Genomic DNA, 57,671 nt, shown 5'->3' with positions numbered 1-57,671 from the left:
TGGTTGTAATGTTGATACGAATGTAAATATCATTAAAAACATAGCAACAATAATTTTTGTATACCTGTTCAATGGAACGACTCTCCCTTTTGAAAATTATTTAATACTGTTCCCATCAAATACAAAGCGAATATCATACGAAGCATTATAATTAATAATTGGAATATTAATTTTCACCTTGCCATTTAGTTTTTTTGACAAGTCAGCAACTTCAAATTCTACAACTCTAGTATTATCTTTTTTGTTTTCACTTAACACGGTTGTTTCTACAAATTGACCATCTTTTTCTACTTGGAAACTTTTAATAGAAGCACTATCTTTCACTTTAAATGAAACATATTGTTTTCCATTTTTAACTGTTAATGTTGCTGGGCTTTCAAAATAACTATTCATTCTAGACGATTCATCTTTATCGCCTTTCCATACAGTAAAAGCAATATTATATTTTCCATCAGCTAGTTTTGTAGCAGCCTTTGCATCTTGTAAACCTAGTGTTGCGATAAATGTAAATAAAACAGCAAATACGGCAATAATCATTTTAAATTGTTTAAACATATATTCATCACCCTTCAAAAGATTTATTTACTCAATTTCACTTTACGAATTAAGAAAGCACCTGAAATAAGAATTAACACTGCAAACAATCCAATACGTGCTTCATCGCCTGTTTTTGGGTTATCTGTTTTTTCAGCTTTTCCATTTTCATTTTTTGTTTCTTTATTCACTTCTTTAGCTGTTTCCTTACTCTCTACTTTTGTTTTCTCTTCTTTTACTTGTGTATCTGTTTTCGCTTGATCATTATTTTTTGTTGTAGCAGCTACGCCATTATCGCCACCTACAGCTTTTACATTTGCATCAAAAGCAAAACGAATTGTGTAGTGGTGGTCATAGTTTGCACTTGGTACAACAACATGAATTTTTACAGCTGCCGGTTTGGATAAATCATCTACTTTAAACTCTACTGTTCTTTTATCTGCCGATTCATCTTTATTAACAACTTTCGCATCAACAAAATTTCCGTTCTCTGGTGCTTTAAATTCTGTAATCCAAGCACTATGATTCATCGGAACTTGTACTCTCATCTCACCGTTTTTCACTATTAATTTTGCCGGCTTTTCAAAATAGTCATTTGCCATTGAAGCTGAATCATTTTCCGCTTTTTGAATTACGTAATTAATATTGTAAGTACCATCAGCTAGTTTTGCTGAAGCATTGCCGTATGGCATTACAAGAAAAGCTAGCATACATACGAACGTTATAATAAAAGCGGGTAATACAGAAACCTTTTTCATTTTTCTTGTTTCCTCCTTGGTTATCTTTCATTTCACTTTTTCCGAAAATGATAATTATTCTCAATTCATAAGAAAAAAATAATCTCTTCTACCTATGATTTAATTAGCATTCTTTTATGTAACATAAGCGTTATTGATTATCATTCTCATTGGATATTAAAAATAATATCTCACCCTATTCCTTATACGAAGGCATAGAAACTGAGAAAAAATTATAAAACGTATTTATTGATTATCATTCTCAATGTAAGTCAAAAAAAATAAACTTTCTCTTCTCCTCTTCTTTCACCTCTTCCCATAACAACACTATAGTTATAGAAACCCCGTTTCCCTCACTTCCCTTCCAATATTTCCACAACTAAGTCAATCTTAGCCTACTCATAAATTTTTTGTCAACTATATTACGTATAAAATTTTTAATATCTAAATTTCTCTATATGCGGCTTTTTTTACAAAAAAAGAGACTTTCTATTATAGAAAGCCTCTTTTCTCTATTTTTCTACAGCAATTTCCTGCTTTTGAAACTTAGAAACTATATAACCAAATCCTATACCGATTATGCCTGGAACTAACCAACCAATTCCTACACTATATAATGGAATCTTATCTAAAATAGGTGCTAGCGCTGCAATTTGAAGGTTTGCATTGTGTAATCCATCAAAGAAACTTATTGCAAATGCTCCTACAATCCCGCCCACATACATCGCTAATGGAAGACGAACGTAGTTTTCAACAAGTGATAATACGATAAGTACGATTCCAATTGGATAAATTGCGATTAAGATTGGTAATGCTAATGCATTTAACTGAGTTAACCCAAGGTTTGCTACCATAAATGCTAATACACAGAAAATGAAAACGACTTTTTGATAAGAAAGCTTTGGTAATAAGGAAGAGAAGTAATCACCACAAGCTGCAACAATACCTACAGAAGTTGTTAAACATGCTGCTGTAATTGCGATCCCTAGTAATAAAGTTCCGTAGCTACCAAATAAATGATTCACGACATTTGTTAAAATAATTCCTCCGTTTGCGCCCATTCCAAGTGACACACTAGAGGCTCCAAGATAAGCAAGTGCTAAATACACAAGTAGTAGACCAAGCGCTGCAATAAATCCTGCAAAGATTGTTACTTTTGCAATACTGTTTTTATTTGTAATTCCTTTTTCTTTTAACGCATGAATTACAACATTTCCGAATACCAGTGCTGCAAGTCCATCTAAAGTTAAATATCCATCAATAAATCCTTTAAAGAGAGGAGCACTATACGCTTCTGTCGGTGCACCAAATTCTCCAATTGGTGTAATAAGTGCTTTACCTACGATAATTGCAATAACAGCTAATAATATTGGAGTTAGCACCTTACCAATACGACCCACTAATTTCGAAGGATTTAAAGCTAAATAGAAAGTGACTGCAAAGAAAATAAGTGTAAAGATAACAAGTGGATATGACTGACCAGCTATCTCACTTGGTAAAAACGGTGCAACACTCATCTCATAAGCTACTGTTCCTGTACGCGGTACACTTACGAATACGCCTAAACATAAATAAATTGCAGTGATAAAAACAAGTGCGAATATAGGATGTACACGTCCTGCTAGCTCATTAATATCTCCCTTTAAAGCTATAACAATTACTCCTAATAAAGGTAGTCCAACGCCTGTTACGATAAAACCAAACAGCGCGATCCATACGTCCGTTCCAGCACCTTGCCCTAACGCTGGTGGAAAAATCATATTACCTGCACCAAAAAACAGTGCAAATAACATTAAACTTATTGCAAACATCTCCGAAAACTTTAAAGATGATTTCATTTCTACTAACCTCCTAAAATAATAAATTAACAAAATATTCTGAATTAAAATCCGTCACATATCCTCTTTCAAGCATACTTCCCCGTAAAAGAACGCAAAAAACACCCGTCCCTAACAAAGGGACGAGTGTTGAAATCGTGGTTCCACCCTTATTCTAATAAAATGAATTCATAACGAAATAAGCTCATTTTATAGCTCGTGTAAATTGATAACGGTTTTATCCGCCAAGAATTACAATGCATCATGTATGCAGTTCACTCTTGAAGTTTAGAGGTGGTAAGCTTGTCTTTTCGTATTAGGAAGCTCACAGCCTAAGGCTTCCCTCTCTGAGAATCGTAAAATACAACTCATGTCCTCATCATTACTTTTATAAAATATCTTGTCGAAACTTGTTGTTTTTTATTATATGGGCTATTTTTTAAAAAATCAATAGTTTTATTTTTTCTGACAAAAAATATAGGGAGAAAATTTTTCCTCCCTATAACTGCCCTATTAAAATTTCTAACTCTTCAGCTGTAACGCTCCGCCACTTTCCAACTTCAAGCTCATTTAGCTCTATATTCATAATGCGTACTCGCTTTAGCTTTATTACAGTAAATCCGAAAGCACGACTCATTCTACGAATTTGCCTGTTCATTCCTTGCGTTAAAACGATACGAAATGTTGATTGATCGACTCTTGTCACTTTGCACGGCTTCGTCATTCCATCTTTAATCTTTACACCGCTGGACATCTCATTAATAAACCAGTCCGTAAAAGGTTTATCGACTGTGACAACATATTCTTTCTCGTGCTCATGATCACCGTGTAAAATTTGATTCGCAATGCCGCCGTCATTCGTTAATAAGATAAGTCCTTCCGATGCTTTATCTAATCGCCCAACTGGAAAGATTCGCTCTGGGTAATTGATATAATCAATAATATTATCTTCAATATGATCGGCTGCTGTACAAGTAATTCCGACTGGTTTATGGAATGCGATATACACCTTTTCTTTCTCTTCTTTCGCAATAACCTGTCCATCAATCGTTACAACATCACCATCGCTCACAAGTGCACCGTGCGTACATATTTCGCCATTAATAGCCACGCGTCCAGCTTTAATAAGGCGGTCTGTTTCACGTCTTGAGCATGATTTTGCTTCGCTTATGTATTGGTTGATTTTCATGTTCTATTCCTTTTCACATATATTAAAAGCGTCAATCTATGGCAATATCATTCTGCCACGATTGACGCTTTTTCACTTCGCAAAAACAACTAAATAAATAACCCCAATCACCAAAAATATTCCACAACAAGCTAACAATACTTTTGCAAGTTTGTCCATAAACATATAATGGTTTCCCCTTTGTTTCGTTGTTTTCTATTTTAATTCGACAACTGTTACGCCTAGGCCTCCCTCGCCCATGTCACCGTAACGGAAGGTTTTTACACCGCGATGCTTCTTCAAGTAATCTTGTACACCTTGGCGAAGTGCTCCTGTCCCTTTACCGTGAATGATTGATACGCGAGGATAGCTTGCAAGCTGGGCATCGTCTAAGTATTTCTCAACGCGCGCCATTGCATTTTCAAATCGTTCACCACGAAGGTCAAGTTCTAATGAAACATGATAGTCTCTACCTTTTACCGTTGCAACTGCTTTTTTCTCTGTTTGCTTCGGTGTGTTAATGTATTCCATATTAGATTCTTTCACTTTCATCTTCAGAATACCGATTTGTACGCTCCACTCTGTATCGCTTACTTTTTCAAGTAGTTGACCTTTTTGACCGAACGTTAATACTTTCACTTCATCACCTGCACGTAACTGTTGTTTCGGTGCAGTATTTTTCACATTTACTTTTTGTTTCTTAACAAGCTCTGGCGCTGCGCCTTCTAGACGACTCTTCGCTTCAATTAGCTCGTGGTCTTTCACATTTGCAAGCTGTGCTTTACGCAATTGACGAAGTTCTTGAATAATGCCTTCTGCTTCTTTCTTTGCAGCTTCGACTTTTTCTTCCCCTTCTTTTTGCGCTTTTAATAATCGTTCGTCGCGATCTTCGTTAAATTCAATAATTTGACGTTGCAACTCACGATGAAGTTTCTCAGATTGTTTGCGAAGCGCTTCTGCTTCGTTCCAGTCACGCTCTGCGTTCTTCTGGCTTTCTTCTAACTTCGCAATCATATTTTCAATTTTATTCGTATCTGTACTAATGTGGTTACGTGCTTGGTCAATGACGCGATCAGATAATCCAAGACGTTTCGAAATTTCAAAGGCATTACTACGTCCTGGTACACCGATTAATAATTTATACGTTGGGCTTAACGTGTTCACATCAAACTCAACACTCGCATTAATAACTTGTTCACGGTTATATCCGTATGCTTTTAATTCTGGATAATGCGTCGTTGCAACAACGCGAGCACCGCGATTACATACTTCATCTAAAATTGAAATGGCAAGTGCAGCCCCTTCTTGTGGGTCTGTTCCAGCACCTAATTCATCGAATAAAACTAAGCTTTCAAAATCAGCTTTTTCTAAAATATCAACGATGTTCACCATATGTGAGGAGAACGTACTTAAACTCTGTTCAATCGATTGCTCATCACCGATATCAGCAAAGATATTTTTGAATACACAAATCTCTGACTCATCCATTACTGGAATGTGAAGGCCAGATTGCGCCATTAACACACAAATACCAACTGTTTTCAGCGTAACTGTTTTACCACCTGTATTCGGTCCTGTAATAACAATTGTCGTGAAATCTTTCCCTAACATAATGTTATTTGGCACGATTATTTCTGGATCGATTAGCGGATGTCGAGCTTGTCTTAAATCCATATAACGCTCGTTATTTACGATTGGTTTCGTTGCTTTAATTCGTTTCGCATAAAAAGCTTTCGCAAAGATAAAATCAAGATTTGCAACTACTTCTACGTTTGATAAAACGATATCGGCTTCTACTGCTACTTCTTCTGTTAACATTAATAAGATGCGTTCAATTTCTTGTTTTTCTTTCACTCGTGCTTCTTGTAGTGCATTATTTAATTCTACAATTACTTGTGGTTCAATAAATAACGTTTGTCCAGAAGCAGATTGATCGTGAACAATACCGCCATATACGCCGCGGTATTCTTGTTTTACTGGGATTACGTAACGTTCGTTACGAATCGTTACAATCGAGTCAGACAGCATCTTTTGCGCGTTTGAAGAACGCGTCATATTTTCTAGCTTTTCACGAATACGGCTTTCCGCAGTACGAATTTGAGTACGAATACCACGCAGTTTATCACTTGCGCTATCGACTACTTCACCGCCGTCACCGATGCAATTTGTAATTTTCTTTTCTAAATCGTATAAAGATACAATTTGAGCGACGTGAGTTTCTAAAATCGGAAGCTCGACACCGTTATCAGCCATATCTTCAATGAAGCGTTTCATATTACGACTACCATACATCGTATTTGCAATATCAAGTAATTCATTTGGACTTAACATACTCCCAATTTTTGCACGCTTCACATTTGAGCGAATATCCGTAATACCACCTAATGGTGCACTACCTTTTAAACGAATAACTTTCGCTGCTTCATCCGTTGTATCTTGCATTTCTACAATTTCTTCAAAATCAGTGCTCGGCACTAAATGCTTCACTTTGTCACGACCAAGTGAAGATGCTGTATGTTCAAGTAATTGTTCTTTTACTTTATTGTATTCTAATACACGCAACGTTCTTTCTAACATGTTGCAGGTCCCCCTTGTATTACTTATTACGTTTAATATAGTCTAATAAACGTTCAATATCCCACGTGTTAATCACGTTATCTTTTTGAATCCAACCTTTACGTGCTGCTGCTACACCTGTTTCCATATCTTCTAACATTTCAAGCGTATGAGCATCCGTATTAATCGCTACTTTCACACCAGCATCTTGTGCTTGTTTTAATAATTTCGCGCTTAAATCTAGACGGTTCGGATTCGCATTTAATTCTAAAACTGTATTTGTCTCTTTTGCTAGTTCAATTAATAAATCTGTATCTACATCATAACCCTCACGACGCCCGAGAAGACGTCCTGTAGGATGGGCAATCATTGTGACATGTTTATTCTCAAGTGCAGTACGTAGACGCTTCATAATCGTTTCACGGTCTTGTGAGAAGCTAGAGTGAATCGCTCCAATGACATAATCTAATTCTGCTAATACTTCATCATCAAAATCAAGCGAGGCATCTGGTAAAATGTCCATTTCAATTCCGCGTAAAATTGTAATGTCTGGATACTTTTCATTCATACGTTCAATTTCTTTCGCTTGCTCACGAAGACGCTCTTTCGTTAAACCGTTCGCCACTTTCAAATATTGCGAGTGATCAGTAATCGCCATAAACTTATATCCACGAGCACGGCACGCTTGTACCATTTCTTCAATAGAAAAAGCACCGTCACTCCAAGTTGTATGCATATGTAAATCACCTTGTATATCGGAAAACTGAATTAAGTTCGGATACTCTTTAATTAATTCAATTTCTTTTCCATCTTCACGCACTTCTGGCGGAATAAATGGCAAACCGAAATGAGCAAAGAAGTCTTCTTCCGTCTCAAATGTTTTCACTTCACCTGTTTCCAAGTTCTCTACACCGTACTCACTAATTTTCTCGCCTTTATCTTTTGCGATTTGACGCATTTTTACATTATGGTCTTTTGATCCTGTGAAATGGTGAAGAGTTGTAATAAACTCTTCTGGTTTTACTAAACGGAAATCAATTGAAATATCATATTCATATTGAAGACGGACAGAAACTTTCGTATCTCCACTTGCTATTACTTCAATCATATTATCAAATTGTAGTAAATGCTCACGTACCGCTGCTGGTTCTGTCGTTGCAATGATAAAATCTAAATCTTTCACTGTTTCACGAACACGGCGCAAACTACCAGCGCGAGAGAAACGAATTACTTCAGCAATATTCGACAATTTCTCCTCTATTTCCCCGGCAATAGGCAATACCATCGCAATTGGTAAACGCTCTGGACGAGAGCCTACTTGATCGATTGCTTCTAATATTTTCTCTTCTGTCTTCTTACCGAAACCTGCTAAAGCTTGTACTTTATTTTCCTCACAAACAGCTTTTAGCGATTCCATATCAACAACACCAAGTTCTTTATATAACTTAGCTACCTTCTTACCACCAAGTCCTGGTAGTTTTAATAACGGCAATAAGCTACTTGGTACTTCTTTTTCAAGTTCTTGTAATACTTCAGATGTTCCCGATTCTATATATTCTTGAATAACGGCTGCTGTTCCTTTTCCGATGCCTGGAATCTTTGTGAAATCTTCAATTTCAGAAAGACTACGATCATCACTTTCTAACGCTGCTGCCGCTTTACGAAATGCAGATATTTTAAATGGATTCGCGCCCTTTAATTCCATAAAAAGCCCGATTGTCTCTAATAATTTGATCACTTGTTTTTTATTTACTTTCATCATTGTCCCGCCTTTCTTTCATAGAAAAAAACTTCTCTTTCCGAAAAAAGAGAAGTTATACTCTGCTACCTGTCTGCCATAGTTCCTTCACCTTTTCAGAGAGAATCGGTGTATCGTCTACAATTATTTTGCTAATTGATGATTGTTGTAATGGTGTTTGTACTTGTTCAATCGGAAGAATGTTCCCAATGATAATTAAGACAAACAAAATAATATATACTTCTAAAAATCCGAGGATTGCCCCCGCAAACGCATTTACTTGCTTTAAAACCGGTATTTCTGCAAACATATTTAACAAATTACCAAGTAATGAAAGTGCAATTTTAGTGATAATAAACAATATGATAAACGCAAGCGCTTGATAAAATACTGTCTCAATATTATTTGCATCAATCCATTCTGGAACAGATACGTTTTTATCAAATGGATACGGAATAAATTTCGCAAGTGCTGGCGCTAAATCTTTACAGTACCAGTATGCAACAAGGTATGCGATAATAAAGCTTGTTAACTTTACAAGTTGCAGAATAAACCCTCTGCGTAAGCCGAGGAAAAATCCCATAACAAGCAGTAAAATGATAATAATATCAATCATGTTATTCCATTCCTTTTTTTGTCATACTTTCTTTCAATTTCTCATGTTCTTCTTTTAATTTTATGTAATCGTGTATGACGTTTACCGCCGTCAATACCGCTAGTCTACTCGTGTCAAGCGAAGGATTCTTGGCATTGAGTTCGCGCATTTTATCATCCACAATCGCTGCTACCATGCGGATATGACTTGTACTTTCATCGCCAACAACTGAATATTGCTGACCATAGATTTCTACATTAATTCGACTTTTCTTTCCCTTTTGTTGTGACAACTCACCGGCCTCCAATCACGTACAGAATCCTAAAGTTTATCATACCATGAACCTTCATAATATGGAAACAGAAAGAACAATCCGATATGATAAAAATAACAATATAAAAAAAGGGGCGACCATTATGTCAAATTCTATCGTAATTCAAACAAATTCTACAGTAATTGAAGACATGAAACAACAATATAAACACTCGCTTAGCCCGAAAACTCCGCAAGGCGGGATCTTCATGGCAAAGGTGCCATCTTGCACAATTACAGCGTATAAATCCGGAAAAGTAATGTTCCAAGGTGGACGTGCTGAAGCAGAAGCTGCCCGTTGGCAAACTGTCTTCCAAACTCCAAAAACAGCTGTAAAAAAATCTGTCGATTCACACCGTTATGCACCGCCTGCTTCCATCGGTACAATGTCTATCGTAGGGTCAGATGAAGTGGGTACTGGTGATTTCTTCGGGCCGATGACAGTCGTTGCTGTATATGTGGATGCGAAGCAAATTCCACTACTAAAAGAACTTGGTGTAAAAGACTCTAAAAACTTAAATGACGAACAAATTACTGCCATTGCGAAACAACTTCTTCACGTTGTTCCTTACAGCTCTCTCGTTCTTCATAACGAAAAATATAACGAGCTATTTGATAAAGGAAACAACCAAGGTAAACTAAAAGCTTTGCTACATAATAAAGCTATTACAAACTTATTAGCTAAAATGGCACCTACAAAACCTGAAGGCGTCTTAATCGACCAATTCACACAGCCTGATACATACTACAAATATTTAGCAAAACAAAAACAGGTACAACGTGAAAATGTTTACTTCGCAACGAAAGGCGAAAGCGTCCATTTAGCAGTAGCCGCCGCCTCCATTTTAGCTCGTTACTCATTCGTAAAACAATTTAACGAACTAAGTAAAAAAGCTGGTATGCCGCTGCCAAAAGGTGCCGGTAAACAAGTTGATATCGCCGCTGCTAAATTAATTCAAAAGCTTGGTAAAGAACGATTACCTGAGTTTGTGAAACTGCATTTCGCTAATACAGAGAAGGCATTTCGCTTATTAAAATAGTATCGACAAAAACAGGAGCCTACAAACTCCTGTTTTTGTTTCATCCTACTATTGTCCTTATAGTTTTGTTATAATTACAATATACAGATTATTCTAACATAGGAGGAGATCTACATTGCTACTTCTACAAATGATTCTAAATATTTTACTAGGTGATCCACATGAAAGACAGTTCGAAATTAGAGAAAACATTCAGCTACTAAGTGAACAACGAGCGTTCAACGATTTAATAGAGCGTTATGGTCGATCTTTCTTATTAAACTTTCGGATTCGAAGATTTATCGGGAAACACGATGCCCGCTTGTTAATACATAATCCAGCAAAACTACAACACTTCTGTGAGGAACTTGAATGTATGATTAGAAAAAGAAGGTATTTCATATGAACGCTGTAAAAGTTAAAAAGATATTATATGTTTTCGTACACATCGTAGGCCCACTTTCTTACTTCACTATTTCTACCATTTGGGGAGCTTTTTTCACTACTAAATCTACATTTGAAAATATATCTGATAATCTTGGCGTGATGGCCATCTATTACAGCCCTTTCCGAACGGGAAAGCCCATCGCCTTTAGGCATGGGATGAAAGTGAGGTTGGATACGGAGTACCACTAAAAATCGCTAAGTTTGTGGTACTTTAAGTATTCAAAATATTGGTATCTTTTGTGGTGTAGTTTAAAAGTAAAACTGATACAATGTGAATATGATAAATGATTATAGAAGAACCAAAACAACTGTGTCATTAATTAACTACCATTTTGTGTTTTGCCCGCGATACAGAAGAAAGATTTTTCTTAACACAAAAGTAGAAGAACGTTTCAAAGAGTTGGTTCAAGAAATATGCGGAGAAATGGATGTTGCTATTGTCGCAATGGAATGCGACAAAGACCACGTTCACTTGTTCTTAAATACACTACCAACACTTAGTCCTGCTGACACAATGGCGAAAATTAAAGGAGTGACATCGAAGCGTTTGAGAGGAGAGTTTCCTCATCTTCAACACTTGCCAAGTCTATGGACACGTTCCTATTTTGTTTCTACTGCTGGAAATGTATCGACTGAGACAATTAAACAGTATGTTGAAAATCAAAAGACGAGGGGGTGAAAATTGTGTCACAAACAATCACAGTCAAAGTTAAATTGCTTCCAACAAAAGAACAAATTCAGTTATTGGAACAAAGTAGCTATGAGTATATCAAAGTCATTAATACACTTGTATCTGAAATGGCTGAAGCGAAGAAGGGCACTAAGAAAAGTACAAAAGATGTTGAAGCGAATCTTCCAAGCGCAGTGAAGAACCAAGCAATTAAAGACGCTAAAAGTGTGTTTTCTACAAAGGTGAAAAAAAGTAAATACAAAGTTATTCCGATTCTAAAGAGACCTGTTTGTGTATGGAACAATCAAAACTATTCGTTTGACTTCACGCACATTTCAGTTCCACTCATGGTAAATGGAAAATCAACTCACTTAAAGGTTCGTGCTTTATTAACTGATAAATATAATCGCAATTTTAATTTGTTAACACACAAGTTAGGTACACTTCGTATCACGAAGAAATCTAATAAGTGGATTGCTCAAATATCTGTCACAATTCCTACAAATGAAAAAACAGGAACAAAGATTTTAGGGGTAGATTTAGGTCTTAAAGTCCCTGCGGTAGCCATCACAGACGATGAGAAAGTTCGTTTCTTCGGCAATGGTAGACAAAACAAATATATGAAACGTAAGTTTCGTAGTGTTCGTAAGAAGTTAGGTGAAAATAAGAAATTAAATGCCATTCGACAACTTGATGATAAAGAACAAAGATGGATGCAAGACCAAGACCACAAAGTAAGTCGTGAAATCATTGACTTTGCAACCGATAATAACATTTCTGTTATTCGTTTAGAACAACTAACGAATATTAGACAGACGGCAAGAACAAGCCGTAAAAACGAGAAAAATCTACACACTTGGTCATTCTATCGTTTAGCACAATTCATTGAATACAAAGCGAATTTAGTTGGTATTAAGGTAGAATATGTGAACCCTGCTTATACAAGTCAAACATGTCCGAAATGTTCTGAAAAGAACAAAGCACCAGACAGAAAATACAAGTGCCGATGTGGATTTGAGAAACATCGTGATATTGTTGGGGCGATGAATATTCGCTACGCAACTGTGATTGATGGTAACAGTCAATCAGCCTAAGATGCTATACGCACTGTCTTAGGAGGGGCAATGAGATGCCCTCATCTTGAAGTCTGTTCAAAACAGAAATGGACTGCGAACGTTTAGTCATTCAAGAATCCCACCCGTCAATCCGTAAGGATTAGGGCTTGCGACTTTAGTCGTGGGAGTCTCAATGTGGTTTTTCTATTTCGATCGATTAGACAAGGATGTAGATAACATTACAAAAGAGATTCATGATAAAAAGATGTAACACATAAAAAGGAGAGTCGCCAAGACTCTCCTTTTTATGTTAGCTTTGTTTCTGCTTCTTATTAGATGAAGATACTTTATGAGAACCTGTTTCATGTGTTGTCGTTCCTTGTCCTTCTACTTCTGGAGAACCTAGGCCCGATCTCGAATGATCTTTTTTCACTTTTTTACTCATTTATATTCACCCCTTCGCGTTACTTTTTGCTACAGGAGAATAAACTATACAAAATAAAAAGCGAGAGGAAATCCTCTCGCTTTTTTCATATTTTAGAACTCAGAAGAACCTGGAGTTCTTGGGAATGGAATTACGTCACGGATGTTAGCCATGCCAGTGATGTACATTAGGAAGCGCTCGAAACCTAGACCGAATCCAGCGTGTTTTGTACCGCCGTATTTTCTAAGTTCTAAGTACCACCAGTAGTCCTCTTCGTTCATACCTAATTCTTTAATTCTGTCTACTAAAACGTCCATTCTTTCTTCACGTTGACTTCCGCCGATTAATTCGCCGATGCCAGGAACTAGAAGGTCAGTAGCAGCTACTGTTTTACCGTCTTCATTCAAACGCATGTAGAATGCTTTAATGTCTTTCGGATAGTCAGTTACGAATACAGGGCGTTTGAAGATTTCTTCTGATAAGTATCTTTCGTGCTCTGTTTGTAAGTCAATTCCCCATTCTACTGGGTATTTGAAGTCAGCACCTGATTCTTGAAGTACTTTAATTGCTTCTGTATAAGTGATGCGACCGAAGTCAGAGTTGATTACGTTGTTCATACGCTCTAGAACTGTTTTATCAACGAAGCTGTTGAAGAATTCCATTTCTTCTGGTGCATGCTCTAATACGTATTTCATTGCATATTTCAGCATATCTTCTGTAAGGTTCATTACGTCACCTAGTTCAGCGAATGCAATCTCAGGCTCAACCATCCAGAACTCGGCAGCGTGGCGAGTTGTGTTTGAGTTTTCTGCACGGAATGTAGGTCCGAATGTGTATACATCACGGAATGCTAATGCATAAGCTTCAGCGTTCAGCTGTCCACTTACTGTTAAGTTTGTTTCTTTGCCGAAGAAGTCTTTTGTTTCATCAACTTGTCCGTCTTCGCCTTTTGGTACGTTGTTTAAATCTTGCGTTGTTACGCGGAACATTTCGCCTGCACCTTCTGTATCACTACCAGTGATGATTGGAGTGTGAACATGTACGAATCCACGCTCTTGGAAGAATTGGTGAATCGCAAATGCTGCGATAGAACGTACGCGGAACGTTGCAGAGAATGCATTTGTTCTTGGACGTAAGTGAGCGATTGTACGTAAGTATTCAAACGTATGACGCTTCTTTTGAAGTGGGTAATCAGAATCTGATAAGCCCTCGATATCAATTTTTTCTGCTTTAATTTCAAATGGTTGCTTCGCTCCAGGCGTTGCAATTACTTTACCTTCTACTTTAACTGAAGAGCTAAGTGGAAGTTTTGCAATTTCTTTGAAGTTATCTAATTCTGTATCGAAAACGATTTGAACGCTTTTGAAGAAGCTACCGTCGTTTAATTCGATGAAACCAAATGCTTTTGAATCACGTAAGTTACGAATCCACCCTGATACTTGTACTGTTTGACCTGCGTATTTATCTGTATCTCTATACAGACTTTTTACTAATGTGTTTTCCATAGTGAAATTCTCCTTTGCTGATATATTTAAATACAAAAAAACCTTTCATCCATAAAGGGACGAAAGGTTAAACTTCGCGGTACCACCCAATTTGTCATAAAGACCAACTTTAACTCGTATGTAATACATACTTCCCGGTTTGTAACAGGCCGGATTCCCGTCTAAGTCTACTCTTGAATACAAGATTCAATTTCGGTTAGCAACTCCAAGGTGTTCTTCACATATACCGCCTCATCAGGCTCTCACCGTCCCTGACTCGCTTTGGATTATAGTATATACTACTTTTCCTTATCATCGTCTTTCATTTTGTTAAACTAAAATTAATGTACTACATTCGAGAGAAAGATGCAAGGTGTCGGAAAATATATGAGCGATTTTTGTAATATATCGACTTACCGACAGTGTCCGACAACCAATCCAATAAAAAAATTGCCGGAATATATCCGGCAATTTTCTAATTACTTACGTAACTCCGCACCGAATTTCTCTTCTACCGTTGTTAGTACACGGTTATGTGCTTCTGTTACTTCTTCGTCTGTTAATGTACGTTCTGCATCGAAGTAAGTCATAGAGAATGCAAGTGATTTCTTGCCTTCTTCCATTTTTTCACCTTCGTATAAGTCGAATAGTGTTACGTCTTTCAGAAGTTCTCCGCCAGCTTCAGCAATGACTTGCTTCATTTCACCAGCTTTTGTTTCTTTTGTTACTACAACAGCCATGTCACGTGTCATAGATGGGAAACGTGGAATTGCTGAGTAGTAAGTTTCTTCAGCGTCTGCACCGAATACTTTTACAAGAGATAATTCAAATACGAATGTATTTTTCACATCTAATTGTTTTTCTGCTTCTGGGTGCAATTGACCGATGAAACCAATTACTTCGCCATCTAATACGATGTCAGCTGTACGTCCTGGGTGCATACCTTCACGTTTTGCTGGTGCATATGTGATTTGGTTTGCAACGCCAAGTACGTCGAATAGTCCTTCTAGTACACCTTTCACAACGAAGAAATCTACTACTTTCTTCTCACCTTGCCATGCATGGTGAAGAGCAAGACCTGTCATAACACCTGCAAGATGTTGTTCTTCTTTCGGAAGTTCTCCTTCTTCTGTCGGTAAGAAGATAGAACCTACTTCGTATAAAGCAACGCTGTCGTTTTTACGAGCGACATTGTATGAAACTGCTTCTAGTAATTGCGGTACTAAGCTTAAACGAAGTTGGCTACGTTCTTCACTCATTGGAAGTGCAAGACCTACAGGCGCCTTTTCGTTTGGCTCAACCATATATTGTTTCGCTTTGTCAGCGCTTGTTAATGAATACGTGATTGCTTCATATAAACCAGCACCCTCTAAGAAGCGGCGTACTTTACGACGTTTCGTTTGTGCTGATGTTAATTTACCACGAGTCATCGTTCCAGAAGGTAATGTAACTGGAATGTGGTCATAACCGTATAGACGGCCCACTTCTTCTACTAAGTCTTCTGAAATTGTAATATCAGGACGACGTGCTGGTACATTTACATGGAATGTTCCTTCTACTTCTGTGAATGGGAATTTCAAGTTTGTGAACATTGTACCCATTTCACTCGCAGAAATATTTGTACCTAATACACGGTTTACTTTTTCAGCAGTAACAGATACTGTACGCTCTTGTACTTGTAAGTTGTCAGCTTCTACTACACCTTCAAGTGCTTCACCGCCAGCATATTTCGCCATTAAAGCAGCTGCGTGTTGAATTGCTTCAAATGTACGTGTTGGGTCGATTCCTTTTTCGAAACGTGCACTTGATTCACTACGAAGACCTAAGTCTTTTGATGTACGACGTACTGTTTGACCTGCAAAGTATGCAGACTCAATTAGAACGTTTACTGTCTCATTTGTAACTTCAGAATCCGCCCCGCCCATCACACCAGCAACAGCTAAAGCTTTCGTGCCGTTTGTAATTACAAGGTGGTGGCTTTGTAATGTACGCTCTTGATCATCTAACGTTTCAATTTTTTCGCCTTCTTTTGCAAGACGAACAACGATTTCTTTTGAACCTAATTTATCGTAATCGAATGCATGTAACGGTTGACCGTATTCCATTAAAATGTAGTTTGTAATATCAACTACGTTGCTAATTGGACGAATGCCAGCTGCCATAAGACGAGTTTGCATCCACATTGGTGATGGACCAATCTTTACGTTTTTAACCATTTTTGCAATGTATAATGGGTTTTCTTCTTTCGCTTCTACACTTACAGAAATATAATCAGAAGTTTTTTCTGCTGTTTCTTGTAAGTCGATAGCTGGAAGTTTTACTTCGCGGCCATAAATAGCAGCTACTTCATATGCAACACCTAACATGTTTAAGCAATCTGCACGGTTTGGTGTTAAGCCAAGCTCAAGTACTTCATCGTGTAAGTTTAAAATTTCAAGTGCATCTGCACCAACTTCAGCGTCACTTGGGAAGATAAAGATACCATCTGCGTATTCTTTTGAAACTAACTTTCCATCAATACCAAGCTCTTGAAGAGCACAAACCATACCGTGAGAAGCTTCACCGCGTAGTTTTGCTTTTTTGATTTTGAAGTTACCAGGAAGTACAGCTCCAACTTTTGCAACTGGTACTTTTAAACCTTTTGCAATGTTAGCAGCTCCACAAATAATTTGAACTGGCTCTTCTTCACCGATATCGATTAAGCATTTGCTTAATTTATCAGCTTCTGGGTGTTTTTCACATTCTAATACGTGACCAACTACAACACCTTTTACACCTTTATTTAATACTTCAACGCCTTCTACTTCAATACCACTTTTCGTGATTTTGTCTGCTAGTTCTTGTGCTGTTACATCTTTAATATCTACATACTCTTGTAACCAACGATATGATACGAACATACTTATCCTCTCCTTCCCTTACGCTCGTTTGAATTGTTGTAAGAAACGTACATCATTTGTATAGAAATGACGAATGTCATCTACTCCGTATTTCAACATTGCGATACGCTCTGCGCCCATACCGAATGCGAAACCTTGATATTCTTTTGAATCATAACCAGCCATTTCAAGTACGTTCGGGTGAACCATACCTGCGCCTAGAATTTCAATCCAGCCAGTTCCTTTACAAGTGCCGCAACCTTTGCCATGACACATCATACAAGAAATATCCATCTCTACAGATGGCTCTGTGAATGGGAAGAAACTTGGACGAAGACGGATTTCACGATCTTCACCGAACATCTTTTTCACGAATACTTGCAGTGTACCTTTTAAGTCACTCATACGAATGTTTTTATCAATTACAAGACCTTCAATTTGCATGAACTGATGTGAATGCGTCGCATCGTCGTCATCACGGCGATACACTTTACCAGGACAAATAATTTTGATTGGGCCTTTTTCTTTATTATTTTCCATCGTACGTGCTTGCACAGAAGATGTATGTGTACGTAGTAACGTTTCTTCTGTAATGTAGAATGTATCTTGCATATCACGCGCTGGGTGATCTTTCGGTAAGTTTAGTGCTTCGAAGTTGTAGTAGTCTTTTTCTACTTCTGTTCCTTCAGCTACTTCATAACCCATACCGATGAATACATCTTCAATTTGTTCAACAACAGCTGTTAATGGATGGTGGCAACCTGTTTCAACAGGACGACCTGGCAATGTAACATCAATTGTTTCAGTAGCTAGTTTCGCTTCGATTACTGCTTTTTCTAAGTTACTAATTTTGTCTTCTAGACGCGTTTGAATCGCTTCACGTACTTCATTTACTAATGCTCCCATACGTGGACGCTCTTCTGCTGATAATTTTCCCATGCCGCGTAATACTTCTGTAATTGGGCCTTTTTTTCCTAAATACGCTACGCGTACGTCGTTTAAGCCCTTTAGCTCTTTCGCTTCTTCAATAAGCTCTAACGCTTTTTGCTTTAGCTCTTTTAAACGTGCTTCCATTTTGGAACCCTCCTAATTTTAAAAATAAAAAAACCTCGCTCCCAAAAAGGGACGAGGTAAATTCGCGGTACCACCCTAAATTGACAGAACAAGTCTGCCCACTCATTAGTTATAACGATCAATTCTGACCGGAACGCCTTTACATATACATGGTCCTGGCGTCAACTCCAGAGGTGAATTCACTTCCGTCTACCATAAGAATGCTTTCAGTCTACGGCACTCTCTCCCTATATGGCGATTTTGTAAGTTACTCTTCTCTATCAACGTTTTTCGTTATTTAACTTTTAATATAATGTACTTCAACTTATTATAAGAAGTTTTTTATTTGTTCGCAACCGGGCTTTGCAAATAATACGTTAAAATCCCTGCTGCAACCGCAACATTTAATGATTCTGCCCCGCCGTAAATCGGAATATACAAGTTTTGATCCGTTTTTGCAAGAATTTCTTGGCGTACGCCATTTCCTTCATTTCCTACAATTAATGCAAAACTGCCAGCCGGCGTTACTTCACCATACGGAACTCCATTTTCAAGAGCTGTTCCATATACAGGAACGTCATTTTCTTTTAACTTGTCTACCCATTCTTCTAAGTTCCCTTTTACAATTGGTAAGTGGAAAATAGAGCCTTGTGTAGAGCGGAGTACTTTACTATTGTAAACATCAACACAACCTTCTCCAAGCACAACGGCGTGAATACCAGCTGCATCAGCTGTACGAATAATTGTTCCTAAATTACCTGGGTCTTGCAGGCCATCTAATAAAAGGAATTTCCCATCAGTAAGAGCTACTTCTTTCTCACGCTTCTCACAAACAGCAAATACACCTTGCGTCGTTTCTGTTTCACGAAGTATTTTTACAATCGCCTCAGGTACGATATACATTTCCACATCATTAACTGTCCAATCTTTCGGAAGGTCTGTCTGATCTGAAACGATAAGTTCTGTTACAATCCCTGTCTTCAAAGCTTCCTCGACTAAGTGGAATCCTTCTACAAAAAATAAACCTTTTTTATCGCGTTCTTTTTTCGTTTGCAGCTTTTTCCACTGCTTTACACGCGGATTTTGTACTGAATCAATGTTTTTCATAATATGTATTTCCCTCTCTTCTTGTCTTATCATTATAGCCTATTTTTCATACATATTTACATAAAAAAGAACAAAAACTAACGTCAGTTTCAATTCTGAAGAAGAGGTGAAAGCAATGAGTTTTAATTTACGCGGTGCCGTATTAGCGAATGTATCTGGAAATTCACAAGATCAATTACAAGAAACAATCGTCGATGCAATTCAAAGCGGTGAAGAAAAAATGCTTCCAGGTCTTGGCGTTTTATTTGAAGTCATTTGGAAAAACGCTGATGAAAATGAAAAGCACGAAATGTTAGAAACACTAGAGCAAGGATTAAAAAAATAAGCAATTTGAAAATCACCTTTGCATAAGCTAAGGTGATTTTTTTGCAGAAAATTTTTTTCTTCTCCTAAACATTTCTACTTTACTAACGAACTATGATGGAGTACAATGTTCAAAATACATTTAAACCGATCGATTTTTCTTCATATACACCATAAGATAAAAGGAGTGAATGTTTTATGCACCGTATTACGCTTGAACAAATTTTTAAACACCACATTACACAAAAATACGTAAACCGTTCTGGAATGGTCCACGCGATCGCTGTCGCTTACCATGCGTTTCACCTAGCCAAAAAGCATCACGCCTCAGTCGATGCTGCCACAAAAGCTGGCTTCCTTCATGATATCGGACATCATACGTGGTACACAGGCGGCGAATGGGATTATGACTTATATAAAAAGAATGATATCCATGCAATTAAAGGCGCTGAAAGAGCACATAAATTACTTATTAGATTGGGAGAACATCCAAAACTAGCAAAAGAAATTTCTATTGCAATTCTTCTTCATACAGATTCTTTCTTAGTGGAACAAGAAATTGAAAGAACATCTCTTCAAAATATTATTAAATGGGCAGACGAAGCAGATGAAGAACCGGGCGGAGCGCATCATTATCGAACAATTTCTTATGAAAAAGCACTTAAAGCAATTCAGCAATTAGATCGATTGGTAGAGCGTGAATTGCAAATAGAGCAAGCAAAATTGAATAACAAGACAGAACATAGTTATCAATGAGAAAGAGGCATCACTACAGGGTGATACCTCTTTTATTATTTTATGGAAAATACACCTTTATATGTAATATTTAAATATTACGCCTGAAAACAAAATCCATTATTCCAGCTATGTTATTTCATATTATGAATAATATGTTAGCATTCTTAGGATAAAGAGAGGTATCATGATGATACCTCTCTTTACTCTTTTTATAACAACTTCTTTATACTAATTTTAATTTCTTTAATTGTCTTATTAGCGAGGATAAGTGGATTACAAGCACAATGTAAAAGTATACACAACATAGGGGACTACTGGGAGGTATTTTCTGGGTTCTCATGTCTGCAGGTGATTCATTCTATATCTAATTGAATCCTTGTATAAGAAAACAAAAAAGCAGGGAAATTAATTCCCTGCTTTTCTATTTGGTTTATTGCCTGATTGTAAGAAGAACGATAACACCCAAGCGATACCTGCTAGTATCGTTGCGATTAAGAAGGCATCGTTAATACCGTTAATTGCAGATAGCTTTGAAATTTGTCCATATAATAGTTGTGTGCTCATCCCGTCTCCTGCTTGAGCTGATCCAGCTAAGGCCGCTAAGCTTTGCCCCATACCGTGTACTTTATCAACTAAAATTGGGTTTGATGTTGTTAACATGTTGCCGTAATCTGCTACGTGAGCAGTCGTTTGTTGCGTCATAAGTGTAATTAAAATCGCTGTTCCGATTGAACCCGCTACTTGTCTTGACGTATTTTGCGTTGCTGTACCGTGAGAAATTAATTTCATCGGCAGCGCGTTCATACCAGCTGTCATAATTGGCATCATAATGAATGACATACCAATTGAACGTATAATATAATCCGTCATAATAACGCTATACGGTGTATCCATCGATAATTTTGTAAATTCATATGTCGCATACGTCGTAATTGCCAATCCAATTATCGCTAATGGACGAATACCATATTTATCGAACAATTTACCCGCTACTGGTCCCATGATCCCCATAATTAATGATCCTGGAAGAAGTAGTAAACCAGATTCAATTGGCGTAAAGCCACGAATGTTTTGCAGATATACTGGAAGCAATAACATACCTCCGAATAATGCCATCGTAACGATTGCGTTAATTACTAAAGTAAAAGTAAATACTGGATATTTAAATACTTGTAAATCAAGCATTTTATTGTCCGTTGTTAACTCTCTCCAAATAAATAACGCTAAACCAATTACACCGATAATAAGTGAAATAACAACTTCTGCACTAGTCCAACTATTATTTCCAGCTTCACTAAATCCGTACAATAAGCTTCCTAGTCCAATACTTGAACTAACCACACCGAATATATCTAATTTCGTTTTAGACACTGGCTGAGCTAGTGTAAAGAATTTTAAAGATAGGAACGTAATAATTAAACCGATAATAAACATCGCATAGAACATTAAGTTCCAGCTATAGTTTTCAATCACCCAACCTGTTACAGTTGGTCCGATAGCTGGTGCTAAAATCATTGCTACACCTAGTAATCCCATCGCCGCTCCGCGTTTATGAGGCGGGAATAACGTCATGAAGATATTCATACCAACCGGCATTAAAATACCCGCACCAACAGCTTGAATTACGCGACCTGTCATCATCATTGTAAAGTTTCCTGAAGTAGCACAAATGATAGATCCTACCGTGAAGAATAACATTGCTGCTACGAATAATTTACGATACGTAAATCGTGAAACTAAAAAGGCACTAATCGGTACTAAAATACCATTTACAAGCATGAAGCCAGTAATTAACCATTGTGCTGTTGAAGTTGATACATTAAATTCATTCATTAACGGAGGTAATGCAACATTAATGATTGTTTGGTTTAAAATAGAAACGAACATGCCTAGAATTAATACAGCTACAACTGCTTTTACGTTCACATTCTCTACAGGCATAGACATTTGTTTTTTCGGCACTTCTTTTTCTTGTTTTACTTCTTCTTGCTTTCCTGTTTCTAACTCAACTACATTAGAAATTTCCGATTCTTGCTTTCGTTCAATTTCTTTCTCTTCTGTTTCAACTTTACTTACTTCTATTTTACTTACGGCTGGGACTTGTTCTTCTCCCATTTTCGTTTTTTTCTTTCGTAAAAGACGATTTACAAGGAAGAAGACGATTATACAAAATAGTGCATATCCTGCAATTACAATTGAGGACATCTCATCTCCCCCTTACTTATGAATACGAACTGTCACATTCATGCCAGGAACAATATTTACTGATTTGCTATGATCTAAAGAAATTTTAACTGGTACTACTTGTGTTACTTTCGTATAGTTCGCTGTTGCGTTGCTTGATGGCAACATAGAGAATGTATTCGCTGTTGTTAAGCCAACTTGTTCTACTTTTCCTGTTAACGTTGTATCTGGGTATGCATCTACATACACATCTACATCTTGACCTTTTTGAACATCATCAACATCTGTTTCTTCAATGTTTGCTGTTACCCATAAATTGTTCATATCAAATGCATAAGCAATCGGGCTACCTGCTCCAACGAAAGCATTTGTTGTCGCGTTTGATTGTACAACTGTTGCATTTTGTGGAATTGTTACATCTACTGTTTGTTCTCCATTAGCTGCCGCTACAGTAACAGTACCTAATTTATCGTTCTCATTATAATTTTTTCCTACTTCAGCTTTCCAGTCAGTTAGTTTACCTGCTACTGGTGAAGCAACCGGAATTACCTTTCCATCAATCTTTGCATTGTCTGTTTTTAAGTAATTTTCCGTTTGATTGTAATAGTAATAACCGCCAATACCGCCGCCAACTAGTACAATTAATGTGATAATGTTGATAATTACCATTCTTCGAAACTGATTCATTGCATTCCTCTCCTTATATCGCATATAATTTTTTTCTAAACTATTTATGTCCTTATTGTTTAGATTGTTTAATTGTTAATTATATTAACCTTTTAACAAAAAAATCACACCATCTGCAGCGTAAATCGAAACTTATCTACCTGCGAGCGGTGCTGATTTCTGAAGGACTATCGTTTATAATTATAAATAATTATTTTGAATCTACAACCGACAATTTACGTATGAAATGTTGCTTAAACAACAATATAATACCAATATGTTGTTTAAGTATAGAAAATTAAACGAGGAGAAGGAAAATGTCTATTAAAAATACAAATGATCCACGTGTAAAGCGAACGAGACAACTCATTCAGGATGCTTTTGTCGCTTTAGTAGGCGAAAAAGGCTTTGAAAATGTAACTGTTCAACATATCGCAGAACGCGCTCCTGTAAATCGCGCTACATTTTATAGCCATTACCATGATAAATATGACCTATTAGACAAAAGCATTGAAGAAATGTTAGAGAAGCTAGCAGAAGTAATTAAACCGAAAAATAGAAATAAAGAAGATTTTCAACTTACATTTGATTCACCTCATCCTACATTTTTGGCTTTATTCGAACATATCGCAGAAAATGTAAACTTTTATAACGTTATGCTTGGGGATAAAGCTGCCGGAAACTACTCTTATAAAATGATGAAAACAATACAAGTGCATTTAACATTAAGCTTGTCTATTTCACAACCAGATGATGAAGATCTTATGGTTCCTCGTGATATTTTGATTAGTTATGTGACAGGGGCTCACATCGGAATGATTATGTCATGGTTAAAAAAAGGAATGATATATACCCCACATTTTATGGCGATGCAATTAACTCGTTTAATTATTTTAGGTGCTCATACTGCAGCGGGATTAGAACGGCCTTTTTAAAACATAAAAAAGCGAAGGAGAAGCTCCTTCGCTTTTTCTATTAATTAAATGTAATGTTATGTACAGCCTCTTTATCAAGACGTTTAATAACTTCTACAATTAACTTCACTGCATTTTCATAATCATCACGATGTAACATTGCCGCATGAGAATGGATATAGCGCGTTGCAATTGTAATTGCCATAGAAGGAATACCATTTACAGCAATGTGAATCGCACCCGCATCCGTTCCTCCGCCTGCTACTGAATCATATTGATACGGGATTTGTAATTCATCAGCAACATCAACTACGAAATCACGTAAACCTGTATGTCCAATAACAGAAGCATCATATAAAATGATTTGTGGTCCATCGCCCATTTTACTTTGTGCTTCTTTTGACGTTACACCCGGTGTATCTCCAGCGATACCAACATCTACTGCGAACGCGATATCTGGTTTAATATAATTCGCAGATGTTTTTGCGCCACGAAGACCAACTTCTTCTTGTACAGTTCCAACGCCATATACAACGTTTGGATGCTTTTCATCTTTTAATTGTTTTAATACGTCAATTGCAATTGCACAACCGATTCGGTTATCCCATGCTTTTGCAAGTAACATTTTTTCATTCTTCATCACTTGGAATTCAAAGTAAGGTACAACTTGATCTCCTGGTCGTACGCCCCACTCCATCGCTTCTTCTTGGCTAGAAGCACCGATATCGATGAACATGTCTTTAATTTCAACTGGCTTTTTACGAGCTTCTGGAGGTAAAATGTGCGGTGGTTTTGAACCAATTACACCTGTTACATCTCCTTTACGCGTTACAATCGTCACGCGTTGCGCAAGCATAACTTGTGACCACCAGCCACCAACCGTTTGGAAGCGAAGGAAACCTTTGTCATCGATTTGTGTAATCATAAATCCAACTTCATCTAAATGACCTGCAACCATAATTTTCGGGCCGTTTTCTTCCCCTACTTTTTTCGCAACTAAACTCCCTAAATTATCAGTAGAAAGTTCGTCCGCAAACGGCTCGATATATTTCTTCATTACTTCACGTGGTTCACGCTCGTTACCAGCAATACCACGTGCATCTGTTAATTCTTTTAGCATTGTCAATGTCGCGTCTAATTTTGTCATTGCCAACACCCTCCTTTTTCTTCAGTCAATTCATTATACAATAATTAAATTGAAATATTCAAAAATTAAATTAGTATCCTTGTGTTTGACGCTGATGATTTACTTCATTTTTATCTAAATATGCTTTTTCAATCTCTTCTTGTTCAAATTCAAGTGCTTGTCCAAGTCGAAGATAGCTCGTAAATAATTCAATATAATTTGTAATAGATGGTTGATCTGTAAAACGAATTACTTTCGCATATGTGTCTAAGAAAATTTCCACTTGTGTTTTATTCGTCTGTGCACATTTATAGAATAGGAAGTTTTTATCAATACCTAAATCAATTCCGATTGATAAAATAAAATGCAAACCATCTACGTATTCTTCTAATATTACTTCACGTTCTGATGCTGGTTTGTTGCTCCAATATTTAAAACAACGTGTTTCATTTGCAAGTTCTCCAATTTCTACAAGAAGAGCTAACATTTTTTCTTTTAATAATTTTTTCGGTTGTAAGTCATGTTCTTTTGCAATACGGTCATCTAATTCTTTTTGTAATTTAAATAGTTGTAGTAAGTCCATTCTATTGTCCTCCTCCAACATCGCATTTTACGCAACAATGTTGTTTCATCTCAAAGTTCATTATTATGTTTCAGTTCTTATGAATAAGTCAGCTACCTAACTCTTTATAAAATAGCTTGTCCTTAATTTACAAATACGTTTCAGTCATCGCTCTTAAATTGTTCATCTGATGAAAGTTCCATATCATCTTTCCATTATAGCAGTGTCGTTTCAGCTAGGAAAGATACTCTTCTTTCCAAACGGGCAGAATTGAAAAAAGCCAGGAGTATTCTCCTGACTTCATATGTATATTCTTCTATACTGCTATAACTTTTATATTGATTTTGTCATATTGATAACAACATAGCCGTTAATCTTTATAATTTCTTTCACTTCTAACTTCTATTTGAATACAAATAAAAAAACCTTAGAAGAAAATTCTTCTAAGGTTTCAACTAATTAATTAGTTAATGTTGTTTTTTGCAACTGTTGCTAATTCAGCGAAAGCTTTTTCGTCATGAACAGCTAAGTCAGCAAGCATCTTGCGGTTAACTTCGATGCCAGCATTTTTAAGACCGTGCATTAAGCGGCTGTAAGAAAGACCATTCATACGAGCTGCTGCGTTGATACGTGTAATCCATAATTTACGGAAGTCACGTTTCTTTTGACGGCGGTCACGGAATGCATACATTAAAGATTTCATAACCTGTTGGTTAGCAACCTTGAATAATGTATTTTTTGAACCGTAGTAACCTTTTGCTAATTTAATTACTTTTTTACGACGTTGACGAGTAACTGTACCACCTTTTACTCTTGGCATAATATTACCTCCTAATTGTTCTATATATCAGCCGAACTTATTTTAAGTTGTCAAGCATTTGACGAATGCGTTTGAAGTCACCAGCGCTTACTACACCAGCTTTACGTAGTTTACGTTTAGCTTTTGTAGATTTGTTAGCGAATAAATGGCTTGTGTAAGCGTGAGAACGTTTCAGTTTACCTGATCCAGTCTTTTTGAAACGCTTTGCAGCGCCGCGATGAGTTTTTTGTTTAGGCATAGGTATTTCCTCCTCTATCTATTACTTATCGTTTTTCGGTGCTAAAACTAAGAACATACTGCGTCCTTCCATTTTAGGCTTAGATTCAACTGTACTAACTTCAGCACAAGCTTCTGAGAAGCGATCTAAAACACGTTGACCGATTTCTTTATGAGTAATGGCACGTCCTTTAAAGCGAATTGACGCTTTAACCTTGTCGCCTTTCTCTAAAAACTTGATAGCATTACGAAGTTTTGTGTTAAAGTCGTGTTCATCAATTGTTGGACTTAAACGAACTTCTTTCATGCTAATTACTTTTTGATTTTTGCGCTGCTCTTTTTCTTTCTTCTGTTGCTCAAAGCGGAATTTACCGTAGTCCATAATGCGGCATACTGGCGGTTTCGCATTTGGAGCAACTAATACTAAATCAAGATTAAGATTTGCAGCTAAGTCTAAAGCGTCATTACGAGACTTGATTCCAAGTTGATCGCCATTTGCGCCAACTAAACGTACTTCACGTGCACGAATTTGCTCGTTAATCATCATATCCTTGCTAATAGTAAGCCACCTCCAAGGTTTTCTCAGAACATATTTTGTAGTCATAGAACCCGAACAAAAAAAGTGCGGGCATACGACACCCACACTTGTAAAATCTTAAGTAAGAAATACATTTACCTGTTAACTGCGAATGCGTCCATCAGGTGAGAAGCGGGTGCTTCTACTTGTTCCACAAAACAATATTCTATTATCCTTGATGAGTTTATCATAGGACATGACGTCTGTCAAGAAGACGCGATGTGTTTTACTAACAACAAGAAATATTGTAACAAACAACTAACATACTTGCAATACTTTTTTATGATAAGTGTTACATGGTTATTTTTTCTAATTTTTCTCAAGTATATTACATAAAAAAGCCGCGGTATACCGCGGCTTTTTCTTATCGTTTTCCTTCTACTTTAATCATGTCAACAAAAGCATCTAATGCGATTGTTTCTGATTTTTGTTCACCATATTTACGTACGTTTACGCCGTTTTCAGTTACTTCATTGTCACCTACTACAAGCATGTACGGAATTTTTTGCATTTGTGCTTCACGGATTTTGTAACCGATTTTCTCTTCACGAGTGTCTAATTCAACACGGATACCAGCACGACGCAATTCGTCTTGTACTTTCTTCGCATAGTCTAAATGTACTTGCGGAGAAACTGGAATTACTTGTACTTGAACTGGAGCTAACCATGTTGGGAATGCACCTTTGTATTCTTCAATTAAGAAGGCTACAAAACGTTCCATAGTTGATACAACACCACGGTGAATTACAACTGGACGATGTTGTTTACCGTCTTCACCAACGTATGATAATTCAAAGCGTTCTGGAAGCAAGAAGTCTAATTGTACAGTTGAAAGTGTTTCGTCTTTTCCAAGAGCAGTACGAACTTGAACGTCAAGTTTTGGACCGTAGAATGCCGCTTCACCTTCAGCTTCATAGTAATCAAGACCCATTTCATCCATAGCTTCTTTTAACATACCTTGTGCTTTTTCCCACATCTCATCATCCGCATAATACTTTTTAGTATCTGCTGGGTCGCGGTAAGATAGACGGAATGAGTAGTTCTCTAAACCGAAATCTTTGTACACTTCTAGAGTTAAGTTTACAACACGTTTTAACTCTTCTTTAATTTGATCTGGACGAACGAAAATATGCGCATCGTTTAAAGTCATTCCGCGTACACGTTGTAATCCAGATAACGCACCTGACATTTCATAACGGTGCATTGTTCCAAGTTCCGCAATACGGATTGGTAATTCACGGTAGCTGTGAATATCATTTTTATAAACCATCATATGATGAGGACAGTTCATTGGACGAAGAACTAATTCTTCGTTATCCATTTCCATTGATGGGAACATGCCATCACGGTAGTGGTTCCAGTGACCAGAAGTTTCATAAAGCTCTCTGCTTCCTAGTACTGGAGTATATACGTGATCATAGCCTAAGCTTGCTTCTTTATCAACGATATAACGCTCGATAATACGACGAATTGTTGCACCCTTTGGTAACCAAAGTGGTAAACCTTGTCCTACTTTTTGGCTATTAGTAAATAGTTTTAATTCTTTACCTAATTTACGGTGATCGCGCTCTTTCGCTTCTTCAAGCATACGTAAGTGCTCATCTAATTCCGCTTTCTTAACAAATGCAGTACCGTAAATACGTTGTAGCATTTTATTATTGCTATCGCCGCGCCAGTAAGCACCCGCAACGCTTAATAATTTAAATACTTTAATTTTCCCTGTAGATGGAAGGTGAACACCACGGCAAAGGTCGAAGAATTCGCCTTGCTCATAGATTGAAATAACTGCATCTTCTGGAAGATCGTTAATTAAATCTAATTTTAACTCATCGCCGATTTCTTCAAAGCGACGAATTGCTTCTGCACGTGGTACTTCATGACGAACGATTTCTAAGTTCTCGTTCACAATTTTTTGCATTTCTTTTTCGATTTTCTTGAAGTCTTCAACTGTAATTGCTTCTTCCATATCAATATCGTAGTAGAAGCCATTTTCAATTACTGGACCAATGCCGAGCTCAACCTTAACATCTTTATATAAACGTTTTAACGCTTGTGCTAAAAGGTGGGCTGTTGAATGGCGTAAAATATATAGGCCATCTTCAGAATCTAATGTAATGATAGAAACTGCACCATCTTCTTCGATTGGTGTAACAAGATCGATCATCTCATCGTTTAATTTTCCAGCTACAGCTTTTTTCTTTAAGCCTGGGCTAATAGAAGCTGCGATTTCTTCAGTTGTTACGCCTTTTGGAAACTCCTTCACAGCTCCATCAGGGAAAGTAATTTTAACTACATCTGCCATCACTGGTCACTCCTCTTTTTCTCAAAATAAAAAACACTCATCCCGTAAAAAGGGACGAGTGTTGAATTCGTGGTTCCACCCTTGTTCCAATTAACATAATTGTTAATTGCTCAAGTTCAACATAACGGTGTTGTCCGTTAGCAATTACTAGAAAACCGTTCACTGCTAAAGTTTAGAGGTGGTAAGTAATAATCCCGTACTAGGAAGCTCACACCCTAAGGCTTCCCTCTCTGAAAATCGTAGAAAACTACTCATGTCCTCATCATGACATTTCAATATATTTCATTTATGTAGGTAATTATATGCTCAAAAACTTAGAAAATCAAGGGCGTTACCTTTATTTTTTAAATTTTTCACATTGCGCTCAAAATCATGTAATCCATGTAATTGGACCCGTTCTTGGAACACATTTCGCAAAGTAATTATCATATTATGGTCTTGTTCTTTCGTATATAAATAAATCTTTTTGGGCGAAATAGAAAGAAGCGGCGCAATTACTTTCGTATCAATATATACATCATTTTGCTTTAATAATTCCTCATCTATATATTGGACCAACTTCTCCTGTTTTAAACGTCTACCTTTATCATCATAAAAGATAAAGCTTTCATCAAAAATAAGATGCACGCAAGACAAACGTGATTTACGGCTACTTACTTGTTGCCGAAGCGTCTCAATGAACATTTGGTATTCTTGCTCCATCTTATATTCATCAATTGCCACTTCCGCAAGTTTAGCCACCATTTCCCTATATGTACGAAGACGAAAACGGATATATGATGAAAACGAGAATGAGAGCGGATCACAAAGCCAATTATTTAAAGAAGACTTAATATATGACTCAAATGCGTTACGCGTTAAATCCTGAGCTACACCTTTTCTTTTTCCCTTTAAAATCTCATGTGCCATGTGCAATATTTGATGACACTCTTCTTGTTCTTCATAAAAAAACTTTTCTTTTAAAATCGTATAAATCCACTCATTTTGTTTCACATTCACAATGAAATACACCATTACTGGCAATAAGATCTTTTCAATATAATTCGATTCACGTACTGGTATGTGAATCACCACTTTTTGTTCCTGTAAATACACACTCGTTTCCTTATATAACACTTCCGCTCTTTTCAGCAATTGTCTATATACGTGCATAGCATCATTTTTTTCTTCGAAGCAAATTTCAATCACTTTTGTCCCCCCTTTTATCCCCGCTCTAAAGGACTGTATCTATACGTTACAAATCCTATAAGAGTCCGTTCCACGTGAAGTTCACTCTTAGTAGAATTACATTTCCTATCGTTAGAAAATCCACTCAATATGGCTTGCTAATTTTATATATATTAAGGGAGGGAGAAAAAAATGATACAAGCTACTATGAATTTTTATTGTATACTTTACTTATCAATAACAGGGGTTATCCGAATGTTTGAATATAAATTCGTAAAAGTCGAACCACATTGGGGGTTCACTCGCTCAAAACCAGCTGAAGACTACCAAGAAATTATTCAAGAACATGCTAGAAATGGCTGGAGGTTCGTACAGATTGTTGCCCCTACGATTGGCAGTTCTGGACAACCTGAATATTTCGACCTCATATTTGAAAAGAAAATATCACTATAATACAAAAGAGCAAGCTTCTCAGCTTGCTCTTTTACTTATGACGACGGTTTTTCCCACCAATCGGAATTGGTTTCGCTAAATATTTAATTCGTTCCATAATACGTGCTGCCTTCATTTCTTCAGCCTCGCCACGCTGCGTATACGTTAAATGGTGTTCCAGTTGTTTAAAATCAAAATTAGACGTAAAGAACGTCGGTAAGTTTTCTAACATACGGAATTGTAAGATTGCACCGAGTACATCGTCACGGACAAAGCTTGACATCGCTTCTGCCCCGATATCATCTAACATTAAAACTTGTACGCGTTTAACCGCATCAATCTTCTCACCAATCGAATTATCTTGAATTGAACTTTTAATTTCACGTAAAAATTCCGGGAAGTATACGAGCATCGAACTTATTTTCTTTCGAGCAAGCTCGTTCGCTATTGCTCCTAACAAATACGTTTTTCCTACACCAAATTTACCGTACAAATATAAACCTTGTGCTTTTTTACCTGGTTCATATGTACTTAAAAATTCATTCGCTGCACCAATCGCATCGATACGTGCATTTAAATCAGAAGGATCTAAGTTTTCCATAGTTGCCTGTAAAATATCCGTTGGCATATATACACTTTGAACAAGTTTTTCATATTTCTTTCTCTCGTCATACGCTACTTTTCTAACGCAGCGATCGTATTGAATATCAATCATCTTCCCTTGAATAACAAGCTTTGGCTCGTACCCTTGTAGCATATTTTTACATGAGCCTAAATCCGGACAATCCACGCAACCTACACTTTGTCCAATATATTCATATAACTTAACAAGACTGCGCTCAATCATAGAAGTCGTTACTTCACCCTTATGTTCGTCTATAAATTCTTTCACACGCGGATGCGCCATTACTTCTGCCTTTAATACTTCATATCTATTTTTAAAGTTTTCATTTTCCATTAATTTTGCAAATGAATTTTGAATATGCTCCATTTTCTCACCTCAAAGAGCGTTCATTCTCTTCTATTAATCACGCTTATATTTTTTTAACACTTCTTCTAGTCGTTTTCTTTCATCTTCTAGCGTACTTGCATCTTTTTCTACACTTACATCTTTCTTCTCTGTTTCTTTCTCTTGTTCTTTCGGCTCTTCTTCCTTAAGCCAATCTGGCACCATTTCTTTCCGCACCGTTTTCTTCGCCGTACGGCCTTTTTTCTTCGTCTCAGCCCACTCTTGATACTGACGGTTCTCTTCTTTCGCTAACGCCATCGCGTCCGCTACTGTACCGACCTTTTTACGTGCCCAATGCCCAGCAATCTTCTCGACATACGTTTTCGCAAGTTTCATATCTGAGCGTAGCATAACGTAATAAATAAGTACATTCACAACTCCTGGTGTCAATTTTTGATTAATCATGACATCTTCAACGATCTGCAAGTCCGCTTTCGTTGCCTCTGCACCACCAGAAATCTCTTTCAATAGTTGTTTTGGTGAGATTTCCTCTAGTTGCTTTATTAGCATCTCCTCTTGCGATGAAGGCTCTTTCTCTTTCATCGTACGTGCAGCATGAGGCTGTACTCTTTCACTTAATACCGGTAATGCTTGACCATTTTCAAATTGATACCAATCGCGCGCTCCTTTTCTAAGCCTCTCCATATCAATTGTTTGCATCTCTGTCACTGCACCAAGAACGATATTTTGCATCGATAACACATCTACACCATACACGTAAGCAAGTGTTATAACGCAGTCTCTCACTTGATCTGTAATCGCCTTTTTAGGAACAAGAGCGGACAATCCATCTATAAATAAAGAGAAATCAAAGAAATCATTCCAAACTTTCGGAGCGTCTCCCTTCTCGTTACTTGGCATAGTTGTCGTTTTTGGAATACGAAGGTCTTCTTGCGCATGCTCAAGCTGTCCTGGATTAAACGAACCAAACACATCATTGAAAGAACGCGTAACATTTTCATAAGAAGCAAAATCAAATTCTTCTTCTAAGAAATATTGCTTTACTTGATTATATTTTGTCCTGCTCAATCGATTGTATAAAAAGATACTTAAAACAATATCATCAAAAAACTGCTTCGGAGATAAAGGTGGTTGCAACTCATATATGAACATTCGAATATCTTTTTCTTTCTTAATATATACCTTCAAAAGCCCAATTGCCTCTAACTTTACTCGTTCCTCATATACTTCAGGAAGTTGCATTTGCATAGTCACCATAAGGGAATGATGCGTATTCTCTTTTCCAAATACACGATCTTGCTCAAGCTCTCCCCATAGTGTCATGTATAAGCTAAAAGCTCTACTACCTATTAACGGCTGATACAACATCGTTAACACTTTTCGGTCGTAATTGTGCAGTAGTCCTTTCGCACTTACTTTATAACGATCAATCGGCAATAGCTCCATCCATGACTGTTTTTCCATTCTTGCTTTTCCTTTCTCTCATCCAATCTATCCTCTACTTCATTCGTTCTATCTTCATTATATAAATTCTTAGTGAAAAAGAGCTATTAGCTTGCGCTTCTAGCTCTCTTATCCTATTACTTACGGTATGTAAAGAGAATAAAATACAACTTCTACTCTCTTTCTTTTTGCAGTATATCTTTTAATTCTTCAATAAATACATTTAAATCTTTAAATTGACGATATACAGAAGCAAAACGTACGTAAGCAACATCATCAATATCGCGAAGTTCTTCCATAACAATTTCACCAATCATATCACTTTTCACTTCTGATATACCTAAATTACGCAGTTCACGTTCCACGCTTTGTGTTACTTCTTCTAATTGTCTTAAAGATACTGGTCTTTTTTCACACGCTTTAATTAAACCGCGTAAAATCTTTTCTTTATTAAACTCTTCTCGTGTGCCTTCTTTTTTTACAACGATAAGAGGTGACTCTTCTACCCTTTCAAAGGTCGTAAAGCGACTTAAGCAGCTTTCACACTCTCTCCTTCTTCGAATAGAGCGCCCCTCGTCTACCGGACGCGAATCTAACACTCTTGTACCATTATGAGAACAGGATGGACAACGCAATTCATTCACTCCTTTACACTATACTCTTTATTTTTCTCTACTCACTTCACCTAAAATATATATACAATATTATATAACTCATTCTAACTCTCTTACCACTTTAAGTTCCAGCGCATCACTTTATCATCTCATCCTTAAAAATAAGATGGTATATAGGGCACTACCTCATTTGCAAGAGTCCAATTTATTCAACTAACGAGTACGTTATATTTTCCCTTTTTTATAAACTAAAAAAGAGGTGCATTATACACCTCTTTACATTTTAAATCAATTATGTTCTTTTTTAAAGAGCTTTTGTTTCTCTCTGCTTAATTTCGAAGCTACCAGTGCCTCGAGGAAGCTCGATGCTCTCACGCGTTTTCGCGTTTAAACCCTCTGCAATATATTCTGCAGCAACATTTGGATCAATACGATCCCCACAAGTATAAACATCAATACTTGCGTAACCGTGCTCCGGAAAGCTATGAATTGTTAAATGTGATTCTGAGATAATTACTACTCCACTTACACCTTGTGGTGCAAATTTATGGAAAGCAACCTCACGCACTTCAGCACCAGCTCTTAGTGCTGCATCCACAAATAATTGTTCAATATACGGCATGTCATTAAGCTTGTCGAAATCGCAATCCCAAAGTTCAGCGATCACGTGACGACCCATCGTATCCATAGTATCCATTCTACAGTTCCCCCTTGTAAATTTATTCTAACTGTTCGAATTGAAAACTAATTTGCAATTTGGCTTGCTCCACTACCACGGGGGAAAGTTAGTCCAGAGAGGTCCTAACCCTTTAAGTAGTGACTACGTACCTCAGCTCTTAAGTTTACGAGTGTTAGTATACTTTGTTTATTTTCATTTTGCAACAACAGTTTTTTCGATTTTCTGTCATATTTTCCTCTTTACTTTTCCCTAAAAAAAATAAACGATTCACAAATGCAGTAATCACAACGTTTCGTGGTATGTCCACTTTTTAAAATATACTTATATAATTTTTTTCCTTTTCAGAAAAAATTAAAAAAAGAGGGCAAATATTGCCTTGCCCTCTCCTCCCTTATTCACTTAAATGTGTTGCACATTTTCTTGTTTCGCTAACTCTTGAACAACTAACGTTACAAGATCTACAACACGACGAGAGTAGCCCCACTCGTTATCATACCAAGCAAGTACTTTCACTTTACGATCACCCATTACCATTGTAGATAAACCATCGATAATAGCTGAGTGTGTATTTGTATTAAAGTCGATAGATACTAAAGGCTCTTCGCTGAATTCTACAATACCTTTTAACGCACCGTTTGCAACAGTTTTGAATGCATCGTTAATAGCTTCAACTGTCACATCGCGTTTTACATCTACTACTAAATCAACAAGAGACACGTTTGGTGTTGGTACACGAAGTGCCATACCATGAAGTTTTCCGTTTAAATGTGGAAGAACTTTTGCTAGCGCTTTCGCAGCACCTGTCGTTGTCGGAATGATTGATTGTCCGCAAGCACGTGCTCTTCTTAAATCTTTATGTGGGTTATCAATATTTTTTTGGTCATTTGTATAAGCGTGAACTGTCGTCATTAAACCGTTTTCAATTCCAAACTGCTCATCTAACACCTTCACAACAGGCGCTAAACAATTTGTTGTACAAGATGCATTTGAAATAACAGTATGTTTTGTAATATCTAATTGGTCTTCGTTCACACCAACTACAATTGTTACATCTTCATTTTTACCAGGCGCTGTTAAAATAACTTTTTTCGCTCCAGCTTCAACGTGAAGAATTGCTTTTTCTTTCGAATTAAATTTACCAGTTGCTTCAATTACAACTTCAACACCTAAATCTGTCCAAGGCAATTCCTTTGGATCGCGGTTGTTTAAAAGGCGAATCATTTTTCCATCAACTAATAAGTGATCTTCAAATGCTTCTACTGTTCCGTCAAACTTGCCATGAACTGTATCATATTTAATTAAGTGTGCTAACGTTTCAGATGGATAGCTTGCATTGATTGCTACAATTTCGAATGCGCTTTCTTTTATTGCTTGACGAAATACCATTCTCCCAATACGTCCAAATCCATTAATTGCCACACGAGTCATAATATGTTATCCCCCTTGAATGCGTTATACTATTTATCTCCAATCCCAATAATAGTATAACACAAAAAGGGGATATGTCACTAAGCATTTTCATTAATTTCACAATTTTTTAGTCAATAATGTTCCACTTCTTTAAAATTACCTGCAATTGTGTTTTCGTTCCCATAATTGTGCCATCATTATTTATCACTTCATCTGCATTTTCCACTTTTTCTTCTAACGGCATTTGAGATTGAATACGAGCTGTTGCTTCTTCTTCTGAAAAGTTATTTCGTTTCATTAAACGTTCTAATTGCGTATGCGGCTTAACCGCTACAACTAAAATGCGGTCAACGAGACTTGTTAATTTGCTTTCAAATAAGAGAGGAATATCTAACACAACCGCTTGCATACCTTCTTTTATGTACATTTCCTTTTGCCTATTCATTTCCTCACGCACTGCAGGATGAACAATTTTATTTAACTGCAATCGTTTTTCTTCATTATAGAAAACGACACTTCCTAGTTTTGGACGATCTAATTCTCCATCTTCTTGTAACACTTCCGTTCCAAATACTTCTACTATTTTGTTATATGCTGGTTTTCCTCGCTCTACAACTTCTCTTGCGATAATATCTGCATCAATAACTGGTATGCTCAGTTCACGAAACATTTCTGATACCGTACTTTTTCCGCTTGCAATGCCTCCCGTTAATCCAATTACTACTGTCATAATAATCCTCCTCATAATAAAAGGCGCGAAACTAATGTTCCACGCCCATACTTACATTTTCCAAATTCCAATAATGATGAGTAATACTCCAGGCAGGAATGTAAATTTTTGTAACCACTTCATATTTGATAAAACCGTTCCAAGTTTCATTCCAATAAATAAAAACAAAGAACTCATAACTGCAACTAATATCGCCATCATAGCGGGTGCATACCCTAATAAAGATGCACCAATTCCGGCACCAAATGAATCTACAGAAAGAGCTATACCAAGAAGTAATGCTTCTCCTGCAGAAATGGTGCCTGATTTATCAAAATCTGCAACAGTCGGTTTCCGTAAAATTTGAATCACTAGGCCTAGCGAGGCAATCTCTAATTTCCAGACCTTCTCCTCTTGCTTCGGTTCTTCTTTTTTCTCACTTCGAAAAAATTGATATAATACCCAAATCCCTATTCCAATAAGAACAAGCCCACCGATACGCGTTGCGATAACAGGTGAAAATACTTTCGCGATCATATGTCCAATTCCCATTGAAACAAGCATAACAGCCGCTGAACACATTCCGATAATTATAATTGATCTTAGTGGAATTCTTACGCTTCTTAAACCATATGTTAGCCCTACACTACAGCTATCTAAGCTTAATGTAAAAGCTAATAAAATAAGAGATAAATAAAGGTACATCGGTAAGCTCCTCCCTTATACATAGCTCTGCTGTATGTATATGACAAATGCCTATCCGATGTTATCTCTTTTCTATATTCTAGGCTGACAAATTGGGCAGTAATGCGTTCCTCGCCCGCCAACAACTGTTTTTTCTAATATCGTGCCACAAGTTACGCACGGCTCTCCCTTTTTCCCATATACATTTAGGAGTTCTTGGAACGAACCAATTTGCCCTTGTGAGTTGATATACGTCCGAATTGTACTTCCGCCACGCTTTACTGCTTCGCCTAGCGTTGTAACGGTAGCCTCATAAATTCGCTCAATTTCTTCTACTGTTAAAGACGAAGCTTCTCGTTCTGGATGAATTTGAGAACGGAATAAAACTTCATCTACATATATATTTCCAAGCCCTACTAAAAGACGCTGGTCCAGTAGCACAACTTTTATTTTACGATTTGTCTTTTGTAATCTTTCTTGTAAATACTGCGGTGTCATTTCAGCATCAAATGGCTCCGGACCTAAGTCAGCAAGAGGCATTTGGTTCATTTCTTCACCTTTCTTAAAGAGATGCATCGTACCAAACTTTCTCACATCTTTATAATGTAATTCCGTTCCATCTGTAAATAAGAAACGGACGTGCGTATGTTTATCAATCGGCTCATCCTCTTGATGCAGTAAAAACTTACCTTCCATACGCAAATGTGAAACAATGACATAATTCGTTACATATAAAAGCAAAAACTTTCCTCTTCGCTTTATATTTTCAATCTTCTCGCCTTTTAGCATTTCTTTAAAGATTTCTGCATCATCCGGTCGTTTCACTATTTTTGGATAAGTAACAATAACATCTTCAATCGTTTTTCCTGTTACAAGATTTTCAAGTGTCCGTCTGACGTTTTCAACCTCTGGTAATTCAGGCATTTCATCACTTCCTTATTTTGCGTCGTACCAAGTTGGACCGTAAGAATAATCAACTTTCAGCGGAACTGCAAGTTCAATCGCATGTTCCATTACTTCAGGTACAAGCTGCTCTAATTTTTCGATTTCTTCTTTTGGTGCTTCAAATATTAATTCATCGTGTACTTGCAGAAGAAGACGCGCTTGTAATCCTTCTTCTTCTAAACGATCTGCCATAATAATCATCGCTTTTTTAATAATATCTGCTGCAGTACCTTGAATTGGTGTATTCATCGCTGTACGCTCAGCGAAGCTACGCAAGTTAAAATTACGACTCGTAATTTCTGGAATATAACGGCGACGATTTAATAATGTAGCTACATATCCTTTTTGTTTCGCATCTTTTACGATGTCCTCCATGTATTCTTGTACACCAGGGAAACTTTCTAAATACTTTTCAATAAATTCCGCTGCTGCTTTTCTTGTAATTCCCAAGTTTTGTGAAAGACCATAATCACTAATACCATACACAATTCCGAAGTTAACAGCTTTCGCTTGTCGTCTCATATTTGAAGTTACTTCATCTTTTTCAACGCCAAATACATCCATAGCTGTTTTCGTATGAATATCCATGTCATGTTGGAACGCTTCAACTAGCCCTTTATCATTTGCAATATGAGCTAATACACGCAGTTCGATTTGTGAATAATCAGCCGCATACATAATCCATCCTTCTTCTGATGGAACAAATGCCTGACGAATCTTTCTTCCTTCTTCTAATCGAATCGGGATATTTTGCAAGTTCGGATCCGTTGAACTTAATCGACCTGTTTGCGTTAACACTTGATTAAAGCGAGTATGAATTTTAGATGAATCTTCATGTACAACTTTCAGTAAACCTTCAATGTAAGTTGAATTTAGCTTCCCTAATTGACGATAATGTAAAATATTTGGAATGATTTCATGGTGATTCATAAGCTTATCTAGTACATCAGCTGACGTAGAATAACCTGTTTTCGTCTTTTTAATAACCGGTAAGTTTAAGTTCTCAAACAGAATAACACCAAGCTGCTTCGGTGAATTAATATTAAATTCTGTTCCCGCAAGCTTATAAATTTCCTGTTCCATTTCCTTTAATCTACCCGCAAGTTCTTCTCCCATATTACGAAGACGCTCTGTATCAACTTTTACACCCTTTACTTCCATATCAGCTAATACACGTGCAAGCGGCAATTCTAATTCTGTAAACAGTTCATATTGCTCATTCTTCTTTAACTCTTCAACGAATGTTTGCTTTACATCATATAATACATGCACTTTACGAGCCACATGCTCCGCGACTACCTCTAACTCTGGAACCGCACGCTTCGCACCTTTTCCGTAAACTTCTTCATCTGATTTCACAGCATGCGTTTCTTTCATTTTCGCTACAGTACGGAAATCTTTATCTGTATCAGCCGGGTCAAGTAAATAAGCAGCGATTAATAGATCAAAGTCAATCCCTTGCATATCTATCCCATTCCATTTCAGTGCAACGATTGCACGCTTCGCATCAAATGTATGCTTTCTCATTTCTCCATCTGCAAGCCACTCTTTAAAAGCATCTGACTTAAGAGCAATGTCTGTCTGAATAAAGTAACATCCATTTTCATTTTGAATACCGAAACCTTGAATGTCTGCTTTATGATAGTTATCTTCTTGTACTTCAACGATAAGCGCACTATCTTGCTGAAGCATTTCTTCTGTAACTTCTTCCACAATATCAAATGTAATATCATCTAATTCAGCTGGAGCTGTTGCTTCTGGCGTAACGCCTAATTTATTTAAAAGAGATGTAAATCCTAAACTCTCGAACATTGGAATGACATCACTTGCTTCATATCCTTTATACACCATATCATCCACATGAACTGTAATCGGCGCATCTGTAATAATAGTTGCAAGATCCTTACTCATAAGAGCTTGTTCTTTATTTTCTTCCAGTTTTTCTTTTAATTTCTTCCCACTTACTTGATCTATATTTTCATACACCGCTTCAACCGTTCCAAACTGTGTTAACAATTTAATTGCCGTTTTTTCACCAACTCCTGGTACACCCGGTATATTATCTGACTGGTCTCCCATTAAACCTTTCATATCGATAATTTGCTTTGGTGATAAGCTGTATTTTTCAAATAAAGCTTCTTTCGTATATTCATCCACTTCTGTAATCCCTTTTCGCGGAATACATACAAGCGTGTTATCAGAAACAAGTTGAAGTAAATCTTTATCTCCTGAAATAACTTTTACACTTGCCCCTTGCTCACTCGCTTCTTTCGCTAACGTTCCCATGATGTCATCCGCTTCATAATTTTCTAATTCATAACGCGGTACATTGAACGCATCCAGCATCTCACGAATAAACGGGAACTGCTCTGATAATTCAGGTGGAGTCTTTTGACGTCCTCCTTTATACTCACTATACGTTTTATGACGGAACGTTGTTTTGCCTGCATCAAACGCCACTAACATATGAGTTGGCTTTTCTTCCTCTAATATTCTCATTAACATCATTGTAAAACCGTAAATTGCGTTCGTATGTATACCTTTGTCGTTATTTAAAAGCGGTAGTGCAAAGAAAGCACGATACGCGATATTATTACCATCTACTAATACGACCTTTTTTTCCAAAATTGAAACCTCCCCATACAAATTTGAAATGATTTTTTTCACAGAAAAAAACCGTTCCTTTCCTCTCTCTATATTAACATGACTAATAGAGAGAAGAAAAATAACGGCTATTTTCTTTCATATATAAAACAGACTTATATTGGCATAAAGGGAAGTGACGAGAACAGCTTAACTATTCTCGTCCAAAATTACTCCTTGGATGAAGGGGTTTTCATGTATTATATTAACAGAGCTTTATTAATATTTAATTAAGCCATTGTTAATATATTGTAAACATCCTTCATCCTATTTTTCAGTTGCTGATTTCGGTAAAACAACTGTAAACGTTGTCCCTTCTCCAACTTCACTATCTACTGTAATCGTACCTTGATGCGCCTCAACTAAATGCTTTACGATCGACAATCCAAGGCCGGTACCACCAGTATTTCTACTTCTTGCTTTATCCACCCGGTAGAAACGTTCAAAAATACGCGGAATTTCCTCTTTACTAATACCAATTCCAGTATCCGATACTTTTATATAAGCATTATATTTATCTTCCGCTAACTCTACTGAAACAACGCCTCCAGCCGGTGTATATACGATTGCGTTATTAATTAAATTAATAAAGATTTGTTTCAAACGACTTGGATCTCCAATAACAGAGGCACGTTTTAATACATTAACTTGTAAAGAGATTTCTTTTTCTCCTGCTTTATTATCAAGTACCATATGAATATCTTCAAGCAGCCCCTTCATATCAACGGTTCCCATATTTAATTTAAATCCTTGTTGTTCGATCTTCGACAAATCTAATAAATCTTCAATTAATCCTTGCATGCGCTCACTTTCTTTTAAAATAATGTGCAAGAAATGTTCGCAGAATTTTTTATTATCCATCGCTCCGTCTAAGAGTGTTTCTGAAAAACCTTTAATAGAAGTAATCGGTGTCTTTAATTCATGAGAAACATTCGCTAAAAAGTCTTTTCTCATTTGTTCTAATTTCTTTAACTCTGTTATGTCATGGAATACGAGAACAATCCCTTTCCATTCATGGTTTGTCCCGATAATCGGCGCTCCATATACTTCGAAATGCTTCCGTTCAATTCCAAGTGGCAATAACATTTGTTTACGCACTTTCACTTCTGTCATAAAGATTTCTTCTACAAGCTCAATAATTTCTGTATGATGAAACGATTCATAATATAAGCGATCTAAATATTCTTCATCTGTTACGTGGAAAGTTTCCTTATAAGAGCGGTTTACAAGGTTTATATATCCTCGGCTATCAATTAAAATCATTCCGCTTCCCATATTTTCAATTAACGTATGCAGACGATCTTGCTGCATTTCTTGTTCAAGTGTCATCTCTTGTAAATTTCGAGCTAAAATATTAATCGCTTTACTCAGCATCCCTGTTTCATCCGAATGACTTTCGTATGCACGTGCTTTATAATTGCCCTTTGCCAATTCAATTGCAACTTTCGTAACCGATTCAATTGGCCTAATATATTGCCCTGTAATTTTCATACCTAAAAATACAACTACGAGACAAGCAATGACAAATCCGATAATTAATAATCCCCACGTTTTTTGATGTACGTCTCTTAAAGGATCAATTATACTTTTCACCAAAATGTATCCTTGTTTTCCTTCTACATCTTGAACGAACACCGCATGATAAAATTCATTCTTTCGATCCGTTTCTTTCGTAATCACTTTACTTCGTTGTTTTGCCACTTCCGAAGAAAGTTCTTTAATCGTCTCTGGACTAAATGCCAATTCTTGTCCTTTTCTATATTGAACTTTCTTTTTTTCATCCAAAAATACGATAGAAGCTGGTATTTTTTCTTCTAACTTTTCAAATACGTATGGGTTTTTTAAGACATTATCAAAACCTTGCTCTTCTGCTAACGTCGCAACATACTCTGTCTCTTTTACCATTCTCTCTTTAGCATGATCTATATAGTAGTTTTCAAACACAGTTTCTAGTAATAAACCTAGTCCAACTAAAATAAATACAATAAGAGAAACAAATGTAAAAAGAAGCCTGGAACGAAATTTATTCATTCCCTTTTGGCTCCTCTAATTTATATCCTAAACCACGTATCGTTTTAATGTACGTCGGTTTTTTCGTATTTTGTTCAATTTTATCGCGCAAATGGCTAATATGAACATCAACAATTCGTGTATCACCAGCAAAATCGTAATTCCATACAGCACTTAGTAATTGATCACGTGTCAACACGCGACTTTTATTTTTCGCAAGATACACAAGTAGTTCAAATTCTTTTGGTGTTAATTCAAGCTTTCTTCCTTGGAAATAAGCCTCATAAAACTCCGGTAAAATTTTAAGTTCTGCAATTGTGATGCTATCTTCATCTGGCGCTTCTGCAACTTGTTCTTCTTGTTGTAATTTCGTACGGCGCAAAATCGCCTTCACACGAGCAACAACTTCTCTTGGACTAAATGGCTTTGTCATATAATCATCTGCCCCAAGTTCAAGGCCTAGCACCTTATCAAACTCATCATCTTTTGCCGTTAACATTAAAATCGGCGTCATAACGCGCTGCAATCGTAATTCTTTACACACTTCCATACCATCCATTTTCGGAAGCATTAAATCTAATATAATTAAATCTGGGCGTTCTGTTGTCGCTTTTTGAAGCGCCATTTCTCCATCCATCGCTGTTATAACTTCAAACCCAGCTTGTTGTAAATTAAATTCGATTAAAGTTAAGATAAATTCCTCATCATCAACTACTAAAATACGATTGTTCATTCTTTTCCTCCAAGTTATAGACTTGAAACCTTCTTCATCCTAGTATTTTCCCCGTTATTCTCATCATACTAGAAAACAAGGTCCCTCTCAATATAATTGTCTATTCATGGAGATCGTTTGTGTAGAATTGAGAAAATAGAAGTAATTACGATTCATCTGCAACTACACAGGATTTTGCCAAACTTTATAGATTGCCCTCTCTTCTTTAAAGCTCACTTCCGTATGAACTATAAAATCTTGATTTTGTGCTAGGAAAAACGAAAGAGCATACGCTATTTTATAATCTGGTGTTTCATATCCATCAAATACTCTCCCATACATTTCATTCGCAACCCCGTCTGCCCACACTTCAGCTTCTCTTACCGTTTCAAAGATCACGTCTTCTCTTTTCCACCTTACCTAAAAAACCACTCCTTTAATTGACTTCAATTACCGATAATTATATCATTAATCTTAATATATAAATTAATAATATACGGAGGTCTATTATGCGACTAATACTATCCATTCTATCTTTAGCAGTCACATGTATCCTTGCTTTTAACGCTCCGAGCTGGGATACGATTAAAACGGGGTGCTCAGAATTTGCTGAAGGGTTCAAAGAAGGGTTCTTCAACTAAAAATAGCGCTAGCATCCTTATGAAAGGTATGCTAGCGCTATTCATATTTTCATCTTTTTAAAAATTATCTAATGCTTTTTCCATAATAGAAACTGATTTAAAAGGTGGCGTTACTGTTAATGAACCTTTCACAACAGTTTCTCCTTTTTCATCATGAGCAGATACAAGCATATCAATTGTATGTTCCTCCTCAGAAACAGCCACAACTTCAAAGTGGATTTGTAACGTTTCATAATGGTGAACATGTTTCACGAATGTAAGGTCCTTTCTCGTAATATGACTTCCTGGACCCGGTAAATATTTCGTAACCGCCGTTGTAATCATTCCCGTTAGCATAATGCTTGGTACAATCGGCTTTTCATACGGAGTTTGGGATGCGTAATCATGCTGAATATATAATGGATTGGCATCATTCGTTAACCCTAAGTACAATAACAAATCTTTATCCTCAATTTTTTCAGTGATAGATAATTTCTCTCCTACTGTAATTTCATCCATTTTACGACCAATTTGAACTTTTTTCTTTAACATGTTACAACCCCCTCCGATTTTTTCACCTTATTATCCTACTAAAAGCGATACCTTATCCGAAATTTACTATGATGAGGGCAATGTATAGTATAAATCTACAGTTTCATTATAGGATATTACAAATGATAGCGTTTTCATATTATTTCAAAAAAACAATTCGGTAAATAGTAGAAAAAGATTCGGAATCCCGAATCTTTTTCACTACTATTCAATTATTAAACAAGAACTTTCATTACATTACGTACAGATTCTACAGAGCGATCTAACGCTTCTTTTTCATCTGCAAGAAGTTCTAATTCAATAATTTTTTCAATTCCGTTACCACCTAGAATTACTGGTACCCCTAAGTAAAGGTCACTATAACCATACTCACCTTCAAGGTACGCAATAGCTGGTAATATACGGCGTTGATCTTTTAAGATTGCTTCTGTCATTTCAACTAAAGAAGCTGCTGGTGCGTAATATGCACTACCGTTTCCTAATAAGCCTACAATCTCACCGCCACCTTTACGTGTACGTTCTACGATTGCTTCTAAACGCTCTTTCGGAATTAACGTTTCTAACGGAATACCGCCTGCATAAGAATAACGCACAAGAGGTACCATGTCGTCACCGTGTCCGCCAAGAACAAATCCTGTAATGTCTTTTACAGAAAGATTTAATTCTTGTGCGATGAATGTACGGAAACGAGCTGTATCTAATACACCCGATTGGCCGATTACACGCTCTTTCGGGAATCCTGCTTCTTTAAATACAGAATATGTCATTGCATCAACTGGATTTGTTAACACAACAATAATTGCATTTGGTGAATGTTTTGCAATGTCGCGCGTAATACTTTTCATAATTTTAGAGTTTGTTGCTACTAAGTCATCACGGCTCATACCAGGCTTACGTGCAATACCTGCTGTAATAACGACAACGTCAGAATCAGCAGTATCTGCGTAATCAGATGTTCCAATAATGTTAGCATCAAAACCTTGTACTGGGCTCGCTTCTAACATATCTAACGCTTTCCCTTTTGTTGGATTTTCCAGTTGTGGAATGTCCACTAATACAACATCTGCAAGTTCTTTTTGTGCTAATAAGAATGCCGTTGTTGCTCCTGTAAATCCTGCACCGATGACTGAAACCTTCTTGCGTTTGATTGTCATAATTTACCCCCCGCTTTAATTATGCGTTTTTGATTATCGCTACATCCATGTTTTTAATAAGTTCATTAGCGAACTCAGAACATTTCACTTCTGTTGCACCTTCCATTAAGCGTGCGAAATCATAAGTTACTACTTTTGAAGCAATTGTTTTCTCAACAGAAGCAGTTACTAATTTCGCAGCTTCGTTCCATCCTAAGTGTTCTAATAATAATACACCTGAAAGAAGAACAGAAGATGGATTTACTTTATCTAAACCTGCATATTTTGGAGCTGTACCGTGTGTAGCTTCAAAGATAGCATGTCCAGTCACATAGTTAATGTTTGCACCAGGTGCAATACCAATTCCACCTACTTGTGCAGCAAGTGCATCAGAGATATAGTCACCATTTAAGTTCATTGTTGCAACAACATCGAACTCACGTGGACGAGTTAAAATTTGTTGTAAGAAGATGTCTGCAATAGAATCTTTTACGATGATTTTTCCAGCCACTTCAGCGTCTGCCATCGCTTTATTCGCTGCATCTTTACCATCTTTTTCAACGATACGATCGTATTCAGCCCAAGTAAATACTTTGTCGCCAAATTCTTGTTCCGCTACTTCGTAACCCCAGTTTTTGAAAGCACCTTCTGTAAATTTCATAATGTTTCCTTTATGAACTAATGTAACAGAAGAGCGTTTTTCGTTAATTGCATATTGAATTGCAGCACGAACAAGACGCTTTGTCCCTTCTTCTGAAATTGGCTTAATACCAATACCAGATGTTTCTGGGAAGCGGATTTTATTAACACCCATTGCTTCTTTTAAGAAAGCAAGAACTTTTTCTGCTTCTGGAGATCCTTGCGCATATTCAATTCCAGCATAAATGTCTTCTGTATTTTCACGGAAAATAACCATATCAGTATCTTCCGGACGTTTTACAGGTGAAGGAACACCTTCAAAATAACGAACTGGACGTAGACATACATATAAATCTAATTCTTGACGAAGTGCTACGTTTAGAGAACGAATACCACCGCCAACTGGAGTTGTAAGTGGACCTTTAATCGCGATTAAATATTCACGAATTAAGTTTAAAGTTTCTTCTGGTAACCACTCGCCTGTTTGGTTGAATGCTTTTTCCCCTGCAAGCACTTCTTTCCAAACGATTTTCTTCTCACCATCATAAGCTTTTTCAACTGCTGCTTCTAGTACGCGAGATGCAGCTGCCCAAATATCAGGACCAATTCCATCTCCCTCGATAAACGGAATAATCGGATTGTTTGGTACATTCATAACACCATTAGTTACAGTAATTTTTTCACCTGTCGTCAATGTGATAACCCCCATGTTTGAAATTTCATATGTATGAAACTGAGGGAATAACCCCTCAGTTCAAACCGTTAGTCAAATTAAAATATTCTAATCATTACATCTTTCCGAAAAAATCAGACTTTTGAAAGCGTATTTTCACTATCAAAATAGTGTTATTCGCTTATCGTTGTGCAATTGGAACATACACTTGATGCGTTGGTCCATTATAATCAGCACGCGGACGAATTAAACGGTTGTTTTCATATTGTTCTAGAATATGAGCTAACCAGCCTGACATACGGCTAATTGCAAAAATAGGTGTAAATAAGTCATGGTCAATTCCTAAACAATGGTATACAGAAGCTGAATAGAAATCAACATTTGGTGGAAGACCTTTTTCTTTTGTTACAATGTCTTCAATTTTGATAGACATATTATACCATTTCTCTTCTCCTAAAAGCACGCATAATCTCTTAGACATTTCACGTAAGTGTTTTGCACGTGGATCACCCTGCTCATACACACGGTGGCCAAAGCCCATGATTTTCACTTTATTTTGAAGAGCATTATGAATATATGACTCTACATTTTCTTCTTCACCAATCTCAGTTAACATCTTCATTACATTCTCATTTGCCCCACCGTGAAGAGGACCTTTTAATGCACCGATTGCTGCTGTAATACCAGAATATACATCTGAAAGTGTAGCTACGCAAACACGTGCAGTAAATGTAGAAGCGTTTAACTCATGATCTGCATGAAGTACAAGCGCCTTATCAAAAGCTTCAATTTCAACTTCATTTGGCTCGCGATCATTTAACATGTACAAGAAGTTTGCAGCTAATGATAAATCCTTTCTTGGCTCAACAATATCTAAACCTTTACGGATTCTCGCGTAAGCAGCAACTAAAGTTCCGACTTGCGCCTGTAATTTAACCGCTTTCAAATAATTAGACTTTTCATCCATAATTTCAGCGCTCTCATCGTATAATGATAGCATGGAAATTGCAGTTCGTAAAACAGACATCGGATGTGCAATTTTTAAATCTACTTGTTTCAAATATGTTAAAATCTCACCTGGAACTTTATAGTATTCTGATACAATTTCATTAAATTCCGCTAGTTCTTTTTCATTAGGAAGCTTGCGGTGCCATAATAAGTACACTACTTCTTCAAACGTAGCATTCTCAGCTAAATCATCAATATTATACCCAACATAAGTTAATGTATCATCAATAATAGAGCTCACAGATGATGTTGTTGCTACTACCCCTTCTAAACCTCGAATAACAGTCATGACATTCTCTCCTTTTCCTGAAAATTCTCCCAACCTTGCTCCTTATATCTATTTGCTCCCCTTATGAATTATGAACGCCCGTTCACTCTTTAGGCAAGCAAAATGCACGATCATGCAAATTTGTTGCGATGTTCCCCTCTTATTGTCCATTGTCTACATGGAAAGCATGAGCGTGAATGTCTCCCCGAATCCTCACGCTCAAAACAACAAGTTAGTGAGGAAAATACATTCCGAAGAGTTTTATGATAAAAACAACATAAAACAATATCATTATAAAATTGTTTTATGTTATTTTTATTTTATCTGGTGTAAAGTCTCTGCTGTTATGTAACTTTTCAAAGTTTCTAATCCTATTATAAACAATTATCTGACTTTTGTGAACAGAAAGAATTCAAAAATTTTATATTACTATAAAATTCCTTATTTAAACATTTGTATAATACTCATAACCGCATAGGCAATTCCAGCCCCAATTAACGGACCAACAGCAACCCCATTAAATAGCGCAACCGCTATAATTGTCCCAAAAACAAGCGCAGTTGTAATGTGAGGATCCGTTGTCAACAATTGTACGCCGCCTTTCGCTAACAAAGCGACCGCTACACCTGAAGCTAAAGCAATCCACGCATAATAAGATTTTGCCGCTTCTCCAAGTTGTTTAAAACCTATTTCCCCCGTCGCAATTGGTACGAGAACCGCTATTGTAATGACCGTTACACCTAGGTTAATTCCTTTCGTTTGTAAATAAGGAAAGACCTTATCTCCTAAAAACGTAAACTTCAATAAAAATAACACACCAATAGCCACAGTAAGCGATTGGTTTTTAGCAATAAGTCCTATAATAAGTAGTATGAATAAAAATAACGTTGACTGACTAATCATGTTTGCACTTCCTTTCTGAAAATAATGAACTCATTTCCAAACAAAAATACCTTTAAACCTATCGTTATACATGCTATATCGATGCCTATTCAACATGAATCACTTCATTTTTTATGTATTTTAAAATGACAAACTGAGACTTTCACCATCAAAATTTAAGCGTGTATACATTTTAAAAAACGGGCGTCTCTTCTTTCTTTTCTAATTAGAAACAGGTAAAATAAAAAGAAGAGAAAATGAAGTTTTTACCATATAGTAGAAGCATCAACACCAAGCTTTCACAGTCACTCACATACTGAAAAAGCAGGAAAAATCCATCATTCCACTATAACATAAAGTGAAACTTTAATCAGTGGGGCATTTTCCACTGATTATTAGTTGAACCAATCGGGCTTTTACGGGCAGTTTATCTCCAGCTAACTCCTTTGATCCAGCCGCACTTCGGGTAGGAGATTTACTGCCCGTTAATGCGGGGTAAAGTGAAACTTTAATCAGTGGGGCACACTCGTTATAAGTTGAACGAATTAGGATAATCCAAATTGGAATGGGAGGTATACATCTTTGAACCGAAACTTACTATATATGATATTGCGACTCATATTTGTCATTGTAGCAACGGTAGCTGGGTTCTATGTATTACTATACATGTCAGGGCTTATCTATCCTTTTATTATCGCTTTTGCATTTGCTTATTTGATTAATCCTGTCGTCAATTTCCTTAATCAAAAACTACAATTTCCTCGCGCACTAGCAGTACTCGTTAGCTTAATTCTCGTATTTGGAGCTATCGTTGGACTTGTTACATATCTTGTGACTGAAGCAATATCTGCCACAACATACTTACTACAACTTGTTACAGTAAAGTTTCCAGATATCGTTACATTCGCTCAGCAATTTGCACTTAATCATATTATGCCTCTCTACGATGATTTAATCTCTAAATTTAATCATCTTGGAGAACCACAGCGCTATACAATTACACAAAACATTCAAAACTTAGGAACAGAGGCAACAACACAAATGAAAGAACTTTTAACCGCCATTATAAGCGGGTTAACGAATTTCATTAGTGCACTGCCAACAACTTTAACTGTCCTTGTATTCATTTTATTAGCCACTTTCTTCATTAGTTACGATTGGCACCGTCTTGCTCAGAAAGCAAGAAAATTGCTACCGAATCGTGTACATGGCTATGGAAAAACTATTTTTGTCGACTTAAGAAAAGCTTTGTTTGGTTTTGTGAAAGCACAACTTACACTCGTATCTATGACAACTGTCATTGTACTAATCGGGCTTTTAATATTACGCGTACCATACGCCATTACTATCGCGATTATTACAGGGGTTGTAGATTTACTACCATATTTAGGAACAGGCGCAGTCTTTGTTCCATGGGTTATATACGTATTTTTCACTGGCGATACCGCATTCGCCATTGGTCTTCTCATTTTATACATCGTCGTGATTGTCCAAAGACAAATTATGGAGCCGAAAGTACTTTCATCTAACATCGGTCTCGATCCATTAGCAACACTCGTCGCTCTATTTGTCGGCTTTAAACTTTTTGGCTTTTTAGGATTAATCATCGGCCCAGTCACCTTAGTACTACTTAATACATTACACAAAGCTAATGTCTTCCATGACTTGTGGAAATATATTAAAGGTTCACCTTCAAAATAATAGTTTCTAATTCATACACAACAAAAAACTTACCTGTAATCAGTGGGAAATTCCCACTGATTATTCCTTGTACTTATTTTTCATACTTATTACATAAAACAAGAGAATTGCACTCAAAAAAGATAATTCTCTTGTTTTTTTGCATGAAAAACGCATATTCCGTGGTGTTTTTACATATTTATTCTATTTATTTTATAATTATCATTTACATTTATTACTTTTTATGTAAATGAATAAATATACAAAATAGCATAAAATAAGACTTCAACTAACAATCTCCGCCTTTTTATATGAATTTTTTACACCAATCGTTCCTCTATATAAGAAAGCAAAACTTTAATTTAGCAGCGTTTCCCTCCATCTTATTCATCTAAATTAATAGCACTAAAAAATCACAAGTTTAATCGAAGTACACACAAGAGTTCAAACGAAAATTATATAGCAAATATAATAAGCGAACGTTTTGTTCATCCCCACTCATCATTCGCCCCACATCAGACACTTACGAGCAGCCCAGCTTTGAGATAGAAATTCCACCCCACAAATAGCGCGGTAAAGCAAAGCTTCAATCAGAAAATACCTCTCCTCTTACAAGACAAAAAAAATAGCACTTAGATTTCTACAATCTAAGTGCTATTTCTGAATAATAATAGTAGAATTCTTTCTAAATTTCCATTCCATCCACTTCATAACAAGCGGCTTCAATAAAGCTCTCGTAATAGGGATCACGCAGATAAACCCTAGCATATCTGTCACATACCCAGGAAGCACTAAGAGAATACCTCCTACAAATACAAAAATACCATCTAGTACCGCCTCACCTGGCATTTCCCCTCTATTCAACTTAGATTGAATCTCCCCAAGCACTTTAAACCCTTGTCTTTTCGCCAAATACACACCTACAACACCTGTAAATACAATCATAGCGAACGTAGACCATAAACCTATTACATGACTTGATCCAATTAAGACCGTAATCTCAATCGCCGGTATTAAAATAAACAAGAATAGTAACCACTTCATAGTTCTACACCTCTCTCACATCTCACTTTTAACGCCCTCACAATGCCTATATACATCATATGAAATATAGATACCCTTTCATATTAAAACCCATAACAAACAGCTTTTAAAAGCAATTCTAGGCGCTTTAAGCTAATTTTATCTCGTTTTTGTGTAAAAAAAAGAGAAGGACTCCGATCCTTCTCTCCGTATTACTTATAGCACTTCCGCATGTCCATTATAAACAATTCCGCGTGCTGCATCAACTGTTACTTCTTGGCCATTTTTTAAAGTTGCTGTTACACCGTTTACACCAACGATAACAGGAATACCGATTGATACGCCCACAACAGCAGCATGGCTTGTTAAGCCACCTTCTTCTACAACTAAAGCAGCAGCTTTTTCGATTGCAGGAATCATATCTTTATCAGTGCTTGTTGTAACAAGAATATCACCTTCGTTTACGTTCGCTACAGCTTCAGCAGCTGTTTTTGCTACAACTACTTTACCTTTTGCAGCTTTACGACCGATTCCTTGTCCTTTAGCAACTTCTTCACCAACAACGTGGATTTTCATTAAGTTTGTTGTACCAGTTTCAGCAACTGGAACACCAGCAGTAATTACTACAGTATCTCCAAGGCCGATTAGACCTGCATCCATACCTGTTTGAATTGCTGTATCTAACATTTCGTCAGTTGAAGCTGCGCGCTTCTCAGCCATAAATGCTTGTACACCCCAAACAAGTGCAAGACGACGTCCTACTTGCTCGTCAGATGTTACAGCTACGATTGGAGATTTTGGACGGTATTTAGAGATCATTTTCGCAGTATGTCCACTTTCTGTTGGAGCTACGATTGCAGCTACATCAAGAGCAAGTGCTGTATGCGCAACAGATTGGCTAATTGCATCTGTAATTGTTGGAGTGAACTCTTTAATACGTTTTTTGAACATATCTTCGTATTGTAATGATTTTTCAACACGTACTGCAATGTTAGCCATCATTGTTACTGCTTCTACCGGATATTGACCAGCAGCTGTTTCACCTGAAAGCATGATTGCATCTGTACCATCGAAGATTGCGTTAGCTACGTCACTTGCTTCCGCACGAGTTGGACGTGGGTTACGTTGCATAGAGTCTAACATTTGTGTCGCAGTAATAACTGGTTTACCTAACACGTTACATTTTTTGATTAGACGTTTTTGTACTAATGGTACTTCTTCTGGTGGAATTTCTACACCCATATCACCACGAGCTACCATTAAACCGTCAGAAACTTCTAAGATTGAATCGATGTTGTCGATACCTTCTTGGTTTTCGATTTTCGGTACGATTTGGATGTATTGAGCACCATGCTCTTCTAATAATTCACGGATTTCTAATACGTCAGACGCTTTACGTACGAATGAAGCTGCGATGAAATCAACTTTTTGCTCGATACCGAAGATGATATCTTTTACGTCTTTTTCAGTGATACCAGGAAGCTTAATGCTTACGTTTGGTACGTTAACACCTTTTTTGTTTTTTACAGTTCCACTGTTAAGAACTTTTGTACGGATGTTTCCATCAGCTTTTTCGATTACTTCTAGTTCGATAAGACCGTCATCGATTAGAATGCGAGAACCTGGGTCTACATCGTCATAAAGACCAGCATAAGATACAGAGAACTTCTCTGCAGTACCTAATACTTGCTCAGTAGAAAGAACTACTTCTGCACCTGTTACAAGCTCAGCTTGTCCGTCTACGAAGTCGTGAGTACGGATTTCTGGACCTTTTGTATCAAGTAAGATACCAACTGTTTTACCAGTTTTCTTTGAAGCTTCACGAATGTTTTTAATACGAGCTCCGTGCTCTTCATGGCTACCATGAGAGAAGTTTAAACGAGCAACGTTCATACCTGCTTCAATTAATTGCTCTAATTTTTCAATACTTTCACTAGCAGGACCTATTGTACATACAATTTTAGTTTTACGCATATTGCACCTCCGAAAATTATGAAACCGTTCCCAAATATCTGACATTACGCCGATTAGATGGATAATTCTTTAGATAATTGATACATATCTTTATCGATTGTATGCTTTTGAGCTAACGCTTCGATAATATCATGATCAACAAGTTTGTTATCTTGAATACCTACACAACGTCCACCTCTACCAGCAATTAATAATTCAACTGCTCTTGCGCCAAGACGACTTGCTAATACACGGTCTTGTGCACTTGGTGATCCGCCACGTTGTACGTGACCTAATACAGTTACACGAGTATCAAAGTTTGTTGCTTCTTCAATGTGCTTACCGATGTCAATTGCACTTCCAACACCTTCAGCTACAACGATAATACTGTGTTTTTTACCACGTTCACTACCGCGCTTCAGACGAGCGATAACATCATCCATGTCATACTCTTCTTCTGGAATTAAGATTGTTTCTGCACCATCAGCTAAACCAGCCCATAATGCGATATCACCAGCGTGACGTCCCATTACTTCGATAACATATGTACGTTCATGAGATGTAGCTGTGTCACGGATTTTATCAATTGCATCAATAACAGTGTTTAAAGCTGTATCGAAACCAATTGTGAAGTCTGTTCCAGGGATATCATTGTCGATTGTACCTGGTACACCAACACATGGGAATCCTTGTTCAGTTAATTTTTTAGCGCCTTGGTAAGAACCATCTCCACCAATAACAACAAGTCCTTCGATACCATGTTTCTTTAATTGCTCGATACCTTTTAGTCGTACTTCTGGGTCTTTAAACTCAGGACATCTTGCTGTATATAATTTCGTACCACCGCGGTGGATAATATCGCCAACAGAACCAAGTTCTAATTTTTCAATGTGACCAGAAATTAATCCAGCGTATCCATGGTAAATACCATATACTTCAATATCATGGAAAATCGCTTTACGAACAACTGCACGAATGGCAGCATTCATACCAGGTGAATCTCCACCACTTGTTAATACACCAATACGTTTCATTTGTACTCACCTCATAAAGATTATTTGCCTTATAATAAAATAACACGAAAAAATATAAAAACACAATGGAGAAGATGTGTCTTTTCATAATAAAAACGTGCATTCGCGAAGAGGAACGCACGCTTTTCTTATTTTATCCCAATGGAAGCGTTTGAAAACGAAACTTGCCCAATTTTCATATATTTTTCATAACGTTTTTCGATTAATTCATCTTTCGAAATTCCGTTTAATTGTTCAAAAGTTTTTCTAATCATTAAGTCTATATTTTCTGACTGTTTTAAAAGATTACGGTGAGCTCCGCCTCTTGCCTCTGGAATAATTTCATCAATTACACCTAATTCTTTCAAATCTGCTGCTGTAATTTTCATTGCTTCTGCAGCTTCCTTTGCTTTTCCTGCATCTTTCCAAAGAATTGCCGCTGCACCCTCTGGTGTAATAACAGAATAAGTGGAATTTTCTAGCATATGAATGTAATCTCCTACTCCAAGACCTAGCGCACCACCACTACCGCCTTCACCGATAACGATACAAATAACTGGTACCGTTAAACCTGCCATCTCAAATAGGTTGCGGGCAATAGCTTCACTTTGTCCACGTTCTTCAGCTGCTTTACCAGGATAAGCTCCCTTCGTATCGATGAAACAAATAATAGGACGATTAAACTTTTCCGCTTGTTTCATGAGACGCAGTGCTTTTCGATATCCTTCTGGATGAGGCATTCCAAAGTTACGGCGAATATTTTCTTTCGTATCTTTTCCGCGCTGATGCCCAATTACAGTTACAGGCATCCCTTTATATTTCGCAATGCCGCCGACAATCGCTGCATCATCGCCAAATAGACGGTCTCCATGACATTCGAAAAAATCAGTAAATAAGTGCTCAATATAATCGAGCGTTGTCGGTCGTTCTGCATGACGAGCAATTTGAACACGGTCCCATACTTTTAGATTGCCGTATATATCTTCCTCTAAATTTTCTAGCTTTTCTTCCAAAATACGAATCTCCTCACTGAAGTCCATCTGGCTGTTTTTCGTATAGTCTTTCAGTTCACGAATCTTATTTCTTAGCTCAACAACTGGTTTTTCAAATTCTAGCTCTGCCATACAGCCAATTCCCCTCCTTGATGAACTTCTAAAATCTTGCGAAGCGATTCTCTCATATCATCACGATGCACCACCGCATCTAATTGACCATGATCTAGTAAGAATTCTGCCGTTTGGAAATCTTCCGGTAGTTTCTCACGCACCGTTTGTTCAATTACACGTCTACCAGCAAATCCGATAAGTGCACCTGGTTCTGCAAGATTATAATCACCAAGTGAAGCGAAACTCGCTGAAACCCCGCCCGTCGTTGGGTGAGTCATAACAGAAATAAATAACCCTCCTGCATTACTATGCTTTTTCAAAGCTACGCTTGTTTTTGCCATTTGCATTAAACTTAATATCCCTTCTTGCATACGGGCACCACCCGAAGCAGTAAAGATAATAAATGGAACTTGTAAGTCGTACGCCTTTTCAACCGCACGGGCGATTTTTTCTCCTACTACAGAGCCCATGCTCCCCATTCGAAAACGAGAATCCATTACTGCAACAACAACAAGCATGTCATCAATTGTTCCTTCACCAGTTACAACCGCTTCGTTCAATTCAGTCTTCTTACGATCGCTCTCTAGTTTCTCTTCATAACCTGGAAACTCGAGTGGATTTAATGAAACCATTTCTTTGTCATACTCACGGAATGACCCTTCGTCCAATATACTATCAAGACGTTCCCATGCATTCATAG

The 57,671-nt window shown here is 36.9% G+C and carries 56 protein-coding genes, 2 pseudogenes and 5 other annotated features (2 of these 63 only partly in view); of the genes and pseudogenes, 13 read left to right on the top strand and 45 right to left on the bottom strand.

The features are described 5' to 3' along the window. From ACTFRU_RS26890 to zapA, 9 genes are all read right to left on the bottom strand, one after another. On the bottom strand, positions 1-72 hold part of the coding region annotated (locus ACTFRU_RS26890) for an NEAT domain-containing protein (RefSeq protein WP_440037969.1) (this coding region is incomplete at its 3' end). 1,510 nt of the annotated region lie to the left of the window's left edge; 72 of 1,582 annotated nt are visible. Positions 73-96: 24 nt separating this feature from the next. After that, entirely contained in the window at positions 97-555 is a 459-nt protein-coding gene (locus tag ACTFRU_RS26885) for an NEAT domain-containing protein (protein WP_000476164.1), read from the bottom strand. Between the two features lie 23 nt (positions 556-578). After that, positions 579-1,292: a heme uptake protein IsdC gene (gene isdC, locus ACTFRU_RS26880; RefSeq protein WP_025690708.1), complete on the bottom strand. Its 714-nt coding sequence runs from the start codon at positions 1,290-1,292 to the stop codon at positions 579-581. A gap of 491 nt (positions 1,293-1,783) precedes the next feature. Beyond that, positions 1,784-3,109 (bottom strand): branched-chain amino acid transport system II carrier protein BrnQ6, encoded by a 1,326-nt coding sequence (gene brnQ6, locus ACTFRU_RS26875; protein ID WP_000842650.1) that lies wholly within the window; start codon positions 3,107-3,109, stop codon positions 1,784-1,786. Positions 3,110-3,224: 115 nt separating this feature from the next. Continuing rightward, positions 3,225-3,480: a binding site (T-box leader), on the bottom strand. A 107-nt stretch (positions 3,481-3,587) separates the two neighbouring features. Then, entirely contained in the window at positions 3,588-4,277 is a 690-nt protein-coding gene (locus ACTFRU_RS26870; protein ID WP_102956010.1) for a 23S rRNA pseudouridine(2604) synthase RluF, read from the bottom strand. 195 nt (positions 4,278-4,472) lie between these two features. After that, positions 4,473-6,833: an endonuclease MutS2 gene (locus ACTFRU_RS26865; protein WP_000893713.1), complete on the bottom strand. Its 2,361-nt coding sequence runs from the start codon at positions 6,831-6,833 to the stop codon at positions 4,473-4,475. Between the two features lie 19 nt (positions 6,834-6,852). Then, the gene (gene polX, locus ACTFRU_RS26860) at positions 6,853-8,571 is read right to left on the bottom strand and encodes a DNA polymerase/3'-5' exonuclease PolX (RefSeq protein WP_000867532.1); all 1,719 of its coding nucleotides are present in this window, start codon (positions 8,569-8,571) and stop codon (positions 6,853-6,855) included. Between the two features lie 55 nt (positions 8,572-8,626). Beyond that, positions 8,627-9,166: a CvpA family protein gene (locus ACTFRU_RS26855; protein WP_097952023.1), complete on the bottom strand. Its 540-nt coding sequence runs from the start codon at positions 9,164-9,166 to the stop codon at positions 8,627-8,629. A 1-nt stretch (position 9,167) separates the two neighbouring features. Beyond that, entirely contained in the window at positions 9,168-9,437 is a 270-nt protein-coding gene (zapA, locus tag ACTFRU_RS26850) for a cell division protein ZapA (protein WP_000082701.1), read from the bottom strand. 124 nt (positions 9,438-9,561) lie between these two features. Between zapA and rnhC the strand changes: the two genes are divergently transcribed. The 5 genes from rnhC (at position 9,562) to ACTFRU_RS26825 (ending at position 12,687) form a co-directional block, all read left to right on the top strand. Further along, entirely contained in the window at positions 9,562-10,497 is a 936-nt protein-coding gene (gene rnhC / locus ACTFRU_RS26845) for a ribonuclease HIII (protein ID WP_088053825.1), read from the top strand. Between the two features lie 115 nt (positions 10,498-10,612). Further along, the gene (locus tag ACTFRU_RS26840) at positions 10,613-10,882 is read left to right on the top strand and encodes a hypothetical protein (protein WP_086386097.1); all 270 of its coding nucleotides are present in this window, start codon (positions 10,613-10,615) and stop codon (positions 10,880-10,882) included. Then, positions 10,879-11,112 (top strand): hypothetical protein, encoded by a 234-nt coding sequence (locus tag ACTFRU_RS26835; RefSeq protein ID WP_102956008.1) that lies wholly within the window; start codon positions 10,879-10,881, stop codon positions 11,110-11,112. The genes ACTFRU_RS26840 and ACTFRU_RS26835 overlap by 4 nt, the downstream gene beginning before the upstream one ends. An 88-nt stretch (positions 11,113-11,200) precedes the next feature. Further along, the gene (gene tnpA, locus ACTFRU_RS26830; RefSeq protein ID WP_000606465.1) at positions 11,201-11,602 is read left to right on the top strand and encodes an IS200/IS605 family transposase; all 402 of its coding nucleotides are present in this window, start codon (positions 11,201-11,203) and stop codon (positions 11,600-11,602) included. Between the two features lie 5 nt (positions 11,603-11,607). Continuing rightward, a complete protein-coding gene (locus ACTFRU_RS26825; RefSeq protein ID WP_440037968.1) occupies positions 11,608-12,687 on the top strand; it encodes an RNA-guided endonuclease InsQ/TnpB family protein in 1,080 nt (359 codons plus the stop codon). Positions 12,688-12,958: 271 nt separating this feature from the next. Here the strand turns inward: ACTFRU_RS26825 and ACTFRU_RS26820 are convergent, their stop codons facing one another. The 5 genes from ACTFRU_RS26820 to ACTFRU_RS26800 all read right to left on the bottom strand — a co-directional run bounded on the left by ACTFRU_RS26820 (position 12,959) and on the right by ACTFRU_RS26800 (position 19,628). Continuing rightward, complete coding sequence (locus ACTFRU_RS26820) at positions 12,959-13,093, bottom strand: YuzL family protein (protein WP_000039589.1); 135 nt, start codon at positions 13,091-13,093, stop codon at positions 12,959-12,961. A gap of 92 nt (positions 13,094-13,185) precedes the next feature. Beyond that, positions 13,186-14,577, bottom strand: coding sequence for an asparagine--tRNA ligase (gene asnS / locus ACTFRU_RS26815; protein WP_102956007.1), 1,392 nt, complete (start codon positions 14,575-14,577; stop codon positions 13,186-13,188). A 52-nt stretch (positions 14,578-14,629) separates the two neighbouring features. Continuing rightward, positions 14,630-14,881, bottom strand: a binding site (T-box leader). A 154-nt stretch (positions 14,882-15,035) separates the two neighbouring features. Then, a complete protein-coding gene (gene pheT, locus ACTFRU_RS26810) occupies positions 15,036-17,456 on the bottom strand; it encodes a phenylalanine--tRNA ligase subunit beta (protein WP_000498188.1) in 2,421 nt (806 codons plus the stop codon). Positions 17,457-17,474: 18 nt separating this feature from the next. Next, on the bottom strand, positions 17,475-18,509 hold the full coding sequence (pheS, locus tag ACTFRU_RS26805; protein ID WP_000388222.1) for a phenylalanine--tRNA ligase subunit alpha: 1,035 nt from the start codon (positions 18,507-18,509) through the stop codon (positions 17,475-17,477). Positions 18,510-18,553: 44 nt separating this feature from the next. Beyond that, positions 18,554-18,782 (bottom strand) — a binding site (T-box leader). Between the two features lie 48 nt (positions 18,783-18,830). Further along, positions 18,831-19,628, bottom strand: coding sequence for a TrmH family RNA methyltransferase (locus tag ACTFRU_RS26800; protein WP_012593342.1), 798 nt, complete (start codon positions 19,626-19,628; stop codon positions 18,831-18,833). 82 nt (positions 19,629-19,710) lie between these two features. Between ACTFRU_RS26800 and sspI the strand changes: the two genes are divergently transcribed. The 4 genes and pseudogenes from sspI to ACTFRU_RS26780 form a co-directional block, all read left to right on the top strand. Further along, positions 19,711-19,920: a small acid-soluble spore protein SspI gene (gene sspI, locus ACTFRU_RS26795; RefSeq protein ID WP_000009509.1), complete on the top strand. Its 210-nt coding sequence runs from the start codon at positions 19,711-19,713 to the stop codon at positions 19,918-19,920. A 176-nt stretch (positions 19,921-20,096) separates the two neighbouring features. Beyond that, complete coding sequence (locus ACTFRU_RS26790) at positions 20,097-20,654, top strand: HD domain-containing protein (RefSeq protein ID WP_000554786.1); 558 nt, start codon at positions 20,097-20,099, stop codon at positions 20,652-20,654. A 74-nt stretch (positions 20,655-20,728) separates the two neighbouring features. Then, positions 20,729-20,809, top strand: a pseudogene (locus ACTFRU_RS26785) (CPBP family intramembrane glutamic endopeptidase); the annotation flags it as partial. A 58-nt stretch (positions 20,810-20,867) separates the two neighbouring features. Further along, positions 20,868-21,004 (top strand): annotated as a pseudogene (locus ACTFRU_RS26780) (DNA-binding protein); the annotation flags it as partial. A gap of 37 nt (positions 21,005-21,041) precedes the next feature. Here ACTFRU_RS26780 and ACTFRU_RS26775 read toward each other — a convergent pair. Continuing rightward, complete coding sequence (locus tag ACTFRU_RS26775) at positions 21,042-22,841, bottom strand: DHA2 family efflux MFS transporter permease subunit (RefSeq protein ID WP_000095298.1); 1,800 nt, start codon at positions 22,839-22,841, stop codon at positions 21,042-21,044. A gap of 12 nt (positions 22,842-22,853) precedes the next feature. Continuing rightward, on the bottom strand, positions 22,854-23,507 hold the full coding sequence (locus ACTFRU_RS26770; protein ID WP_001071419.1) for an HlyD family secretion protein: 654 nt from the start codon (positions 23,505-23,507) through the stop codon (positions 22,854-22,856). A gap of 296 nt (positions 23,508-23,803) precedes the next feature. Between ACTFRU_RS26770 and ACTFRU_RS26765 the strand changes: the two genes are divergently transcribed. Next, positions 23,804-24,421: a TetR/AcrR family transcriptional regulator gene (locus tag ACTFRU_RS26765; protein ID WP_000023660.1), complete on the top strand. Its 618-nt coding sequence runs from the start codon at positions 23,804-23,806 to the stop codon at positions 24,419-24,421. Positions 24,422-24,461: 40 nt separating this feature from the next. Here ACTFRU_RS26765 and ACTFRU_RS26760 read toward each other — a convergent pair whose 3' ends face one another. From ACTFRU_RS26760 to ytxC, 7 genes are all read right to left on the bottom strand, one after another. Further along, on the bottom strand, positions 24,462-25,547 hold the full coding sequence (locus ACTFRU_RS26760) for a M42 family metallopeptidase (RefSeq protein ID WP_000163555.1): 1,086 nt from the start codon (positions 25,545-25,547) through the stop codon (positions 24,462-24,464). Positions 25,548-25,617: 70 nt separating this feature from the next. Then, positions 25,618-26,109, bottom strand: a complete 492-nt coding sequence (locus tag ACTFRU_RS26755) for a dUTP diphosphatase (protein ID WP_000365050.1) — start codon at positions 26,107-26,109, stop codon at positions 25,618-25,620. Positions 26,110-26,551: 442 nt separating this feature from the next. Continuing rightward, positions 26,552-26,908 carry a 50S ribosomal protein L20 gene (gene rplT / locus ACTFRU_RS26750; protein ID WP_001138362.1) on the bottom strand — a complete coding sequence of 119 codons (357 nt, stop codon included), beginning with the start codon at positions 26,906-26,908 and terminating at the stop codon, positions 26,552-26,554. A gap of 37 nt (positions 26,909-26,945) precedes the next feature. Beyond that, complete coding sequence (gene rpmI / locus ACTFRU_RS26745; RefSeq protein ID WP_001125945.1) at positions 26,946-27,146, bottom strand: 50S ribosomal protein L35; 201 nt, start codon at positions 27,144-27,146, stop codon at positions 26,946-26,948. Between the two features lie 21 nt (positions 27,147-27,167). After that, a complete protein-coding gene (gene infC, locus ACTFRU_RS26740) occupies positions 27,168-27,671 on the bottom strand; it encodes a translation initiation factor IF-3 (RefSeq protein WP_000973215.1) in 504 nt (167 codons plus the stop codon). Between the two features lie 63 nt (positions 27,672-27,734). Continuing rightward, positions 27,735-27,855: a sequence feature (ribosomal protein L20 leader region), on the bottom strand. Positions 27,856-28,065: 210 nt separating this feature from the next. Further along, positions 28,066-30,003 carry a threonine--tRNA ligase gene (gene thrS / locus ACTFRU_RS26735; protein ID WP_000786083.1) on the bottom strand — a complete coding sequence of 646 codons (1,938 nt, stop codon included), beginning with the start codon at positions 30,001-30,003 and terminating at the stop codon, positions 28,066-28,068. Positions 30,004-30,050: 47 nt separating this feature from the next. Next, positions 30,051-30,278, bottom strand: a binding site (T-box leader). Positions 30,279-30,309: 31 nt separating this feature from the next. Beyond that, the gene (ytxC, locus tag ACTFRU_RS26730) at positions 30,310-31,191 is read right to left on the bottom strand and encodes a putative sporulation protein YtxC (protein ID WP_000569625.1); all 882 of its coding nucleotides are present in this window, start codon (positions 31,189-31,191) and stop codon (positions 30,310-30,312) included. A 234-nt stretch (positions 31,192-31,425) separates the two neighbouring features. On the opposite strand from ytxC, the gene ACTFRU_RS26725 reads away from it, so the two are divergent. Further along, complete coding sequence (locus tag ACTFRU_RS26725) at positions 31,426-31,623, top strand: DUF4177 domain-containing protein (RefSeq protein ID WP_002024924.1); 198 nt, start codon at positions 31,426-31,428, stop codon at positions 31,621-31,623. Positions 31,624-31,654: 31 nt separating this feature from the next. Here the strand turns inward: ACTFRU_RS26725 and dnaI are convergent, their stop codons facing one another. The 12 genes from dnaI to ACTFRU_RS26665 form a co-directional block, all read right to left on the bottom strand. Beyond that, positions 31,655-32,593: a primosomal protein DnaI gene (gene dnaI / locus ACTFRU_RS26720; protein WP_000400106.1), complete on the bottom strand. Its 939-nt coding sequence runs from the start codon at positions 32,591-32,593 to the stop codon at positions 31,655-31,657. A 33-nt stretch (positions 32,594-32,626) separates the two neighbouring features. Continuing rightward, positions 32,627-34,036, bottom strand: coding sequence for a replication initiation and membrane attachment family protein (locus ACTFRU_RS26715; RefSeq protein ID WP_000415048.1), 1,410 nt, complete (start codon positions 34,034-34,036; stop codon positions 32,627-32,629). A gap of 152 nt (positions 34,037-34,188) precedes the next feature. Next, on the bottom strand, positions 34,189-34,650 hold the full coding sequence (gene nrdR / locus ACTFRU_RS26710; protein ID WP_001203687.1) for a transcriptional regulator NrdR: 462 nt from the start codon (positions 34,648-34,650) through the stop codon (positions 34,189-34,191). Between the two features lie 283 nt (positions 34,651-34,933). Next, positions 34,934-35,317, bottom strand: coding sequence for an adenosylmethionine decarboxylase (speD, locus tag ACTFRU_RS26705; protein WP_002003660.1), 384 nt, complete (start codon positions 35,315-35,317; stop codon positions 34,934-34,936). Positions 35,318-35,707: 390 nt separating this feature from the next. After that, entirely contained in the window at positions 35,708-36,736 is a 1,029-nt protein-coding gene (locus tag ACTFRU_RS26700; RefSeq protein ID WP_000198975.1) for a glyceraldehyde-3-phosphate dehydrogenase, read from the bottom strand. A 109-nt stretch (positions 36,737-36,845) separates the two neighbouring features. Further along, a complete protein-coding gene (coaE, locus tag ACTFRU_RS26695) occupies positions 36,846-37,448 on the bottom strand; it encodes a dephospho-CoA kinase (protein WP_016123436.1) in 603 nt (200 codons plus the stop codon). A 51-nt stretch (positions 37,449-37,499) separates the two neighbouring features. After that, entirely contained in the window at positions 37,500-38,132 is a 633-nt protein-coding gene (gene ytaF, locus ACTFRU_RS26690) for a sporulation membrane protein YtaF (RefSeq protein ID WP_000281744.1), read from the bottom strand. 72 nt (positions 38,133-38,204) lie between these two features. Further along, the gene (mutM, locus tag ACTFRU_RS26685; RefSeq protein ID WP_001114478.1) at positions 38,205-39,035 is read right to left on the bottom strand and encodes a DNA-formamidopyrimidine glycosylase; all 831 of its coding nucleotides are present in this window, start codon (positions 39,033-39,035) and stop codon (positions 38,205-38,207) included. Between the two features lie 12 nt (positions 39,036-39,047). Further along, positions 39,048-41,681: a DNA polymerase I gene (gene polA, locus ACTFRU_RS26680; RefSeq protein ID WP_049107021.1), complete on the bottom strand. Its 2,634-nt coding sequence runs from the start codon at positions 41,679-41,681 to the stop codon at positions 39,048-39,050. A 285-nt stretch (positions 41,682-41,966) separates the two neighbouring features. Further along, positions 41,967-43,730: a sensory box histidine kinase PhoR gene (gene phoR / locus ACTFRU_RS26675; protein WP_001032106.1), complete on the bottom strand. Its 1,764-nt coding sequence runs from the start codon at positions 43,728-43,730 to the stop codon at positions 41,967-41,969. Next, the gene (gene phoP / locus ACTFRU_RS26670; protein WP_001065220.1) at positions 43,723-44,442 is read right to left on the bottom strand and encodes a two-component system response regulator PhoP; all 720 of its coding nucleotides are present in this window, start codon (positions 44,440-44,442) and stop codon (positions 43,723-43,725) included. Before phoP ends, phoR begins: the two co-directional genes overlap by 8 nt. Positions 44,443-44,604: 162 nt before the next feature. Then, positions 44,605-44,820, bottom strand: a complete 216-nt coding sequence (locus tag ACTFRU_RS26665) for a hypothetical protein (RefSeq protein ID WP_002041874.1) — start codon at positions 44,818-44,820, stop codon at positions 44,605-44,607. A 110-nt stretch (positions 44,821-44,930) separates the two neighbouring features. On the opposite strand from ACTFRU_RS26665, the gene ACTFRU_RS26660 reads away from it, so the two are divergent. Next, positions 44,931-45,062, top strand: a complete 132-nt coding sequence (locus ACTFRU_RS26660; protein ID WP_001237022.1) for a hypothetical protein — start codon at positions 44,931-44,933, stop codon at positions 45,060-45,062. A gap of 57 nt (positions 45,063-45,119) precedes the next feature. On the opposite strand, the gene ACTFRU_RS26655 is transcribed toward ACTFRU_RS26660, so the two are convergent. The 5 genes from ACTFRU_RS26655 to ACTFRU_RS26635 form a co-directional block, all read right to left on the bottom strand. Continuing rightward, positions 45,120-45,593: a MaoC family dehydratase gene (locus tag ACTFRU_RS26655; protein WP_000914180.1), complete on the bottom strand. Its 474-nt coding sequence runs from the start codon at positions 45,591-45,593 to the stop codon at positions 45,120-45,122. 215 nt (positions 45,594-45,808) lie between these two features. Next, positions 45,809-46,747, bottom strand: coding sequence for a malate dehydrogenase (mdh, locus tag ACTFRU_RS26650; RefSeq protein WP_000153230.1), 939 nt, complete (start codon positions 46,745-46,747; stop codon positions 45,809-45,811). A gap of 19 nt (positions 46,748-46,766) precedes the next feature. Further along, positions 46,767-48,059 carry an NADP-dependent isocitrate dehydrogenase gene (gene icd / locus ACTFRU_RS26645; RefSeq protein WP_000206898.1) on the bottom strand — a complete coding sequence of 431 codons (1,293 nt, stop codon included), beginning with the start codon at positions 48,057-48,059 and terminating at the stop codon, positions 46,767-46,769. A gap of 160 nt (positions 48,060-48,219) precedes the next feature. Then, on the bottom strand, positions 48,220-49,368 hold the full coding sequence (citZ, locus tag ACTFRU_RS26640; protein ID WP_000503652.1) for a citrate synthase: 1,149 nt from the start codon (positions 49,366-49,368) through the stop codon (positions 48,220-48,222). 387 nt (positions 49,369-49,755) lie between these two features. Continuing rightward, the gene (locus tag ACTFRU_RS26635) at positions 49,756-50,217 is read right to left on the bottom strand and encodes a DUF441 domain-containing protein (RefSeq protein WP_000625507.1); all 462 of its coding nucleotides are present in this window, start codon (positions 50,215-50,217) and stop codon (positions 49,756-49,758) included. Between the two features lie 561 nt (positions 50,218-50,778). Between ACTFRU_RS26635 and ytvI the strand changes: the two genes are divergently transcribed. Next, a complete protein-coding gene (gene ytvI, locus ACTFRU_RS26630; protein WP_001081388.1) occupies positions 50,779-51,897 on the top strand; it encodes a sporulation integral membrane protein YtvI in 1,119 nt (372 codons plus the stop codon). A gap of 633 nt (positions 51,898-52,530) precedes the next feature. On the opposite strand, the gene ACTFRU_RS26625 is transcribed toward ytvI, so the two are convergent. The 5 genes from ACTFRU_RS26625 to accD form a co-directional block, all read right to left on the bottom strand. After that, on the bottom strand, positions 52,531-52,920 hold the full coding sequence (locus ACTFRU_RS26625; RefSeq protein ID WP_000871628.1) for an FxsA family protein: 390 nt from the start codon (positions 52,918-52,920) through the stop codon (positions 52,531-52,533). A gap of 195 nt (positions 52,921-53,115) precedes the next feature. Then, the gene (pyk, locus tag ACTFRU_RS26620; protein WP_001232667.1) at positions 53,116-54,873 is read right to left on the bottom strand and encodes a pyruvate kinase; all 1,758 of its coding nucleotides are present in this window, start codon (positions 54,871-54,873) and stop codon (positions 53,116-53,118) included. Positions 54,874-54,926: 53 nt separating this feature from the next. Further along, positions 54,927-55,886: a 6-phosphofructokinase gene (gene pfkA / locus ACTFRU_RS26615; protein ID WP_000821158.1), complete on the bottom strand. Its 960-nt coding sequence runs from the start codon at positions 55,884-55,886 to the stop codon at positions 54,927-54,929. A gap of 128 nt (positions 55,887-56,014) precedes the next feature. Then, positions 56,015-56,989 (bottom strand): acetyl-CoA carboxylase carboxyl transferase subunit alpha, encoded by a 975-nt coding sequence (gene accA / locus ACTFRU_RS26610; RefSeq protein WP_102956004.1) that lies wholly within the window; start codon positions 56,987-56,989, stop codon positions 56,015-56,017. Beyond that, positions 56,977-57,671, bottom strand: the 3' portion of a protein-coding gene (gene accD, locus ACTFRU_RS26605) for an acetyl-CoA carboxylase, carboxyltransferase subunit beta (protein WP_000942855.1). Its footprint extends 175 nt past the window's final position; the window shows 695 of its 870 coding nt (coding positions 176-870); its start codon lies beyond the right edge, outside the window — the gene reads right to left on this strand; the stop codon is at positions 56,977-56,979. The genes accA and accD overlap by 13 nt, the downstream gene beginning before the upstream one ends.

The organism is Bacillus cereus group sp. MYBK220-1 (assembly GCF_051916445.1).
GTDB lineage: Bacteria > Bacillota > Bacilli > Bacillales > Bacillaceae_G > Bacillus_A > Bacillus_A cereus.
Note: the sequence above shows the minus strand (reverse complement) of the source record. Positions and strands in the feature narration are given on the sequence as shown.

Excerpts from the sequence above, each read along its gene's own strand:
- ACTFRU_RS26885 (WP_000476164.1), bottom strand. The coding sequence starts at position 555 with ATGTTTAAACAATTTAAAATGATTATTGCCGTATTTGCTGTTTTATTT.
- isdC (WP_025690708.1), bottom strand. The coding sequence starts at position 1,292 with ATGAAAAAGGTTTCTGTATTACCCGCTTTTATTATAACGTTCGTATGT.
- brnQ6 (WP_000842650.1), bottom strand. The coding sequence starts at position 3,109 with ATGAAATCATCTTTAAAGTTTTCGGAGATGTTTGCAATAAGTTTAATG.
- ACTFRU_RS26870 (WP_102956010.1), bottom strand. The coding sequence starts at position 4,277 with ATGAAAATCAACCAATACATAAGCGAAGCAAAATCATGCTCAAGACGT.
- ACTFRU_RS26865 (WP_000893713.1), bottom strand. The coding sequence starts at position 6,833 with ATGTTAGAAAGAACGTTGCGTGTATTAGAATACAATAAAGTAAAAGAA.
- polX (WP_000867532.1), bottom strand. The coding sequence starts at position 8,571 with ATGAAAGTAAATAAAAAACAAGTGATCAAATTATTAGAGACAATCGGG.
- ACTFRU_RS26855 (WP_097952023.1), bottom strand. The coding sequence starts at position 9,166 with ATGATTGATATTATTATCATTTTACTGCTTGTTATGGGATTTTTCCTC.
- rnhC (WP_088053825.1), top strand. The coding sequence starts at position 9,562 with ATGTCAAATTCTATCGTAATTCAAACAAATTCTACAGTAATTGAAGAC.
- ACTFRU_RS26835 (WP_102956008.1), top strand. The coding sequence starts at position 10,879 with ATGAACGCTGTAAAAGTTAAAAAGATATTATATGTTTTCGTACACATC.
- tnpA (WP_000606465.1), top strand. The coding sequence starts at position 11,201 with ATGATAAATGATTATAGAAGAACCAAAACAACTGTGTCATTAATTAAC.
- ACTFRU_RS26820 (WP_000039589.1), bottom strand. The coding sequence starts at position 13,093 with ATGAGTAAAAAAGTGAAAAAAGATCATTCGAGATCGGGCCTAGGTTCT.
- asnS (WP_102956007.1), bottom strand. The coding sequence starts at position 14,577 with ATGGAAAACACATTAGTAAAAAGTCTGTATAGAGATACAGATAAATAC.
- pheT (WP_000498188.1), bottom strand. The coding sequence starts at position 17,456 with ATGTTCGTATCATATCGTTGGTTACAAGAGTATGTAGATATTAAAGAT.
- pheS (WP_000388222.1), bottom strand. The coding sequence starts at position 18,509 with ATGGAAGCACGTTTAAAAGAGCTAAAGCAAAAAGCGTTAGAGCTTATT.
- ACTFRU_RS26800 (WP_012593342.1), bottom strand. The coding sequence starts at position 19,628 with ATGATAAGACAAGAAGAGAGGGAAATACATATTATGAAAAACATTGAT.
- sspI (WP_000009509.1), top strand. The coding sequence starts at position 19,711 with ATGAGTTTTAATTTACGCGGTGCCGTATTAGCGAATGTATCTGGAAAT.
- ACTFRU_RS26790 (WP_000554786.1), top strand. The coding sequence starts at position 20,097 with ATGCACCGTATTACGCTTGAACAAATTTTTAAACACCACATTACACAA.
- ACTFRU_RS26775 (WP_000095298.1), bottom strand. The coding sequence starts at position 22,841 with ATGTCCTCAATTGTAATTGCAGGATATGCACTATTTTGTATAATCGTC.
- ACTFRU_RS26770 (WP_001071419.1), bottom strand. The coding sequence starts at position 23,507 with ATGAATCAGTTTCGAAGAATGGTAATTATCAACATTATCACATTAATT.
- ACTFRU_RS26765 (WP_000023660.1), top strand. The coding sequence starts at position 23,804 with ATGTCTATTAAAAATACAAATGATCCACGTGTAAAGCGAACGAGACAA.
- ACTFRU_RS26760 (WP_000163555.1), bottom strand. The coding sequence starts at position 25,547 with ATGACAAAATTAGACGCGACATTGACAATGCTAAAAGAATTAACAGAT.
- ACTFRU_RS26755 (WP_000365050.1), bottom strand. The coding sequence starts at position 26,109 with ATGGACTTACTACAACTATTTAAATTACAAAAAGAATTAGATGACCGT.
- rplT (WP_001138362.1), bottom strand. The coding sequence starts at position 26,908 with ATGCCAAGAGTAAAAGGTGGTACAGTTACTCGTCAACGTCGTAAAAAA.
- rpmI (WP_001125945.1), bottom strand. The coding sequence starts at position 27,146 with ATGCCTAAACAAAAAACTCATCGCGGCGCTGCAAAGCGTTTCAAAAAG.
- infC (WP_000973215.1), bottom strand. The coding sequence starts at position 27,671 with ATGATGATTAACGAGCAAATTCGTGCACGTGAAGTACGTTTAGTTGGC.
- thrS (WP_000786083.1), bottom strand. The coding sequence starts at position 30,003 with ATGGCAGATGTAGTTAAAATTACTTTCCCTGATGGAGCTGTGAAGGAG.
- ACTFRU_RS26725 (WP_002024924.1), top strand. The coding sequence starts at position 31,426 with ATGTTTGAATATAAATTCGTAAAAGTCGAACCACATTGGGGGTTCACT.
- dnaI (WP_000400106.1), bottom strand. The coding sequence starts at position 32,593 with ATGGAGCATATTCAAAATTCATTTGCAAAATTAATGGAAAATGAAAAC.
- ACTFRU_RS26715 (WP_000415048.1), bottom strand. The coding sequence starts at position 34,036 with ATGGAAAAACAGTCATGGATGGAGCTATTGCCGATTGATCGTTATAAA.
- speD (WP_002003660.1), bottom strand. The coding sequence starts at position 35,317 with ATGGATACGATGGGTCGTCACGTGATCGCTGAACTTTGGGATTGCGAT.
- ACTFRU_RS26700 (WP_000198975.1), bottom strand. The coding sequence starts at position 36,736 with ATGACTCGTGTGGCAATTAATGGATTTGGACGTATTGGGAGAATGGTA.
- coaE (WP_016123436.1), bottom strand. The coding sequence starts at position 37,448 with ATGACAGTAGTAATTGGATTAACGGGAGGCATTGCAAGCGGAAAAAGT.
- ytaF (WP_000281744.1), bottom strand. The coding sequence starts at position 38,132 with ATGTACCTTTATTTATCTCTTATTTTATTAGCTTTTACATTAAGCTTA.
- mutM (WP_001114478.1), bottom strand. The coding sequence starts at position 39,035 with ATGCCTGAATTACCAGAGGTTGAAAACGTCAGACGGACACTTGAAAAT.
- phoR (WP_001032106.1), bottom strand. The coding sequence starts at position 43,730 with ATGAATAAATTTCGTTCCAGGCTTCTTTTTACATTTGTTTCTCTTATT.
- phoP (WP_001065220.1), bottom strand. The coding sequence starts at position 44,442 with ATGAACAATCGTATTTTAGTAGTTGATGATGAGGAATTTATCTTAACT.
- ACTFRU_RS26660 (WP_001237022.1), top strand. The coding sequence starts at position 44,931 with ATGCGACTAATACTATCCATTCTATCTTTAGCAGTCACATGTATCCTT.
- ACTFRU_RS26655 (WP_000914180.1), bottom strand. The coding sequence starts at position 45,593 with ATGTTAAAGAAAAAAGTTCAAATTGGTCGTAAAATGGATGAAATTACA.
- mdh (WP_000153230.1), bottom strand. The coding sequence starts at position 46,747 with ATGACAATCAAACGCAAGAAGGTTTCAGTCATCGGTGCAGGATTTACA.
- ACTFRU_RS26635 (WP_000625507.1), bottom strand. The coding sequence starts at position 50,217 with ATGATTAGTCAGTCAACGTTATTTTTATTCATACTACTTATTATAGGA.
- ACTFRU_RS26625 (WP_000871628.1), bottom strand. The coding sequence starts at position 52,920 with ATGAAGTGGTTACTATTCTTGTTTATTTTAATACCGGCGATTGAGATT.
- pyk (WP_001232667.1), bottom strand. The coding sequence starts at position 54,873 with ATGCGTAAAACTAAAATTGTATGTACAATAGGTCCTGCTAGTGAAAGT.
- pfkA (WP_000821158.1), bottom strand. The coding sequence starts at position 55,886 with ATGAAACGTATTGGTGTATTAACAAGTGGTGGAGATTCACCTGGTATG.
- accA (WP_102956004.1), bottom strand. The coding sequence starts at position 56,989 with ATGGCAGAGCTAGAATTTGAAAAACCAGTTGTTGAGCTAAGAAATAAG.